The sequence below is a fragment of the Exiguobacterium sp. E4787 genome (genome assembly GCF_018618375.1).
Classification (GTDB): domain Bacteria; phylum Bacillota; class Bacilli; order Exiguobacteriales; family Exiguobacteriaceae; genus Exiguobacterium; species Exiguobacterium chiriqhucha.
In genome coordinates this window covers 1-51,831 of sequence record NZ_JACSLY010000016.1, presented here as the reverse complement: position 1 = coordinate 51,831, position 51,831 = coordinate 1, and the positions used below count along the sequence as shown (strand labels likewise).

General features: G+C 44.1%; 58 protein-coding genes, 2 pseudogenes and 1 riboswitch. Of the genes and pseudogenes, 29 read left to right on the top strand and 31 right to left on the bottom strand.

The features are described 5' to 3' along the window. Nucleotides 1-365 precede the first annotated feature (365 nt). A riboswitch (TPP riboswitch) is annotated at nucleotides 366-467 on the top strand. A 131-nt stretch (nucleotides 468-598) separates the two neighbouring features. From KNP80_RS15950 to KNP80_RS14415, 4 genes are all read left to right on the top strand, one after another. After that, nucleotides 599-814, top strand: a complete 216-nt coding sequence (locus KNP80_RS15950; protein WP_114167518.1) for a hydroxyethylthiazole kinase — start codon at nucleotides 599-601, stop codon at nucleotides 812-814. 194 nt (nucleotides 815-1,008) lie between these two features. Beyond that, nucleotides 1,009-1,761 carry a 3-oxoacyl-ACP reductase gene (locus KNP80_RS14425; RefSeq protein WP_029336160.1) on the top strand — a complete coding sequence of 251 codons (753 nt, stop codon included), beginning with the start codon at nucleotides 1,009-1,011 and terminating at the stop codon, nucleotides 1,759-1,761. Nucleotides 1,762-1,830: 69 nt separating this feature from the next. Beyond that, complete coding sequence (locus KNP80_RS14420) at nucleotides 1,831-3,138, top strand: LLM class flavin-dependent oxidoreductase (RefSeq protein WP_214758562.1); 1,308 nt, start codon at nucleotides 1,831-1,833, stop codon at nucleotides 3,136-3,138. Nucleotides 3,139-3,590: 452 nt separating this feature from the next. Further along, on the top strand, nucleotides 3,591-5,090 hold the full coding sequence (locus KNP80_RS14415; protein WP_214834994.1) for an ISL3 family transposase: 1,500 nt from the start codon (nucleotides 3,591-3,593) through the stop codon (nucleotides 5,088-5,090). A 113-nt stretch (nucleotides 5,091-5,203) separates the two neighbouring features. Here the strand turns inward: KNP80_RS14415 and KNP80_RS14410 are convergent, their stop codons facing one another. From KNP80_RS14410 to KNP80_RS14400, 3 genes are all read right to left on the bottom strand, one after another. After that, a complete protein-coding gene (locus KNP80_RS14410; RefSeq protein WP_214834993.1) occupies nucleotides 5,204-5,749 on the bottom strand; it encodes a recombinase family protein in 546 nt (181 codons plus the stop codon). A gap of 175 nt (nucleotides 5,750-5,924) precedes the next feature. After that, a complete protein-coding gene (locus tag KNP80_RS14405) occupies nucleotides 5,925-6,833 on the bottom strand; it encodes an STM4504/CBY_0614 family protein (protein WP_214834992.1) in 909 nt (302 codons plus the stop codon). 16 nt (nucleotides 6,834-6,849) lie between these two features. Then, nucleotides 6,850-7,986 (bottom strand): DNA cytosine methyltransferase, encoded by a 1,137-nt coding sequence (locus KNP80_RS14400; protein WP_214834991.1) that lies wholly within the window; start codon nucleotides 7,984-7,986, stop codon nucleotides 6,850-6,852. A gap of 227 nt (nucleotides 7,987-8,213) precedes the next feature. Between KNP80_RS14400 and KNP80_RS14395 the strand changes: the two genes are divergently transcribed. Then, nucleotides 8,214-8,777, top strand: a complete 564-nt coding sequence (locus KNP80_RS14395; protein WP_214834990.1) for a hypothetical protein — start codon at nucleotides 8,214-8,216, stop codon at nucleotides 8,775-8,777. After that, nucleotides 8,770-10,368: an AlwI family type II restriction endonuclease gene (locus tag KNP80_RS14390; RefSeq protein WP_214834989.1), complete on the top strand. Its 1,599-nt coding sequence runs from the start codon at nucleotides 8,770-8,772 to the stop codon at nucleotides 10,366-10,368. The genes KNP80_RS14395 and KNP80_RS14390 overlap by 8 nt, the downstream gene beginning before the upstream one ends. Before the next feature lie 136 nt (nucleotides 10,369-10,504). Here KNP80_RS14390 and KNP80_RS14385 read toward each other — a convergent pair whose 3' ends face one another. Further along, nucleotides 10,505-10,846: a YolD-like family protein gene (locus tag KNP80_RS14385; protein ID WP_058765825.1), complete on the bottom strand. Its 342-nt coding sequence runs from the start codon at nucleotides 10,844-10,846 to the stop codon at nucleotides 10,505-10,507. A gap of 369 nt (nucleotides 10,847-11,215) precedes the next feature. Between KNP80_RS14385 and KNP80_RS14380 the strand changes: the two genes are divergently transcribed. From KNP80_RS14380 to KNP80_RS14360, 5 genes are all read left to right on the top strand, one after another. After that, nucleotides 11,216-11,671 carry a JAB domain-containing protein gene (locus KNP80_RS14380; protein ID WP_214834988.1) on the top strand — a complete coding sequence of 152 codons (456 nt, stop codon included), beginning with the start codon at nucleotides 11,216-11,218 and terminating at the stop codon, nucleotides 11,669-11,671. 401 nt (nucleotides 11,672-12,072) lie between these two features. Then, nucleotides 12,073-12,270 (top strand): hypothetical protein, encoded by a 198-nt coding sequence (locus KNP80_RS14375; protein WP_214686153.1) that lies wholly within the window; start codon nucleotides 12,073-12,075, stop codon nucleotides 12,268-12,270. A gap of 139 nt (nucleotides 12,271-12,409) precedes the next feature. Continuing rightward, nucleotides 12,410-12,790, top strand: a complete 381-nt coding sequence (locus KNP80_RS14370) for a hypothetical protein (RefSeq protein ID WP_214834987.1) — start codon at nucleotides 12,410-12,412, stop codon at nucleotides 12,788-12,790. A gap of 279 nt (nucleotides 12,791-13,069) precedes the next feature. Beyond that, on the top strand, nucleotides 13,070-13,831 hold the full coding sequence (locus KNP80_RS14365) for a hypothetical protein (protein WP_214834986.1): 762 nt from the start codon (nucleotides 13,070-13,072) through the stop codon (nucleotides 13,829-13,831). Nucleotides 13,832-14,080: 249 nt separating this feature from the next. Then, nucleotides 14,081-14,845 (top strand): DUF5626 family protein, encoded by a 765-nt coding sequence (locus tag KNP80_RS14360; RefSeq protein WP_214686151.1) that lies wholly within the window; start codon nucleotides 14,081-14,083, stop codon nucleotides 14,843-14,845. 272 nt (nucleotides 14,846-15,117) lie between these two features. Here KNP80_RS14360 and KNP80_RS14355 read toward each other — a convergent pair whose 3' ends face one another. Beyond that, entirely contained in the window at nucleotides 15,118-15,447 is a 330-nt protein-coding gene (locus tag KNP80_RS14355) for an ArsR/SmtB family transcription factor (protein WP_012390446.1), read from the bottom strand. 45 nt (nucleotides 15,448-15,492) lie between these two features. Next, nucleotides 15,493-15,882 (bottom strand): hypothetical protein, encoded by a 390-nt coding sequence (locus tag KNP80_RS14350; RefSeq protein ID WP_012390445.1) that lies wholly within the window; start codon nucleotides 15,880-15,882, stop codon nucleotides 15,493-15,495. 144 nt (nucleotides 15,883-16,026) lie between these two features. On the opposite strand from KNP80_RS14350, the gene KNP80_RS14345 reads away from it, so the two are divergent. The 3 genes from KNP80_RS14345 to mphN all read left to right on the top strand — a co-directional run bounded on the left by KNP80_RS14345 (nucleotide 16,027) and on the right by mphN (nucleotide 18,520). Continuing rightward, nucleotides 16,027-16,869 (top strand): ComEC/Rec2 family competence protein, encoded by an 843-nt coding sequence (locus KNP80_RS14345; protein ID WP_012390444.1) that lies wholly within the window; start codon nucleotides 16,027-16,029, stop codon nucleotides 16,867-16,869. Further along, nucleotides 16,866-17,090 carry a DUF3006 domain-containing protein gene (locus KNP80_RS14340; RefSeq protein WP_012390443.1) on the top strand — a complete coding sequence of 75 codons (225 nt, stop codon included), beginning with the start codon at nucleotides 16,866-16,868 and terminating at the stop codon, nucleotides 17,088-17,090. Before KNP80_RS14345 ends, KNP80_RS14340 begins: the two co-directional genes overlap by 4 nt. Nucleotides 17,091-17,629: 539 nt before the next feature. Next, the gene (gene mphN, locus KNP80_RS14335) at nucleotides 17,630-18,520 is read left to right on the top strand and encodes a macrolide 2'-phosphotransferase MphN (RefSeq protein ID WP_012390442.1); all 891 of its coding nucleotides are present in this window, start codon (nucleotides 17,630-17,632) and stop codon (nucleotides 18,518-18,520) included. Between the two features lie 69 nt (nucleotides 18,521-18,589). Here mphN and KNP80_RS14330 read toward each other — a convergent pair whose 3' ends face one another. The 19 genes from KNP80_RS14330 to KNP80_RS14240 form a co-directional block, all read right to left on the bottom strand. Next, nucleotides 18,590-20,026: an ImmA/IrrE family metallo-endopeptidase gene (locus KNP80_RS14330; protein ID WP_214834985.1), complete on the bottom strand. Its 1,437-nt coding sequence runs from the start codon at nucleotides 20,024-20,026 to the stop codon at nucleotides 18,590-18,592. A gap of 4 nt (nucleotides 20,027-20,030) precedes the next feature. Next, complete coding sequence (locus tag KNP80_RS14325; RefSeq protein ID WP_214834984.1) at nucleotides 20,031-20,318, bottom strand: hypothetical protein; 288 nt, start codon at nucleotides 20,316-20,318, stop codon at nucleotides 20,031-20,033. A gap of 5 nt (nucleotides 20,319-20,323) precedes the next feature. Further along, entirely contained in the window at nucleotides 20,324-20,773 is a 450-nt protein-coding gene (locus KNP80_RS14320; RefSeq protein WP_214834983.1) for a hypothetical protein, read from the bottom strand. Nucleotides 20,774-20,782: 9 nt separating this feature from the next. Beyond that, nucleotides 20,783-21,958 (bottom strand): MobP2 family relaxase, encoded by a 1,176-nt coding sequence (gene mobP2, locus KNP80_RS14315; RefSeq protein ID WP_214834982.1) that lies wholly within the window; start codon nucleotides 21,956-21,958, stop codon nucleotides 20,783-20,785. Continuing rightward, the gene (locus KNP80_RS14310; RefSeq protein ID WP_214834981.1) at nucleotides 21,951-22,202 is read right to left on the bottom strand and encodes a hypothetical protein; all 252 of its coding nucleotides are present in this window, start codon (nucleotides 22,200-22,202) and stop codon (nucleotides 21,951-21,953) included. The genes mobP2 and KNP80_RS14310 overlap by 8 nt, the downstream gene beginning before the upstream one ends. A gap of 192 nt (nucleotides 22,203-22,394) precedes the next feature. Further along, nucleotides 22,395-23,234, bottom strand: a complete 840-nt coding sequence (locus tag KNP80_RS14305; RefSeq protein ID WP_214834980.1) for a hypothetical protein — start codon at nucleotides 23,232-23,234, stop codon at nucleotides 22,395-22,397. Beyond that, on the bottom strand, nucleotides 23,235-23,813 hold the full coding sequence (locus KNP80_RS14300) for a hypothetical protein (protein ID WP_214834979.1): 579 nt from the start codon (nucleotides 23,811-23,813) through the stop codon (nucleotides 23,235-23,237). Nucleotides 23,814-23,843: 30 nt separating this feature from the next. Then, on the bottom strand, nucleotides 23,844-24,950 hold the full coding sequence (locus tag KNP80_RS14295; protein ID WP_214834978.1) for a lysozyme family protein: 1,107 nt from the start codon (nucleotides 24,948-24,950) through the stop codon (nucleotides 23,844-23,846). Next, nucleotides 24,950-26,902 (bottom strand): VirB4 family type IV secretion system protein, encoded by a 1,953-nt coding sequence (locus KNP80_RS14290; RefSeq protein WP_214834977.1) that lies wholly within the window; start codon nucleotides 26,900-26,902, stop codon nucleotides 24,950-24,952. Before KNP80_RS14290 ends, KNP80_RS14295 begins: the two co-directional genes overlap by 1 nt. Before the next feature lie 17 nt (nucleotides 26,903-26,919). Then, nucleotides 26,920-27,540, bottom strand: coding sequence for a hypothetical protein (locus KNP80_RS14285; RefSeq protein ID WP_214834976.1), 621 nt, complete (start codon nucleotides 27,538-27,540; stop codon nucleotides 26,920-26,922). Between the two features lies 1 nt (nucleotide 27,541). After that, entirely contained in the window at nucleotides 27,542-27,841 is a 300-nt protein-coding gene (locus KNP80_RS14280; RefSeq protein WP_128124166.1) for a DUF5592 family protein, read from the bottom strand. A 6-nt stretch (nucleotides 27,842-27,847) separates the two neighbouring features. Continuing rightward, nucleotides 27,848-29,818, bottom strand: coding sequence for a pLS20_p028 family conjugation system transmembrane protein (locus KNP80_RS14275; RefSeq protein WP_353048001.1), 1,971 nt, complete (start codon nucleotides 29,816-29,818; stop codon nucleotides 27,848-27,850). A gap of 20 nt (nucleotides 29,819-29,838) precedes the next feature. Beyond that, nucleotides 29,839-30,246: a hypothetical protein gene (locus KNP80_RS14270; protein WP_214834974.1), complete on the bottom strand. Its 408-nt coding sequence runs from the start codon at nucleotides 30,244-30,246 to the stop codon at nucleotides 29,839-29,841. Nucleotides 30,247-30,262: 16 nt separating this feature from the next. Next, nucleotides 30,263-30,505 (bottom strand): hypothetical protein, encoded by a 243-nt coding sequence (locus KNP80_RS14265; protein WP_012390470.1) that lies wholly within the window; start codon nucleotides 30,503-30,505, stop codon nucleotides 30,263-30,265. A 16-nt stretch (nucleotides 30,506-30,521) separates the two neighbouring features. Continuing rightward, on the bottom strand, nucleotides 30,522-32,813 hold the full coding sequence (locus tag KNP80_RS14260) for a VirD4-like conjugal transfer protein, CD1115 family (RefSeq protein WP_214834973.1): 2,292 nt from the start codon (nucleotides 32,811-32,813) through the stop codon (nucleotides 30,522-30,524). Between the two features lie 86 nt (nucleotides 32,814-32,899). Continuing rightward, nucleotides 32,900-34,000 (bottom strand): hypothetical protein, encoded by a 1,101-nt coding sequence (locus KNP80_RS14255; RefSeq protein WP_214834972.1) that lies wholly within the window; start codon nucleotides 33,998-34,000, stop codon nucleotides 32,900-32,902. Between the two features lie 66 nt (nucleotides 34,001-34,066). Then, complete coding sequence (locus KNP80_RS14250; RefSeq protein ID WP_012390467.1) at nucleotides 34,067-34,291, bottom strand: hypothetical protein; 225 nt, start codon at nucleotides 34,289-34,291, stop codon at nucleotides 34,067-34,069. A 12-nt stretch (nucleotides 34,292-34,303) separates the two neighbouring features. Next, nucleotides 34,304-34,486 carry a hypothetical protein gene (locus KNP80_RS14245; RefSeq protein ID WP_021065836.1) on the bottom strand — a complete coding sequence of 61 codons (183 nt, stop codon included), beginning with the start codon at nucleotides 34,484-34,486 and terminating at the stop codon, nucleotides 34,304-34,306. Nucleotides 34,487-34,784: 298 nt separating this feature from the next. After that, nucleotides 34,785-35,273, bottom strand: a complete 489-nt coding sequence (locus KNP80_RS14240) for a helix-turn-helix domain-containing protein (RefSeq protein WP_159563769.1) — start codon at nucleotides 35,271-35,273, stop codon at nucleotides 34,785-34,787. A 365-nt stretch (nucleotides 35,274-35,638) separates the two neighbouring features. On the opposite strand from KNP80_RS14240, the gene KNP80_RS16050 reads away from it, so the two are divergent. Then, nucleotides 35,639-35,830 (top strand): helix-turn-helix domain-containing protein, encoded by a 192-nt coding sequence (locus KNP80_RS16050; RefSeq protein ID WP_353047826.1) that lies wholly within the window; start codon nucleotides 35,639-35,641, stop codon nucleotides 35,828-35,830. A gap of 50 nt (nucleotides 35,831-35,880) precedes the next feature. Then, entirely contained in the window at nucleotides 35,881-38,061 is a 2,181-nt protein-coding gene (locus KNP80_RS14230; RefSeq protein ID WP_214834971.1) for a hypothetical protein, read from the top strand. Nucleotides 38,062-38,301: 240 nt separating this feature from the next. Here the strand turns inward: KNP80_RS14230 and KNP80_RS14225 are convergent, their stop codons facing one another. Further along, the gene (locus KNP80_RS14225) at nucleotides 38,302-38,595 is read right to left on the bottom strand and encodes a transposase (protein WP_214834970.1); all 294 of its coding nucleotides are present in this window, start codon (nucleotides 38,593-38,595) and stop codon (nucleotides 38,302-38,304) included. Nucleotides 38,596-38,611: 16 nt separating this feature from the next. Between KNP80_RS14225 and KNP80_RS14220 the strand changes: the two genes are divergently transcribed. Continuing rightward, a protein-coding gene (locus tag KNP80_RS14220; RefSeq protein ID WP_214834969.1) for an IS3 family transposase occupies nucleotides 38,612-39,732 on the top strand; the annotation gives its coding sequence in 2 pieces (ribosomal slippage) (nucleotides 38,612-38,861 and nucleotides 38,861-39,732; 1,122 coding nt in all). A 62-nt stretch (nucleotides 39,733-39,794) separates the two neighbouring features. Continuing rightward, entirely contained in the window at nucleotides 39,795-40,997 is a 1,203-nt protein-coding gene (locus KNP80_RS14215; RefSeq protein WP_251132403.1) for an LtrC-like protein, read from the top strand. 69 nt (nucleotides 40,998-41,066) lie between these two features. On the opposite strand, the gene KNP80_RS16045 is transcribed toward KNP80_RS14215, so the two are convergent. Both KNP80_RS16045 and KNP80_RS16100 read right to left on the bottom strand, forming a co-directional pair. Then, complete coding sequence (locus KNP80_RS16045) at nucleotides 41,067-41,228, bottom strand: IS3 family transposase (protein ID WP_172693361.1); 162 nt, start codon at nucleotides 41,226-41,228, stop codon at nucleotides 41,067-41,069. After that, a pseudogene (locus KNP80_RS16100) lies at nucleotides 41,228-41,365 on the bottom strand (DNA/RNA non-specific endonuclease); the annotation flags it as partial. The pseudogene KNP80_RS16100 and the gene KNP80_RS16045, both read right to left, overlap by 1 nt. A 482-nt stretch (nucleotides 41,366-41,847) precedes the next feature. Between KNP80_RS16100 and bcrA the strand changes: the two are divergent. The 10 genes and pseudogenes from bcrA to KNP80_RS14160 all read left to right on the top strand — a co-directional run bounded on the left by bcrA (nucleotide 41,848) and on the right by KNP80_RS14160 (nucleotide 48,405). Next, a complete protein-coding gene (bcrA, locus tag KNP80_RS14205) occupies nucleotides 41,848-42,387 on the top strand; it encodes an efflux transporter transcriptional regulator BcrA (protein WP_003725294.1) in 540 nt (179 codons plus the stop codon). An 11-nt stretch (nucleotides 42,388-42,398) separates the two neighbouring features. After that, complete coding sequence (gene bcrB, locus KNP80_RS14200; RefSeq protein WP_003725293.1) at nucleotides 42,399-42,716, top strand: quaternary ammonium compound efflux SMR transporter BcrB; 318 nt, start codon at nucleotides 42,399-42,401, stop codon at nucleotides 42,714-42,716. Between the two features lie 17 nt (nucleotides 42,717-42,733). After that, on the top strand, nucleotides 42,734-43,078 hold the full coding sequence (gene bcrC / locus KNP80_RS14195; protein ID WP_003725292.1) for a quaternary ammonium compound efflux SMR transporter BcrC: 345 nt from the start codon (nucleotides 42,734-42,736) through the stop codon (nucleotides 43,076-43,078). Nucleotides 43,079-43,277: 199 nt separating this feature from the next. Then, nucleotides 43,278-43,853: pseudogene (locus KNP80_RS14190) on the top strand (recombinase family protein). A gap of 150 nt (nucleotides 43,854-44,003) precedes the next feature. Beyond that, nucleotides 44,004-44,360 (top strand): glyoxalase superfamily protein, encoded by a 357-nt coding sequence (locus KNP80_RS14185; RefSeq protein ID WP_003725288.1) that lies wholly within the window; start codon nucleotides 44,004-44,006, stop codon nucleotides 44,358-44,360. A gap of 395 nt (nucleotides 44,361-44,755) precedes the next feature. After that, nucleotides 44,756-45,619 carry an SDR family oxidoreductase gene (locus tag KNP80_RS14180; protein ID WP_003725287.1) on the top strand — a complete coding sequence of 288 codons (864 nt, stop codon included), beginning with the start codon at nucleotides 44,756-44,758 and terminating at the stop codon, nucleotides 45,617-45,619. A 239-nt stretch (nucleotides 45,620-45,858) separates the two neighbouring features. Further along, entirely contained in the window at nucleotides 45,859-46,368 is a 510-nt protein-coding gene (locus tag KNP80_RS14175) for a hypothetical protein (RefSeq protein ID WP_003725286.1), read from the top strand. 70 nt (nucleotides 46,369-46,438) lie between these two features. Beyond that, nucleotides 46,439-46,627 carry a hypothetical protein gene (locus KNP80_RS14170; RefSeq protein ID WP_003750115.1) on the top strand — a complete coding sequence of 63 codons (189 nt, stop codon included), beginning with the start codon at nucleotides 46,439-46,441 and terminating at the stop codon, nucleotides 46,625-46,627. Continuing rightward, on the top strand, nucleotides 46,628-47,572 hold the full coding sequence (locus KNP80_RS14165) for an AAA family ATPase (RefSeq protein ID WP_003725285.1): 945 nt from the start codon (nucleotides 46,628-46,630) through the stop codon (nucleotides 47,570-47,572). 227 nt (nucleotides 47,573-47,799) lie between these two features. After that, entirely contained in the window at nucleotides 47,800-48,405 is a 606-nt protein-coding gene (locus KNP80_RS14160; RefSeq protein WP_214834968.1) for a recombinase family protein, read from the top strand. Between the two features lie 16 nt (nucleotides 48,406-48,421). On the opposite strand, the gene KNP80_RS14155 is transcribed toward KNP80_RS14160, so the two are convergent. Continuing rightward, nucleotides 48,422-48,637 carry a hypothetical protein gene (locus KNP80_RS14155; RefSeq protein WP_214834967.1) on the bottom strand — a complete coding sequence of 72 codons (216 nt, stop codon included), beginning with the start codon at nucleotides 48,635-48,637 and terminating at the stop codon, nucleotides 48,422-48,424. Between the two features lie 24 nt (nucleotides 48,638-48,661). Then, the gene (locus tag KNP80_RS14150) at nucleotides 48,662-48,865 is read right to left on the bottom strand and encodes a hypothetical protein (protein WP_214834966.1); all 204 of its coding nucleotides are present in this window, start codon (nucleotides 48,863-48,865) and stop codon (nucleotides 48,662-48,664) included. A gap of 48 nt (nucleotides 48,866-48,913) precedes the next feature. Between KNP80_RS14150 and KNP80_RS14145 the strand changes: the two genes are divergently transcribed. Further along, nucleotides 48,914-50,011 carry an ISL3 family transposase gene (locus tag KNP80_RS14145; RefSeq protein ID WP_214834965.1) on the top strand — a complete coding sequence of 366 codons (1,098 nt, stop codon included), beginning with the start codon at nucleotides 48,914-48,916 and terminating at the stop codon, nucleotides 50,009-50,011. A gap of 85 nt (nucleotides 50,012-50,096) precedes the next feature. Here the strand turns inward: KNP80_RS14145 and KNP80_RS14140 are convergent, their stop codons facing one another. Then, nucleotides 50,097-51,713, bottom strand: a complete 1,617-nt coding sequence (locus KNP80_RS14140) for a hypothetical protein (protein ID WP_214834964.1) — start codon at nucleotides 51,711-51,713, stop codon at nucleotides 50,097-50,099. Between the last annotated feature and the right edge of the window lie 118 nt (nucleotides 51,714-51,831).

Here is a 51,831-nt window from a genome sequence, read left to right as displayed (position 1 = left end):
GGGTGTAGCTCATAGCGATTCCTCCGTCTGAATGTTTGTGTCGTAACTTCATTCTAAACGAGGCCATCGCTGTGGGCTTTTTTTTGCGTTCACGTTCAGATGTTGCACTTAATTTTATAATTCATCAAGGATAAAAAAACAGCCTGGTGTGGTTTTAGGGAGGGGGAAAAATAAGAAGAGCAATTCCTATAAATCAGAGCTCATTTAAAATATCATACAAGCTAATAGGTATCTTATAATTAAAACATCTAGTACGAAACACTCGTAAGACAAGGTTTACTTCCTGCACAACCTCTGTAGACAGTAGATACCAGGCTTTACATAAAAATTAGGATTTGTTATAGTGGTCGTGAAAACAAAATACCTAAATACACTAGGGGAGCCGAATTGGCTGAGACGGACAAGAGTCCGGACCCTTTGAACCTGATCTGGGTCATACCAGCGGAGGGAAGTGTGCGAACCTTTTATACTTTCTATTTAACTGGTCTTTCGCCGCCTCCTATCTTCAGGAGGCGGTTTTTTGCGTTCAAGAAAGGGGTAATAGGCATGGATCATTGTACAACAGTTTAAAAAAGCAACCGAGTGCGGAGGGATACTCATGCAACTCTCTGTTCGTGAAAGAGCGCCAATTGTACATTGTATTACAAATCAGATCTTTGCAAATTTTCAAGCTAATGGATTGCTCGCTGTAGGTTGCTCATTTGCAGGACTACTGTACAAGTATACACAGAGGAGAATAATGGCAGCCGGTAGTGAGGTGATTGGAACAGGACTGCTGGCTTCATTAGTGGAGCTCTACTCGCCTGGGTTTTAGGGAAAAGGTTTGAACGACATTCTTTGTCGGTTCTACCTAAACAGTAAACCGATAGTACTATTCAGAAAGACATTCATTTAAAGTTGGTACGGAAGAATTAAATTTATTGGAAAGACTAAAGGCAGTGCAGGGGTAATATCTTTCACTTTTTGATTTGTACTTGCGATTGCAACTAAAAGTATAGGAGTGGTGACGTGAAAAGAACAGTTTTGGTGACAGGAAGTAGCAAGGGTCTTGGTGCTACGATAGCAAAAGCTTTAGTTGAAAAAGGGTTTAATGTAGTGATTAACTATTACAAAAGTAAAGAGAAGGCAGAAGGACTTGTTTCGGAGCTCGGTGAACAAAATGCTATAGCTCTATACGCTGATGTGACAAATCGCCAAGAAGTGGATGAGATGGTGAAAGTGGCGACCAACTATTTTGGTCAAATTGATGTGGTGGTCAATAATGCATTGGTAGACTTCAAATTCGATCCGATACAGCAAAAGTCTTTTATAGATCTTTCATGGAAAGATTATCAAAGACAGCTGGATGGAACATTAAAAGGGGCCTTCAATGCGATTCAAAGTGTCTTACCCCAATTCATGGAGAGACAAAACGGAAGTATCATCAGTATTGGTACGAATCTCTACCAAAATCCAGTTGTCCCCTACCACGAGTATACAACCGCAAAAGCAGGACTTATAGGTTTTACACGCAATATAGCCTCTGAACTGGGACAATACGGAATTAAAGCAAATGTCGTATCAGGTGGTTTGTTGAAAGTGACTGATGCCAGTTCAGTAACGTCTCAAGAGGTCTTTGAACTGATTGCTAATTCTACACCTTTGAGAAAAGTGACAACTCCGGAACAGGTGGCCCATTTGGTCGTTTATCTGTCATCTAAAGAGGCGGAAGGTATCACAGGGCAAAATTTCACAGTAGATGGTGGACTAACGATGAACTAAATGTATTATTACCTCCATATGTAAGATAGGAAGGCATAATATATTGGTCTAGTCTTAGGGGGAAGAGTAATGACGGTTATTCAAAAGAATCAACTTAATATAGGGGTTTTGGTTTATGGGTGTGGACATCATCAGGCTGCGTGGTTGATGCCGAACTCAAGTGTTAACCGGGTAGGGGAGATAGAATATTATCAATCCTTGGCGCAGTTAGCTGAAAAAGGATGCTTTGACGCTGTCTTCTTCGCAGACAGTCAATCTTTCCTGGCACAAGAACCAAATGAAATACCGGCATTTTGGTTCGACCCATTAATCAATTTGACAGCTATTTCTCAAGTGACAAAATATGTAGGGCTCGTCTCAACCATCTCGAGTACTTTTTCAAATCCTTTTACAGCCTCAAGACAGTTGTTGAGCCTAGAACATATTACAAATGGAAGAGTGGGTTGGAACCTAGTGACGTCTATGAGAGATGAAGAAGCATGGAATCACGGCATGGAGAGTCTTCCATCCCATGAAGAGAGGTATAAGAAGGCAGATGAATTCGCAGAATTGATGCATAAACTCTTCTTGTCTTGGGATAGAGAAGAGGTTCTCGCTGACCGAGTGCGACGTCAGTTAATCAACCCTGATAATATTTTCCCTATCAATCACAAAGGAGAATTTTTTAATGTGAGGGGTCCATCCACTACACCAAAGAGCCCTCAAGGAAAACCGGTGGCCATGCAAGCAGGGGCCTCAAAGCAAGGTATTCAACTAGCAGCCAAACATGCGGAGGCAGTCTATTCAGTATCTTGGAATATAAGTCAGGCTATGAAATATCGTCAAAAGTTAGATGAGGCCATCAAGCAAAATGGAGGGTGCAAACAGCAAATCAAAGTTTTTCCAGGTCTTGTTACATATGTAGGAAAGACCCGTGAAGAAGCCTTGGCTAAAAAGCAAGCATTAGATGAAATGTTGCCTCTAGAGACAGCGTTAAAACAACTGAGTTATTTTCTCCAGATGGATTGTACGGACTGGGAAATCGATTTAAAAGTGCCCACATTACCACCTTTAGAGCAATTTAATGGTCCTGTAGGTCGATATGAGACAATACTTGAAATTATTCATGATACTAATCCTACAGTAAAGGAACTATTAGGATTTCTTAGTGCCGGTGGAGGGCACTTCACCTTAATCGGAACACCCGAAGAGATTGTTGATCAGATGGAGATGTGGCTAGACAAAGGCGTGGCAGATGGATTCAATCTCATGCCTCCTACGCTACCTGAGAGCTTAGAGGACTTCATTGAATTAGTTGTTCCCGAAATGCAGAAAAGAGAGATTTTCAGAAAACAGTACGAGGGAAAAACACTAAGAGAACATCTTGGGTTGAAATAGGTAGACTGATTATACATCAACTAAATAGGAGATTAGCTTTGTTGCACCTTAATTCTAGAGTTTCTTTAATGTAAATAGACCTGGTAGGAGGAGTGAAGAGTCCTTCTATGAAATAGTAAATATCTGTTTTTAGGAATATATCTTCTATAATGGCCCTTCTAGTGAAGAAAAGTAGATACGGCAGATCAGGGGTTTTTCTATTCAGACATTCTTATAAATAGAAACCTATGTTGCTTCTACAACCAAGAGACAGGACAGTCAGAAATCGACGAAAAAGAATGAACTATTAGTGAGAGACTCCTCTTCTGATAGGATCTGAACACTCATGACTAAAAATGAGTGTGGTTTCCTTCGTAATCGGTGTCAACAGCGGTTTAAAATTGGTTCTTCCTCACTTTTGATGAAGGTAATCTTCGGGAATTAGTTTACTAAAAGGATTGAAGGGATCAATCATGTTAAACGAGTTTCTTCCAGAACTAGAAGTGGTCGAGGTGAACTGTCGTGATGAAACATATCAGTTCATTTGTCATGGAAAAAAGTCGTGCGCATCCTGTCTCCATTGCACTAAAAGCTCACATCGTGTCCATAGCCGATACATCAGGACATTGCACGATGAGCGTGTGTTCGGATTTGATGTGCAGCTACGGATTCAGGCAAGATGTTTCTTCTGCGACGAACCAAGCTGTCCCTCAAGTATCTTTACAGAGAGATTTCCTTCCCTGTGTCGACCACACTCCCGCAGAACAATCCGTTTAGAACGTGGGCTACTGAGGCTCTTAAGTGGGATGAGTGCGATCGGGCTGGAACGTATCTTGAACAATATCAGCGATAGTACGCTACTCAGACTGTTGAAACGCTCAAAACATCATCGGAAGGTGTCTGACCCTCGCGTGGTTGGCATTGATGACTGGGCCTGGAGAAAACGAAAAAAGTACGGGACAATCATCTGTGATCTAGAGACACGACTCCCGATTGCCTTACTTCCCTCTCGAGATGTCAAAACCGTCTGTGCTTGGATTCGTTCGCATCCCACCATCCAGGTGGTGGCACGCGACGGGTCCATCGAGTTTCGGGAGGCCATCCGTTTGGCCGATGAGACGATTCAGCAGGTGAGTGACCGATGGCACTTGTTTCATAACTTAGGGAAGAAAATTGAAGAAATCTTGAAGCGACGTCTTCCATCTAGCGAAAAAATCCTTCTCGAACCGGATGGTCTAAACTTCGAACGTGAACTGACAGACGCTGAAAGAAGAAAATGGACGCTTATTCTCGCAGTACAACAGGATGCAAGACAGGGCGTTCCGATCTCCGAGTTGATCAGACGTCACCATATCGACCCAAAGACGTGTCGTAGATACCTACAGATGACAGAGCCACCAAGAATCAGTCGGTCACTTCGACGACACAGCGCAGACATCTACAAGGGAGACATCGTCAGATGGATCCGCCAAGGTAGGACGACCGAATGGATGTACCGGACGCTGAAACGGAAAGGATATCTCCGTGGAATCAGTACGTTTCGACCTTACGTGGCAAGATTGAAAAAAGCAGTCCCACACGAGATTAACATCAATCGACGAATCATCCAGAAAGTCCGCTGGGAGGACGAGCCTTCTAACAAACCACTTCTCATAAAGATACTGAACATCTATCCTTTCTTGAAGGTATTGAACGAGCTCGTCCGTTCGTTCAAGAATCTTTTCGGCAAAGCGACGTCTGAACAGGATATCCTAAAATGGTGTGAACAGGCAGAACGGATGAACGAAACCCCACTAGCCTCTTTCACAACCTATATACGAGGGGACATCGATGCCATCCGGCTCGGGATGACGCTGCCCTGGTCAAACGGCATGGTCGAGGGACAGGTCAACCGACTCAAGACGATCAAACGTCAAATGTATGGTCGGGCAGGATTGGAGCTGTTGCGCATCAAAATATTGAATGTCACTTGAGGCTCGTTGTTCTACTGAAATATGAATCGATGTCTATATAACCATAGGGATGAAGCGTTTCATCAAAAGTGAGGAAGAACCAATTTTAAACCGCTGTTGACATAAATCAAATATCATTGCTCTTTCATATACTTATAAAATGTAGAACGAGAAATATTTAACGTTTTAGTGATATCATTTACCGTCATTTTATCTTCATACATCATATATGCACGAGTCAAAATATCTGGATCAATCTTTTTCCGCCCACCTAAACGTCCTCGAGCACGTGCTGCTATTAAACCAGTATTTGTACGTTCGCGAATCAATTCTCGTTCCATTTCTGCCAATCCCGCCATCATAGTGAAGAATAGTCGGCCGGCAGCCGTAGAGGTATCTATACCTAGTGTAATAATTTGAAGATTTATTCCGCGACTTTTCAAATCATCAATCAATTCAAGAAGCTTCTTTGTGGTTCTCCCTAACCGATCTAGCTTCCAGACGACTAGGGTATCACCTTCTCGTAGATAATCTAAGCACTTTTCAAATTCAGGTCTCTTTTTAACACTAGATGCCTTCTCTTGAAAAATTTTAGTACAACCAGCTTTATTAAGTTCATCTAGTTGTGAGTCCAAGTTCTGATCGAGGGTCGACACTCGTGCATAACCAATTTTCGTCATGAAGTACCTCCATTTGTTTGTTTACTCGTTAAATATAACAGAAAATGAACATTGATAAAAAGATGAGTTAAAAGACAATCAAACGATAATGAAAAGGGCTTTAAATAGCCCTTTTCATTATCATGTGAATTAATTAACGAACATGTCTTTTTAACGTTCGTTTTAAATACATACTTTAGATTTTGTACTCTTCAAAAGTTTTAATTAAAAAAGTGATATTTGTACCTGCAAGATTTAATGCATATTGTGTTAAAAAGTCTGGTATTTCAACTACATCTGCACCTTGACCATGCCCTGCATTTTTGTTTCTTACTGTGGGCAATACTTCTAGTGTTGTTTTTAGAGAGTTAAGTTGAGTTTGATAGTAATTTGGTAAAAAATCATTAGTAAATAGAGCATTTATCAAGGAAGAAGCGTTCCCTTTCCCAATGTCCCATCCGTTTGTCATGCAGATGATTTTTAGAGTGCTCTCGAATGCTTTTGCAACTGAAATGATAGCGCCTTTATTATCTCCATTTTTGAATTGATTATGGGCATCAAGATATTCATCAAGAGGACCATGGAATTGAGCGTTATGCATTAGAGTTAAAGCGGGCTTTATTGCTTCAATATAAAGTAATGTAGAGTCGACTCTAACGATTTGACCTTGTACAAAATCAAGACCTATACCGTTTTCTTTAAAACGTTTATTTAGTTTATCTACCGCGTCTTTTGATGACAATCCATACTTGTATGAATACGGATTACTGGCTTCGTCGAGTCTTACTCCGATTAATAATTCAATCATATCGACTACCCAGTCGTCTTCTTCACAGTTTATTATGAAATTCAAACAACTTTCGATAGGCTGATAATCATATTCTTGGCATCCTGGGGCGTCATCAAACGAGAAAAGCGCGTGTTCAGAACATATTTCGTCATGTATCCATTTGAAAATGTGTTTTAAGTGTTCATAGTCGTAAGGATCATCGACACGATAAAGTTCTTTTATAAGATGATGTGCCTGAATTCTAAACCTTTTTGACAGTGAATCATATGAATAGATTTCAATATCTTGAGGACTATACCGCTTTGAAAATAGCATAGGGATCTCCTTCTAACTATTTTATTGTGACTTTTGGAATTTTTCGATCACTCTTTAGATTATTCAATTGAAGTTTTGGCGTAGGTTCAATAAAATCGTATTCTATTCCAGCAAAAGTCTTCAAAATCGCCTCGAACACAATTTGAGCTCCTGCAGGAGGAACGGCCATGCCGATTTGTTTGCGTACCTGCTCCTTGCTACCAATGAACACGAAATCATCCGGGAAGGTTTGGAGGCGAGCCCGCTCACGGTTTGTCAAAGCACGTTCTTCTTCCCAATGATACATATGCGTACCGCCACCACCGCTACCAGTCACCGTATACGCTGGACGGTTCGGGTCCAATCGTTTATAAATCGAACTCAGACGTGCACCCTTGACGTTTAAACGTAAGTGTTCTGGAATTCCTAAGTACCAAGCGTTTTCGCCAGGAGGAATGTGTCTGAGCATTTCTACCACTTTACTAGAATGCTTAGTCAGTTCGTTGTTCATTGCATCTTCTGGAATCGGAGGATTCAAGATTGCCTCACTTGCTGTTTTGACATTGTCGAGTGTGTTAAGTGGCGCCGGAACTTTAAATTCGATTCCTTGCTCTGCCAAATCTTTGCGAATCCCAACGATGATGATCCGGTGACGAGCCTGAGGGACGCCATAAAGTTCAAATTTATAGAGGTGAGGCGTCAATACATAGCCGCACTCTTCAAGCTCAGTCAAAATCTGAATGAACGCTTTACCTTCGTTGGCACTTTGAAGACCACCGACGTTCTCTGCGACGAAAAATTTTGGTTGGTACTCGTTCAGTACTTTAACTCCATAAGAGTAGAGGGGACCGAATGTTCCGTTCAATCCATGCTTCTCACCTACTTGGCTGTAGTCATTACATGGGAATCCGAATGCGAAGCAATCGATGTCACCCAGGACAGACTTGTCTCCGATTGGAAGTTGTTCGACGGGCCCGTGATGGACGGAATTATCATCAATATCATCACAGATGTTGAAACGGAATGTTTTACAAGCTTGCTCATCGTAGTCGTTCGACCATTCATGTACGATCCGATACTCCTCGTTTGTCTCTGGATGAATCACGCGTGCATTTTTCGCACCAAGAGAAAGGCCACCTGGACCATTAAATAGTTCACCTTTTTTAAATATCATAATAAAACTCCTCACTGTTAATGCTAATAAAAACGAAAGTATGTTCTTGCTTACTCATAAGCCTATTCTACATCTCTTTTTAACAAATAGCAGCCCTTAAGCTCAAATTACAAAAACTAAAATACAGAAGGCTATCAAAGTAAAATCATTCAATGTCGAATGATTTTACTTTGATAGCCTGTTGTAATCTAAATTTAGCAACAGATACCTAAGAGGGGGAGGAACAATTGAAAGATAAGCGCCTTAGAAACTTAAGAGAGTTATGTGAAATGTACCTCTGTTCGAGTTTCATCACAGAAGAAATCATAAGTGCGTTCAAGGAACATTTGGCACAAAAGGATATCAGAAGGATCCTATCGGAAAAGACAGGACGAGAAGTCAACTCAATTTATCGAGACGAACGTGCCGGAAACGTCTTCAATGCGATCACGTTGATTCGATACTGGAAAGCCGCACTTGAGATGAAAGAAGAGCTGATGAATGGGACGATATCTTCTTTTACAAAAAACAGTGATCCATCAAATATCTCGATTCTCGAAATCCAAGAGATCATTAGAAAGTATGCAGAGACTATCGAATCGGTATCTGAACTCGATGGTGAAATTGAGTTTGATGAGGCAGTCGAAAATCATTTTGATGTCATCTATCGAGTCGTCGAATATTATGACAAAAATCCATTGCCGGGAAACCGAATGGTCAAAAAACAATTATTGATTGAATTGAATGAACGACCAGACATACGAGAACGTAAAAATAAAATGAGAAGCGAAAGGATGAAACGATATGGCTGAACGTAAAGTATGGTTTATCACACGACCGGAGAGAGATCCTCAATTCCACGCGGAGGCCGTCACTGCATTGAAAGAGGCGACAGATAATTTCACAAAGAAATGGGAAGGGAATCGAGAACTGCACAAGCACTATGAATCGGTCCTCGCGGCACATGGATTAAAGCGTAACAACGTAAGCAACGATGGATCAGGTGGACGTACGTGGTGTGCGATGTTAAAGACGTTCTCGTATTGTTACATCGACAAAGAAGGATTTGTAAAACCGACTAAGGTAGGGAAAGCTTTAGTAGACGGGGTCCAACCGTATGAAAATGTGAAGAAACAAATTCTTACGCTTCAAATTCCGAATGCCTATTTCATGGAAAAAGGATTCCGTCCGAAATTCGAAGAGGGATTCCGTATTCGCCCTGCGCGCTTTTTAATCAAACTCGTACAACGTGCAGATCTTGAGTATCGTCTATCTAAAGAAGAAATCACGTATTTTGTTTTAACCGCACAAAAAGATTCACAGGAACAAGAGGTTGTCTCAAAAATCCTATCGTTCCGAAGTGCGTCTCCAGAACAAAAAGAAGCAATGAAGCAAGAGGTCGCGGTTCACTACGATCATCGAGCCCGAAACGATAAGGCCGCTCGCGATTACTATCAGGCTCATTCAGACGTTGCACACACATTCATGTTGCTATGTGAGTATACAGGACTAGTTGAATATGAGAGAGGAACGTCGATTCTGAAAACAGATCTGTCTTTGGTCGAGGCGGCGATGAAGAGTATCGCTTACTATGATACGCGTTACCCGTTTAACACTCGTTACCTCATATCAGTGGAACGGATGGCCCAGAGCAGCGGCCTAGACATTGACAGCTACAAATCAAATGAGTTTGGTGACATCAAACCTGCCAATAACTCGGCTAAAATGGCCAAAAAAATTGAAGTCGCTTTAAGTAAAATCCCTACTCCCACAGAATGGACAGATGAAGAGCTTCTATCTTATCTCGAACCTATCTTCGGAAAACGCGATGCACTGAAAGCTGTGAGTGCGGTTCGAGCCGGACAAGGAACGATGAACCACCTTTCTGAAGATTTTGTAGAGAGATATCTAGGGGACATGACGCACAATGAATTTGAACGAACGACCACTGACATCTTGAAGGCGATCGGTTTCGAGACAATCTATCAGCCTAAAATTCAGGGTAAGCAAACAGAAATCGAAATTCTAATTCGTTCAGGTTCCATTCATGGCATCATCGACACCAAACATTACCCGAATGGATTTGGCTTAACGCAACAGCTCGCGAATTACATGGCATCAGAGTACATTCAAAACTATATGACATATGACGATAGTAAGCTTGAGTTTTATGGATATGTCACCTCTGGAGGCTTTACGGGTGAGAAAAAATTAAAGTCAATCACGTCTCTTGCGGAAAAATTAACAGGTGAAACGATCGAAGGATTAATGATCACGCGTGAGGTGTTGATTGGTTTTCTAGATTATTGTTTGGAGAATCAAATCCCTCGAGAAGAACGGGTCCGTTTATTTATTGAGAATGCTAAAAACAAAGGATTCAATGATTTAAAGCAATTCGTATAAATCAAAATACAAATCCAGTTATATAAGTGAATCGTGCCGCGAAGGGAAGAACAATTGTGTTCTTCCCTTCTATTTTTGGAAAGTCGAGGAGCGACACTTCGTTTCGTGACGCAGACTTCGAACAACCGCCAGGGCGTTAGTCTATCGATTGTTCCACGTGAATGATTGCCTCGAACGGCACATGGATGATCCCGTCCCTTTGATTGGCCAGCTCGACGGTCCGCTCCATGTAGTTTGTCCGGTGCACGAATCCTCTGAATCGTTTCATCTCCCGCTCCTCCACATATTTCACCTCCACCAGATTCCCACTGAAAATTGCATCATTCAGCACGTTTTCATAGACCGATAGGACCTGTTCGTCGATATCAGGCATCTCGATCTTTTGAATTTCTTTATAGTATTTCGTCAGTAAGGCTCTGTGTTCGGGCATGAGAAATGGGATCCATTTCAGCTCACCTCGATCGCGATACATCGTCATCACAATTCTCCTTTCATATAAACGAACATTTGTTCTTATTTTATACCCGATTTATCTCGTTTGAACAGCTCTTTTTTGATTATTGATCCGTGCGTCCTGTTTCCGTACTCTAGCTCGCTGGTCATCGGTGCAAGGGACGTCAAAAAAATGACGCGCCCTCCGGCCCGTCTTCCTCCGCTTTTGGCTCAAAGCAAGGCTTTTCGCTCGTTGGCTACGGAAGCCTAGTCCTGCATGCGCTCTACGCATTTTTTTGAGGCTCTCTCTGCGGTCGCCCTTGCACCGTCTCCCGACGCTCGCTTCGTTCCCGTCAACAGGACGCACAACGGTGTTCGTTCTGAGGTCAGCTTATCCGAAAGGGGACAAACCAACATGGAACTATCGTCAATCATCGAGGTCATCCGTATCAAGCAAGAGATTCGAGAAGAAATGGTCGCCCTCGAGCACGCCGTCATCCAATCACCTGACAATGCTCGGCAAATCGGGTCATCATTCATCGGGGATGATGACCGTGAGGTGTTCCTCGTCATCATGTTGAACACAAAGAACCGGGTCATCGGCGTCCACCGGGCGCATGTCGGGAGCGTCAATTCGAGTGTCGTTCACCCGAGAGAAATCTTCAAATGCGCGATTTTGAACAATGCCTCGTGCATCATCGCCTGTCACCAACATCCGAGCGGGGACCCGAGCCCGAGCCGGGAGGACATCCTCGTCTCCGAACGGTTGCATGAAGCGGGAGACCTCATCGGCATCCCGGTGCTCGACCATCTCATCCTCGGTGCGGACGAGTCATATGTCAGCATGAAACAGCGAGGTTACATGGGTTGAATGGAAAGGAGCGGGGCCGGGGGACCGGTCCTGTTCCGTCCGGTAAGGGCAAGGAGGAAAAACATACGTTTTTCTTTTATGGGATTTGCGACTCGCGTTGCTCTCGCCTGGATCCAGAATTCGGATCCGGGAAAAGGAATGTTTTCGCGTGGCGAAAACAAATGATTTGGTGAGAAGTCAAAGGCATAAAGAAATCATGTTGCTCTGTCTTTTCATGAATGTGTATTTGAGATGTTTGGATTGATGAAGAAATGAGTGCTTGTTTGGTGAAAATGGCCGTTTTTCCTACGTAAGCCCTGGGCTTGTTTCAAACAAGCCCAGGGCTTATATGAAACAAGCCGAGATGTCGAGTGGTCAGATTCAAGGTATCGTTGAGCTATCAACAGGAGAGGATGATTCAAATGAGTCACACATTGGACCAACAAACGATCAAAGAGATGAAAGAGGTATTACTTAGAAGACTTCCTGAACGGATGGACATCGATCCTGAAGCATTTGAGTTAGTAAGTATGGATATCCTTTGTGAGGTGAAAGAAGGAGAACGATTAAAACAAATGACGGTCTTCTTTAATACAAACACGCTTCAAGTACATAACTGATTGTTTCAAAATGTATACATGTATACTTGTAGATTTGTATACGTGTATACATTTATTTTTTCTCACGTGAGTCTTTAACGAGGCGTGAATCACATAAGTATCGAGAATCGGTCTATAAAGACTGAAAGGGTGAGACGTGATGGACGAGCGGCTACTTGATGACTATGCGTTCGATGGATTGGATCCGTTCGTCCGGTTCGATGAGGGACGGAACTCGCCTTACTTTCGCGTAGTGATCTATCTGGACGCGGAAGAGCATCCGATCAAGATTGTGTATCTATATGGGACCTGGGTGGTGGCCGATAGAGAGGTCAGCTTCGTCGTCTCAGAGCTATCCGAGGGTGTATTCGAATATGAAGTGATGCATGTCCATTGGATCATCAAGTATCGCTTCGAAGATTGGAGCGTGTCTGAAGACGGGGCATGGGAAAAGGAATGGGGATCCGGGCTCATGCGTGAGCGTCTAACGCCCGTTGGCGAAGTCGCTCATCGCACCGCTGCCCCCCTGACGGCCCGATAACAAGAGCTGCTGGCTCACCGCCGCATCTCTATGTTCCTGGACCTTTCTAACGGGAGGCACGGAGCGTAAGGGCAACGTCAAAAGCAAAAGCGTGGGCGCGTCTAACGCCACGCAAGGAACACCATTCGGCCGAATGGTGTTTTTTGAAATCTTAGGTTTATAAAAACAAAATTATACCAAAAATAAAATTAAGATAATATAAAATTGTAAATGTATTGAAATGTAATTTTTTTTACATTATTGTGGTAAATGAAGGGAAAAAAAACAGGAGGTATACTTATGAAGAAAATTGTAGGGGGATTAATGATACCTGTGTTAACGCTCTCATTAACAACGGGGATTGGATCTGTTCAAGCAAGTGAAAATCAATCAAGCGTAGAAAAAGCGACAGAGGTTAAGGGTAATATTAATATTCCAGCAGAAGAAATCGTTTCTCTTAAAGAGTTTTTAGCTACATACAATGTAGACGTGGTGACTCAAGAGAAATTAATAAACAAGCTTGAAAATGGAGAGATTTGGGATTCTCTAAAACCGAACGTTGAGCCAATTGATTTTATTCAGAACAGTGATAAAGCGGGGAATATTGAACAGATTGAGATTTACGCAGATGGTTCTGTTGCGGCAACAACTATTGAGCCGACTATGGTAGAGACTTTTGAAGCAACACCGTCAGTGCCTGGAATGATTCAGCCTATGACTGTAACGCCAGGAACGGTTACAGGGGGATCGGGATATAAAGCATATACAAAAGCCCAAGTTCGTAGAGATACTGGTGTGATTGATGCATATTTTTATGCGGATTTCACTTTAGTACAGGGTGGGATGGATTTCATTCAAAGAGTATACGGTCATAAACTAATTGGAAGAGGTGGAACCACTACTTTTACTGGTCTGAAAATAACTAGAGCAAAAGAGACTCAGGATTATAAATCATCTGCGACATTAGATTTTAAATTTACTCCATATAGCGCAGGAGCAGTATCTTGCTGGTTGAAATTGTATGTAGGTAAAGATGGTTATAGCTCGGCGTATAGTTACTAACTTTTTTAACAACGGAATATAACAGATTAAATAAAAGGTCGAAAATTCGCACTTTTATTTAACGGGACGGGCAATTTTCATTGCTCTCGCACGGATTAAGAATTAGGTTCAGAACCGTGTTAAAATTCAAAAAACATAATTATCCTTTAAAATAAATTAAAGGAAATAATTATTATTAATGTATTGAAATGTAATTAAAATTACATTATTGTGGTAAATGAAGTGAAAATAAAAACAGGAGGTATACTTATGAAGAAAATTGTAGGGGGATTAATGATACCTGTGTTAACGCTCTCATTAACAACGGGGATTGGATCTGTTCAAGCAAGTGAAAATCAATCAAGCGTAGAAAAAGCGACAGAGGTTAAGGGTAATATTAATATTCCAGCAGAAGAAATCGTTTCTCTTAAAGAGTTTTTAGCTACATACAATGTAGACGTGGTGACTCAAGAGAAATTAATAAACAAGCTTGAAAATGGAGAGATTTGGGATTCTCTAAAACCGAACGTTGAGCCAATTGATTTTATTCAGAACAGTGATAAAGCGGGGAATATTGAACAGATTGAGATTTACGCAGATGGTTCTGTTGCGGCAACAACTATTGAGCCGACTACGGTAGAGACTTTTGAAGCAACACCGTCAGTGCCTGGAATGATTCAGCCTATGACTGTAACGCCAGGAACGGTTACAGGGGGATCGGGATATAAAGCATATAAAAAAGCCCAAGTTCGTAAAAACATTGGTGTGGCTGATGCATATTTTTATGCGGATTTCACTTTAGTACAGGGTGGGATGGATTTCATTCAAAGAGTGTATGATTACAAACTAGTTGGTAAAGGTGGAACCACTACTTTTACTGGTCTGAAAATAACTAGAGCAAAAGAGACTCAGGATTATAAAGCATCTGCAAAGTTAGACTTTAATTTTGTAGCCTACGATGGACTTGGATCAGTTTCATGCTGGTTGAAGTTGTTTGTGGGTAAAGATAGCTATAGCTCGGCATATAGTTATTAAATATCAGTTTTATTTGTAAAAAGGCTTAATTTCATTTATGGAATTAAGCCTTTTTGCTTAAAACTAGACTAAATTAGTCAATTTGTTTAAGTAATTTTTCTATTTCATTTACTTTGTTAGATATGTAGTCCAACTGTTGCTTTTCTATAGCGGATCTTTCTTCAGATTTTTTCTCATATCTATTAATAAATCTAAATATGAGAATTAATGCTACGATTGATACTATTATTGGAAGAAAAATTTGAACAAATGAGAAAAATGTTAAGTAGATACTAGTCACTAATATTATCTCCTTCAATATCGTTTTTTTCAAACATTGACTTAAGAACTGTTTCGTTTAAAGTGAAATTCAAATCAGTTAAATGGTAAAATTTCAAAGATTTACCAGATTCTGATATTTCAAGATGGCTACTAACTAGATTTACCTCCTCAAGTTTTTTTAAGTGCAAGTAAAGTAACGGTCTACTAATGCCCATTTTTCTAGCTAACTCACTTACATACTCTCGATTTAAAGTAAGTAAATAAAGAATTTGTAGTCTATAAGGGTTAGCTAGCGCCAATAAAGTACTTAAAATTTCCTCGTTTACTTGTAAGTCTTTCATATGTAATTATTTTATTACATATGAAATTTGAATGCAAGTGCAAGTTCAAATATATACCATTTTAAGTACATGGGTTTGTCTCAGAATTTCTTTACCTACAGTTAAATAGTAGGTTGAGTACCCCCAAGTGTTAGGTTTTATATAGATATGCCCTTGAATGTATTCCTTATTTTGAATCTTAATTTCCTTCAGTGTTGTTTTCTTTACATTAGAATCAGTGGTGAACCGATAGCTGCTCCCCTCATGGATCCAGGTCTCATCAAGGATGATGCCATTCATAATGTGGCGATACGGCATGGCGGTGTATAACGTGTATGCCTTAAGATAGTGTGCGGCTTCCTGAATGGAGACACACTCTTTTAATTCCACCCCGTCTTTAAAAATCAGAACCGGTTTATATGTTTTGTTTATTGCGATTGGTTTTCGTAAGTCCATTTCTCTTACTCCTCCTATCAATTATACCTTACCTATTTATGTATGTGGTCAACCACAGGAATAAGAAGCTATTTAACAAATACCGGATTATAATAAAGGTGTGTTGGATAATTTTACAATAATTTTAAAGTGGAGTGATAGAAGATGAATAAATTGATCAAGATCGGGAGTGCCGTTCTATTTAGTGGAGCGCTATTGGTGTCGCCATACGGGGAAGCATCAGCTGCTGCGAGCATCAAAGTCCATTACATCGATGTCGGGCAGGGAGACGCTATCTATATCAAGATGCCGAGCGGTGAGGACGTCATCATCGACGGGGGGAACAAAGGAAAGGGCGATGCCATCGTCGCCTATCTCAAAAAGCAAAAAGTGGATGATATCGAGGTGTTGATCTCGACGCATCCGGACGCGGATCATATCGGTGGATTAGATGAAATTTTGGATGCCTATCGTGTCGAGAACGTCTACGCGCCAAAAGTGAAGCACACGACCCAAGCCTATAAAGACTTCCTTCAAGCCGTCAAACGGGAAGGGAAGACCATCAAAACGGCACAGGCCGGCGTGAAACTACCGATCAAAGGTGTCAGTGCGAAGTTTGTGGGTCCGGTCAAAGCCTACTCGAACAGTGACTTGAACAACTGGAGTGCAGTCCTTCATGTCACGTACAAGAAGAACACGTTCTTGTTCACAGGGGACGCGGAACACGTTTCTGAGAAGGACATGATGGCGAAGAAACAGACGCTCCGAGCGGATGTCTTGAAGGTGGGGCATCACGGTGCCAAGACGTCGACAAGCAGCACGTTCCTGAACACGGTCAAACCGAAGCATGCCATCATCAGTGTCGGGAAGAATAGCTACGGGCATCCGACGTCCGAAGTGGTGACGAACTTGAAACGTCAGAAGGTGAACACACTTCGCACAGATAAGAACGGTACGATCATCATCACGGGGAACGGCTCGAGTTACGCCGTGAAAAAATCCAAATGAAGAGACGGCGGGGAATCATCGATCGATTTGAAGGGGACTTGGCTGTCGTCGAATTCAGGGAAGTGATGGAGGATATTCCAAAGTCTCGGCTTCCTAAGTTGATTCAACCTGGAGATGTGCTTTGGTTTTATGAAGATGGGAAAGTTGAAGTGGACGCCAAGGAACGCAAACGATTATCGAGTGATATCGATGAGTTGATGGATGAGCTTTGGGAAGATTAAAAACGAGTATCAATTATTCATGATTGTATTTTTAAAACTTACAAATCAGTATTTTTTAATAAAGACAAATCGGCAAATAATTTTTATCTAAATATAAAGCTCGATTGACATTGAATAAAAACTGATATAAAGTCAACAGCATAATATTCACTAGGAGGATTGTTAAGAATGATGCACGCCGGGAGATTACGCCACCACACTTTGAACAATGGCTAATTGAATATGTTCAAAGGCTCTGTTTTCATAAAACAGAGTAAATGGGAGTAGTCTGCACATTTTTATCAATCTTTGACGAAGAAACCACACACTTACAAACATAGCAGATTTACAACTCTTTTTGTCGTGTCCTTTTATTTTTGATAATGGACGCTTCTTGGTTGTAGCTCATTTACTCTTGATCACAGACACCATTTTGTCTGTGATTTTTTTTATGACTTCATTTAGTTAAGTCTAATTAGAAAAGATTGAAATGAAAAAGTATTAAAAATGCATACATTTCACTTGCTTATCGCACAACATAAAAATTGGAGGAACAAATCATGAACGAATTTAAACGGCTTGCAAAAAATAAAGGATTAGATGTGTTAGAGAATAGCATTGTGGTAAATGAATCGGGTGTTGATTTTCAAGTTGCTTATGCAAAAGATAAGCTTGGTAGCAAGTGGATACTAAGAATTCCTCGAAGATTAGATTCGATGAGGAGCGCCTTGAAAGAAAAGGGGGCACTAGAAATTATGGAAGAACATGTGAGTTTTCAAGTTCCAAATTGGTCAATTTTTGATGATGAACTAATTGCGTATAAGCAATTAGATGGTGTTCCGGTTGCAACAATTGATGTAGAGCAACAAGATTACATCTGGAGTTTTGACAAAGAGAATACACCACAATCTTACTATCAGTCATTAGGTAAAGTATTGGCAGAACTACACACATTACCACATCGACACTTCAAAGAAATCGGTATCAAAACTCTATATGCTAGAGATTTAAACAGTTCAATGAAGATACGGATGGAGAAGGTGAGACAGAAGTATCATGTGAATTCAGAGCTATGGGAGCGTTGGCAAGAATGGTTGGCGAATGATTCGCTATGGCCATCGCATGTAGGTGTAAGCCACGGGGATTTACACCCTGGCCACATACTAATAAATAAGAATTTTGAGGTCTCTGGTTTGATAGATTGGACAGAAATTAGTATTGCGGACACATCTGTGGATTTTCTATCACATCTATTACTGTTTGGTAAGGATGGTTTGACAAAGTTACTCGATGCTTACGACAATGCAGGCGGAAGAACATGGTCAAGAATGGATGAGCATATAATTGAGTTGTTAACAACCAGCGCAATAACTGTAGCTGAATTCGCAGAGATATCTGACCTACAAGATATGCGTGAAACAGCTGCTCATATGCTTACACAAAATGTATGAGGTAAAAGCAATGGCAGCGCTCTGAAATTGAAAAGGGCATGAATTTTTAAATCATCATACCCACGAATGTCACCAGAGTCTTTCGATGTTAAACAATGAAATTCTTGAAAGGGACTTTTGTTCTTCATCTAACAACACGTCATGCCAGTGATTTTCAAGCGATTTCAGGACCGGTCTCTCCAAACGATTGGTTTTTTCAAGATGGTGTAAAGGATGTACGGCACTTTCCGGGACGAAGTGACCACTGACCAATGGTTGATTCGGTAATGCGATTGTATAAGCCACAAGCTGATCTTCACCGAAGTCATGACTATTTGCAATACCGAACTGTTGAAAGCCGAATCCTTTACCATGAATATACATGAGCGGCTCATCGACGCGATCCATCTTCAGGTTCGTCTCGAGAGCCGCTTTTGCGTTTAGATAGGATCCTACTTCTTCAGGAAACACATTCTGTACGGCGTGCACCCGTTCGTAGAGTGTGAGGTCGGTGTCTTTCCATCCCATACGCCGATCTAGTTGCTCGATATATTCAAGTGGGGTCTGTTCCTTTTCTTGTTCCAACGTGCGCACCTTTTCTAAGTGTAATTCGATATGATCGAGGAAAGTCGCAGACGTCTGGTGAACCTCCTGCAACAATTTTTCCTTGTCGAGGAGTTCCTTGTCCTTCGTCCAACCGGCTAAATAGGAGAGCGAAAAGTCATCCGTCGGGAAACCGAGTTGATGTGAGACGACATAGGCGACCATCTCGGCTTGGAACTCTTTTTCGGGTGCCGTGAGCGGTTGGTCTCGTTCAAAATTCCGCTCCTGGTTGTGCAGCTCCGCATGGGCGAGCTCGTGGATCAGGACGGTGATGTTCTCGATTGATGTGTTCCGCGGGTTCAAGGCGATCGCATGTAGTTCGGGATAGTAACAGCCCTTCGCCGTCCCGATTTCGTCGAGGGGTTCCTCCAAGAGCGTCACATTCCGGGCATTCGCGAGCGTCGTCAAGGCGTCGCGGATGTCTTGTTCGTTCTCGAGCCCGCCGTCCCTATGATACCGTTTGAAGATGTCCGAGACCTCGATCCCTTTCTCGCGAGCGTCGGTCTGCGTGTACTCGAACACGTGACCGATCTTGAAGTACATCATCTTGCGTGACGGGACTCGCCCTTGTTTCACACCGTCCTTGATCGGCTTCGGTGCCTTGCTGAGTGGTACCCATTCATCTTTGTGCAAGGCATACGTCACCGGACTTGGGACGAATACTTTGATGCCACGCTCACCTTTTTGTACCTGTGCGCCTTGCTTCTCCCAGAACGGATAAGAGCCGACCGCGACCGCACCGGGGAACTGGGACTCGATCAAGATCGCGTTCCGCATCGAGTATTGATGGAACTTGCCGAGAAACTGGAGATGTTCCCGGATCTTCTCCGGACTCTCGAAGTAGCTGTCGATCTGTTTTCCCATCTGCTCGGTCAAGGCCTCGAGCTCGGCTTTCCGTTCTTCGTTCGTCTTCATCTTGGCCATCGTGTCAGACTCCTTCCTTCAACAAGTCGGTGACAGATTCATCACTATCCGTGAATTCGTTCAGTTCACGTTCAAGTTGTGGCGACGTTTCCGAGATGTCGAGTAACAACCGTGTCCGCTCGAAATTGACTGGAAGCAAGACGATTTCGTCTTGCGCAATGGCGGTCAGAAGTTGGTGCTCGGAAACGGACACCGGGATTTCGTACCGTTTTCCATAAATAAGGACCGAGACAGTTTTCGGTTGAAGCGTCAACAGTTGTCCCATCGTAAAGGGACGGTCAAGTGGTCGCATAAGGTTCATCCTCTCTCAAAAGTTAGTGTGTCCTTCTTCTGTTTTTGGTGCTCGATGCGTTCCTGGACGACACGTTCCGCCGTCGCGAGGAACGTCGGCTTGAACTGATCCGTCGTCATGATGTCCTCGATGCCCTCGGTCTGCATGAGCGCCTGAAGGAGCTCTGTCAGGATTAGTCCGTGACGGTCGGAGCGGTTCGCGGCGAGACGGATCCGCTCGAGTTCCGCCGATACCTGCTCGTTCATCATCTCCTCGATATGACGGGATACCTGCGTGCTGATTGAGCGGATGAGGAACTGCATGTCCCACTTCTCGTAGGCCAGTTGTTTATGCTCTTCTGCGATATGGTCGATGACCTGACCGAGATGACCGAATCGTTTGTCCTCGGCGAACTCCTCCAAATACGCAACCGTCTCCGGCTTTAACCGGAGACGAATCTGTCTCAACTCTTCCATCGTCCTCCCTCACTTTCCATATTCGATGTCCCGTTCCAGCTGTTCGAAAGCACGTTGGTTCTTCAAATGTTCGAACTCATCGTTCATATGCCGCTCGATTCGGTAAAGTGATTCCTTGAAGATTTTTTGTTGGTTGAACGCGCGTCGGACCGGATGTTTTGGGGCTCCATTTTTCTCAACGGTCGCCTGTTCTTTTGACAAGTCGCGCATCTCGGAGAGGATGGCATTCCCCATCCGCGTGTAGAGATCCTGTCGCTTTGTCGTCCGGTACCGCTCGGCCTTCTCCGTGTCGCCGTAGCTACGACGATGGAACGACACTTCCTGTTCGAGTCGCTCGTTGAAGGCTTGAAACTCTGATTTGAAGTGAATGTCGATATAGCGGTCGGTCAAACGGTCAAGCGATTCACGGAGTGGCTGCATCCCGTTCATGTTGTAGCGCCACTGTCGTTTGTCTTCCGGCAACCGTTCATAGATGTCCTTAAAACGTTCATAGATGTCCTTAAATTGACGGACGAGTTCGGGATGCAGGACACGGTTCGGGAGCGTTGGAATCTTTCGGTTCCGTTTATGGGCGACCAACTCGTCGCGGATGAAGGCGTTCAGTTTCTCCTGTTCTTTCGTCCGGTCGGCGAGGGAATGGATGACCTTCGACTTCATCAGCTCGATCGATTTCGGTTTGCGTTTGCCGCGCTCGCGTATGTGGCTCGTCTCGACGATGCCGACATGCACGTGGATGTTGTCGGTGTTGTAATGCACGGCACCGGTCCAATAGGCGTGTACCATCTTCTCTTTTTGGAGCATCGCCTCGACCGCGTTCCGCGTCGCCTGGATCAATCGTTTCTCGTCGACGAGGTCGTCGTGGAGCACACCGGTCTCTCGTAGCCAGGTGTTGTCGAACGAGATAACGTCTTGCCAGAGGATGCTCCCGTTCTCTTGTGCATGTTTGAAGATATCGCGGACGGCGCGACGTTTTTCGTCATTCAATCGGTCGTCCTCGCGTGTGAACAGACCGCTCGATTTCGTCTCGTCTTCCATATAGTCGTGATATGTCTCGAACTGTTCGCGGCTATCTTTCGCGTCCGGGCGATTGATGTAGTCGAGGTACGTCGTGTAGCGACGCGACTTCTTTTTCGTACCCGGCACCTTAAATTTCGACTTGATAACGACGCCCGGCGTCTCACGCATCCTGCATCACCTCGTTCAACAACCGGGTCACCTCGGCGAGCTCGTCCGCACTCCGTTTCAAATGGAGCGTGTTCGCCTCGAGCTGTCGTTCGAGCCGCTCGACCTGTGTCGATTGGATGCCGTTCGCGCACCAAGAGGCGAGCAGTTCTTTCAAATATTGTTGCCGGGAGCAGTTGTGTTCCTTCGCCCATTCATCGATTTGCTTCACGATGACGGGGTCGATGTCGCGGAGTAACAGATCCATCTACCTGACCACCTTTCTAGAGGTTACCTATTGCCAACGTCCGAAAAGTTCGTTCAAAGAGCATAAGGGGAAACTGCTATCACTTGTCGTGATAGCCCAGGCAGAGCCTGGGGTTTCCGTGATATCACCAAAAGTCCGAAAATGGCACGAAATGTGCCAGTAAAATCAGCGATTTGGCACGAAATGTGCCACTTAAATCGACAGTTCCCGGAGCCGAACGCGCAACTTGTCGTGCTTTTCTTCGAGCGCTACGACCGACTGTTCGAGCTTCTCGAGTTCCAGGTTGAGCTCGTCACGTTTCCGGCCAAGATCGAAAATTTCGTTCTCTTGTTCGACCTGTTCGTCGAGCGAGAGGTAGGGGAGTTCGTCTTCAAGCTCCTCTTTGTCACGGTCAAGTCGCTTGATTTGTTGTCGCTGCGCCTCGACTGACTGCTGCGCTTTTTCTAACTGGCGCTCGGTCTGCGCGAGCTCGTCCTCAACAAATTGTCTCGTGAAAGTTGTCTCATCAGATGAACTGTGGTTCGCCTGTTCGATGGTCCGGCGGTCGGCATAGAGTGACGTCAAAAGACTGTTCTCCCGTTCCTCGGGTGTGAGTGCGTCGACTGATTGTGACTCGTCCACCCCATAGATTCGGACGGCGAGTTGGTCGAAGTCGCTCGGCACATCTTTCAATTCGAGCACGTATTGATCGTTCCGGTCATACAGCACCATGACTTCCTTCTCGGAATCCGGACGTGCCTTATAGACATAGCGGAAGAGATGGTCGTTCGTGTTACCTGGTACTTCATCGAGCGAGATTCGGACGCGCATCGTCTGCTTTTCCTTGTCATAACTCCATGCATGGAGCGTCACGGTCTCCCCGTTTGAGAGTCGGATTGGTTCGTTGATTGGTGTCTCATTGACCGGTGATTCTTCGGCGAAGAAGAACGACGAGGTACCGAAGAAGAGGAAGCCGATGACAAAGAATATCCCGATTCCGAGGTAGAACCGGGAGACGTTCTGGGTGAGACGGCGTCGCGTTTGTCGTCGCATCTAGATCCCTCCTTCCGATGTCAGGTCTTCCATCTCGGTGACAACTAAACGCCCGTTGATGGACTCGAACGTCAGGGCCAACAGCTCTTGCGTCGTCTCTTCATAACCCGTCTCGGTGATCAACAGGTCCTGTTCGAACCGGACTAGACAATCCTCTCCGGAGACAGAAGGGAACACCTCGATATCGCGGACGGTCGTCTCGAACGTGCCGACATCACTCCCGTCCGCGGCGAATAACGTGGCCGCGAGATCTTCCGACATGACCTCTTTCGCCTGTCGTTTCTGGGGCGTGTAACTGTCCTTCGTGATGGTGAAGGCATACTCGATGAAGCGTGTCGCGCGTGTCACCAGCTCTTCCATTCGTTCCATCTCCGTCGAAGCGACGACTGGTGCAGTGTCTGACGGCGTATCCTCGGAGGTTTCCGATTCAGAGGGAGTGACGCTCTCATGTTTCGTCTCACTAGGGTCTGAAGTACTCGTGACAGCCGTCACTTGTTGATAGAAAAAGGCGTTCGCCGCGAGTGAAATCAGAAGCAGTACCCCGAACAGATACGCGAGGTGACGTGCGGTGAAGTTCATTCCTCCTCCTCCTTTCCATACATCCATGACTCAAAATCCGAAGACCGGTGCGGGGTCGATATGTCCGGACCATTCGCTCGTCTTGATCTCGAAATGAAGATGGTTCCCGCTCGATCGGCCGGTCGTGCCGCAGTACCCGAGCGCTTGCCCAGCGTTGATCTGTTGCCCGGTCTGGACGCCGAGACGACTCAGGTGCGCGTACGCCGTGATGTAGTTGTCGTGCCGGACTTGGACGAGATTGCCGTACGGTCCACGGTCCCCACTATAGATGACGGTGCCACTCTTGACCGCGTGGATCGTGTCGGACGGGGTGCAACTGAAGTCGATCCCGGTGTGGTTGTCCCGTTGTCCGAAGACGACGCGCCATCCGAAACGCGATGTCACGTTGAGCGGGATGGCGAGCGGGGAACGTAACCCCGACAACAGTTCTTTCGTGATGACCCGGTCGGCGACGGCGACCGGCGCGAGATATTTCAACACCGCGTCGACATACTCGATGTCCCCGTAACAGGCACCGTGCTGGACCGCGCTCGGGCGATGACAACGATAGATACCGGTGTGTTTCACGCGCTGATACATCATCTGCGAAAACGAGATGGCGAGCTCTTTCGAGTAACGTCCGCCGTTCTCCTGGACATACTCGATAAACCCGCCGCCGAAGTTGTAACTCTGTAACGTGAGCTGCACGTCACGGTTCGCCCGTTCGAAGACGGAGGCGAAGTGTTCGACGCCGTAGACGATGCTCTCTTCGGGGGAGGTGATGCATCCGATCCGTCCACACTTCGATTCGCTCGCTTGCATCGGGTCACTGCCACGGCCGCCACTCTCCTGCATCATGAGCGCGAGTACGAGGTTCGTCTGTTCGGTCAGTCCGTGCTTCATCAGTTCCGACTCGACCAAACCCCGATATTGGAGAACCTGTTCGCTCACCTGGAGACCGCCGGCCGTGTCGAACGGGACGTCGGTCGGTTGTTCGTTCTGGACACCCGTGAGCGTGTCGAGGATGCCGACAACGAGGATGACCAGGAACAACACGAGTGTCGCAATGCCGAGCAGGATGAGCCGCCACTTGAGCGTCGCGAGCTGCCATTTGGCTGTGACGGCGAAGCGGGCCGTCCGTTTCGTGGCCGCCCACATCAGGCACCTCCACCGAACAGGGCGAGCTCTTCGGGCGCGACATCGACGTCAAAAATGAGGTTCTGCACGCCCGAGATACTGAGGACGACACGCCCCGTCTCAAGTGAGGGGATGATCCGCATCTCGGAGTTCGAGAGTTGGCCATCAAACACTGTTTGGATGATCGGGATACTCTCCGCGTCCTGTTCGCCGATAATCTTGTATTGCGTCAATTGGAAGAGCGACTTGACGTTCTCCGCGTTCTCGGACTTCGATCCGGCCGGCACGAAGTCGGTGATCAAGTGCGACACGAAAAAGATGCCGCCGAAATACTTGCGCGCCTCGCGCATGCAACGTTGCAGATACAGGATGGCCGGTTGGGCGATGTCGCGCGTGTTGATCAAGTGGTGCGCCTCATCGATGACGATGAGGTACTTGCATGCCTCTTCAGTCCGGAGCACGCCCTGGTTATAGGCCTTCAGTTGACTCGAGCCGTTGGCAATCATCCCGTCCCACAGCATGTTCATGAGCGAGAACACCTGCGCCTGGAACACCTCGTCGCGTAGGCTCGTCAGGTTCCGGAGCGGGAACGAGACGATGAGTTCTTCGTCGAACCGGTCGATCGAGGAGTGTCCGTCGAAGATGTTGCCATAGTTATGGACGAGGTTCGTGATGGCGAGCTCGATGTTCTCGAGACGTCGCACCCGGTTCGGGCTGATCGCCTCCTTGATTGAGGTGCGCGTGTCGTCCGTGTAGAGCTCACGACGCACGAGATGCAAGAAGTCGGAGAACGTCGGGTACCGCTTCGCCGGATGCGTCGTGATCGGCAGTTCGCCTTGTTCGTCCCAGAGCCCGTGCCGGACGTATAGATCGCGAAGCAGGATCTCGAACTCGTTCGTCTCTTCCTGCGTCGCCGCCGGGTTGATGTAGTGATAGAACACGGCCATCTTCGAGAGATGCTGCATGAACGAGAGTGCCTCGTTGGCGCTTCCGTCATTGTTCGTCACCGTCTTATAGACGTGGAGTGGGTTGATGAGCCCGGCCGATCCGTCGAGCGCGATTTCTTTCCCACCGAGCTGGCGCACGAGGTCGGAGAATTCGCCCGTGACGTCGAGGATGCGGATTTTGTTGCCCTTGATCGCCTGGTCGAGCACCGTCTTCTTAAGAAGTGTCGACTTTCCGGACCCCATCTTTCCGATCATGAGCGCGTTGTAGAACTTGCGTTGTTTGTCCTTATGGAACAGGTCGAAGATGACGCTGCCGTTCGTGTCGGTCGTCCCGTAATACGTGCCGGTCGCGTCCTGGAGCGACGTGAAGTGGAACGGATAGCCGCCGGCGATAGAGAGGGAAGGGATCTCTTTCCCACGGCGCCGGTTCGGCAGTCTCTGTTGCTGGTCATAGCTCGTGAACAGGCTCTGCCATTCCCATTCCTGTTCGTTCAGGAAGATCGTCGAGCGGAAGTTACGGGCCTCAAGTTCTTCCATCACTTCCTGCACTTTCACCTCGAGCGCGTCGAGCGTCTTCGCCTTCACATAGAGGCGCAGATGCAGATATTTCATCGTCTCGCCTTGGGTGATCTGTTCATAGAGCTCGTTCAGTTCCTTGTACGTCTCCCGGGCGTCGATTCGGTCGATGTTGTCCTTCGCGTTCTCGAAGCGCGTGTTCTGTTCGGCCATCGACTTGTTGATGGTCTGGATAATCTCACGCTTGTCTGCCGTCCCGATGTCGAGCGTCGTCAAAACGCCCGGCATGTTCAAGATGGGTTCGAGCCAGTAGTCATAGACGAGCGACTGATATTTATAAACATGGAGACACGACAGGTAGCCGTCCCCGAGCCGGACGAAATTGGCGTCGAACTTAATACCACCCTGCGGCTGGATTTTGGCGATGACGTCGGGGTTATAGCCTTTCTTGATTTTGACGATCTCCGGGTCCTGTTGTTTGGATAACTTGTCACGCAGGCGCTGCCACATGCGCGTCACTCCTTTCTTCAGGTGTCGAGTTGCGGTTTCGTGTTCGGGTTGTTCAGCTGATAGAGCACATGGACCTTCTGGTCGAGCGTCAGCTCGCGCATCGGGTTCGAGCGCCGGAGCAGTTTATAGAGGTGCATCTTTCGCTCCCGTAGCGTCCGCTCGTCGTCGGCATAAAAAAAGAGGAGATAATCGCGATTGGTGCGATGCTCCTCGAGATACTCGAGCTCCTGCTTCTTTTTCAGTAGGAAGGGCAGGTAGGCCGGTGTCTGATTTTGTCGAATCTGTCGTTCGATGCTGATCTTCTGCCGTTCGAGATTGAGCGGCGTGTTCAGCGGCACGACCTTAAGCGGATGTGCGTACGCCTGGAGTAGATAGGCGAGCGAGAATACGTCATGGTCCTTTTCCTCCTCGTTCAAGGAGTAGATGTCCTTTGAGGTGAGTTGGAACATGTCGAGATAGGTCCCGTCGCGCATCTCGAACGCCTCGGTCCCGGTGACGTCGACGACCGGTATCAGTTCGGCGACCGTCGGTTTGACGACGACCTTGTCTTTGACTTTCTGTTTCTCGACCACGTCCTGTTCGTCGAGCCAGGTGCCTGTGTGTCTAGGTCCCTGTAGCGTATCTTCAATGAAAGCCATCTCAATCACGTCCTTTCGTCTGCGCGTCGAGCGCGAGATAGGTGTCTTTTCGTTTGATGAGCGCGTAATAGAGCGCGTGGACCATCCGCTTCTGCGGGTTCGTCGCCGGACGGAGCACCATGAACAGCCCGAAGACGACGAGGAAGACCGTGAACGGGATGTGCAGTGCCGACGGGATGAACGGGAGCGTCACGAGGCGGAGCACGATGAGCCCGACGAGGAACAGGAAGTCGTGCAGATAGAGCATCTTGTTGATCTTCAGTTCGGTCGTGACCTCGTTCGGGATCCGGTATTTGCGCATGGGTCATCACTCCTTTTTCTTCGTGTTGTCAGGTCGCGGTGGCGAGGTCGGATAGATCCGTCGCATTTCTTCATGATTCTGTGTATGACGGTGTGTCTGATTCTCACGCACCTGTTCGATGACCTCGGTCTCTATGTCGAGCGCGGTATCCTGATGGATGGTCCGTCGGGCGCGTCCTTGGCGTTTCTCTGTTGTCGAATCATTCGAATCCATAGTAGATGACGAAGACGAGGATGAGTCGCCTGAAGGTGGTACCTCATGATGTGTCGCTGACGTCGCGTCGTTTCTCGCTGTCGATTCATCGTGACGATGGCCTGGTCCGGATGTGGTATTGGTGGACCCGGTGACCGCTTCGATAGTCGACGAAGTAGGGCTTGGAGAATGCCCAGAACTGGAATGGTCGTGAATCGACTCCGGTCTTTTCGTCTCCGATGACCTTGTTTGATGGTCGGGTCCATGTTCGGTATTTGACTCAGAGTTCGTCGCATGAATCGATTCGGGAGACGTGCGACCCGAAGCCTCCTTCCCGTGTGAAGAGCCTTGCGCTTCAGATTCTGATCCTGATTCTTGACCACTGATTGGTTGCGCAACGTCCTTCTGATTTGTCGGTTTCTCTTGATCGGTCTGCTTGCGACTTGCGGTTTGATTCGCTTGAGCGATACTGTCTGGAGCGTTTTGTCTCTCGGTGTCCGCTTGCTGTGAAGTTTGGGTCGCCACATTAAGCGGTGAACCATTCTGAGGTACGGTGTTTGAACCCATCCTCGTCGTCGCGGCCTCATGGAGCGATGGCATCTTCGGTGCGCCTTGTGTGGCACGTGCGACCTTCGAGACCGCGTGGGCACCGGCCGAGGTCACGCCTTTCCCGGCGGCATAGGCACCGAGCGCGACACCCCATCCCCGTTTGAGCCCGGCATCGATCCCGAACAGCCGCTCGACCATGTTTGGCCCGTCAATCAATGCGACCGAGAAGGCGATGAGGGCGATCAGGTAGGCGAACCCGTCCAACGTCTCCGCCAGATAGGCGGTCCCGATCGTGTACAACTTGATGGAGACGAAAATCAGGATGATCACGAGGAACGTGTTCAGAATGCTCTGGATGACCTTCTTCGTCTTTTGGCCACTGTGCAGGTCGGCCGGTGCGACGAGAATCGCCAAGACATAATTGAAGGCGAGCTCGAACGACAGGCGCGCCAGTTTGTAGGCGATCGAGAACAGAGTGAAGCCCATGATTCCGAGCGTCACGAAGATGGTCAACCAGTTCGGCTGATAGCGGTAGTAATACTGGTTGTTCCACTCGACGCCACTTTGATCGAGTTTCGATCTTCCCATCGTTTCACCATTCCAGGTTAGTTTGGACTGAGAGATTTGTTCGCCAATACTTCCCAAGCGAAATTCATTACTATCGAATACCTCGTTGATATCAATATTTCGTAAATGACTTTGAGGCAAGGAATTAAAAGCCGCACCTTCCAAACCAGAAAAATCGTTTCGGTCATATTCAATCAAATCATGAATGTTTTCTCGTAAAATCTGATTTGATATCGATTCACTGGAAGAATTTTCGCCAGAGTTTTGAGTTGTGAAATCAATCGCAGTATCACTAAATTCACTTACTTGCGTCATTGTTGGGGATAAGAGTCCGAGAATGAGCAATGTGATAAACAGATTGATCAAAAATCCTTCTCGATCAAATTTCTTTTGAAAAATGATTAGGTAACCCGTAAATAGGAAGCTAGCAGCTAAAAGAACGTACAAAAAAGGTTGAATCGTAGAAACGAATTCAACCACTTGAGAGTTACTAAAAAATGTTTTCGTTAGTAATATGCTGTCAGTCACTTTTTCAAGTCCATCAATTAATGCTGCTAAGCCACGTACTAAAATCCAACCCATTGAGCGGAGGGCATCCAGTGCCAGTGTACTGAGACTAAGGATATCAGTGAACTCTTGTAGCTTATTTACGACTTCGTTATCACCCATAGAATCCCTCCATTCAGAGGCTATTTAATGAAGTTAGTGACTTGGTCTTTTAATTCATCTTCTGTAAGGGCAGATACATTTAATTCACGACTAATTTCACCATCAGTCATCTCGTACAACCTGCCACCTTTAAATTCAGGATGTTCTTGGGTAGAACGTTCTTCAAGATCTTCCCCATTAGGCTGAAACGGATTGAATAAGAGAACGTCTTTCTTTTTTTCCGTGGCGACTTCTCGCACAGTATCAACGTAAGCCCCTTCATTACCTTGACTATCGCTGTCTACAAGAACGTATGCACTTTCTTGGCCAGTTTTAATATCTGCAATTTCTTCAACAGAAGTCATAGAAAGATAATTCGAACTCTCGGCACCACACGATGCTAAAAGTAACGAACTCCCGAGTAGGACACCAATCAAGATTTTCCTCATAACGTTTACCCCTCCGTCAGACGATTTTCCCCTTCAATAGATCCGCGACTTTTAAGTTGACGCGGAAGTCGAACTTATCTATTAGTGTAACAGTTTTCGGGGTGTCTGAGGTGTCGTCTTGATAGACGGTCAGAAAGCCATCGGTCGTTTGGATATTGAGCACGTCGCCCCGTTCGAGGCGGACGCGTTGCGTCTCGATGATCCTCGCGACGACACGCAATTCGTTCTGGATTCGCTTCTCTCTCGCACTCTCGGCCATGGGTTCGGCCTCCTCTCTACGGTGTACCTTGCTTCAGTTTCTCGAGTCGCTTCGCGATCATCGTGCTCAAAAAGCTCTTCTGGCTGTCGGTGACGTCGTATACTCCTAGGTTCAGGTTCGTCTCGAACTCAGGGAGGGACATCCCACCGATGTCATGTCCTTCGAACATCGAGCGGAGGATGCTGTCCTGAAGCACGTCACGTACCGTCAAGGACTTGTCTTCCTGATTCGAGGGTTCGTTGGTATCCGTCTCGTCTTCTTTCTTCGCGAAACGGACGCGGATCTGTTCGAAGTCGAGACCGGCGTGACGGCAGGGGATGTCGATGTCATGCAGGGAACGGTCCGTGTCGAAGTCGTCCGCTAGGTATTCATACCGATATTTCATCGCTGTCTTGCCGCTCAGGAAGATTGGATACGACTGGATGCGTCGCTTCTTCGTGTCCTGACGTTTGATGACACGGATGATGAGCATCTCACCTTCCTTTAACCCCATGACCTCGGTCGCTGTCATGAGCCGACGGCCGTCCACGTTCTCCGTCTTCGATTTCTTGAGCGAGAACGTCTGCCCGGACCGCGATTTCGTGACGATGGTCGCCTCACCGAGCTTCTTCGAAATCAGTTCGGCGGTCGACTCGTCCGCGGTCAACAGATAGTGCGTGTTCCCACAGTTGCCGTCGATCGTCTTCCAATCCTCCCCGTATATGTTCTCAAGCTGAGAGTAGGCCTGGATGACGAGATTGAAACGCATGTTCCGACCGAGACAGACGGTGATGATGTTGGCCATGCCCTCAATCGGTGGCATGTTGCCGAACTCATCGAGAAGGAAGACGACCTGACGCTCGCATTTGCCTTGTTTCGTCTGCGAGGCGACCCGGGAGAGCGCCGTGTATACCTGTTTGATGTAGAGCGACGCGATGACGTTGAACGTCGGGTCATAGTCTGGGACGATGAGAAACACCGCAACGGGACGCATATGGTACATCACTTCACGGATCTGTATCATCCCATCGATTACGTAATGGAAACGTCCACTCTCCTCATCATGCGCTTCCAGCTGGATCGTCGCAGTGCTTGAGTCGGTCGAGATTTGGACGATGTCCCCGGATTTGAGCGACGACGCGTGGTACACGATGAAGCTGCCATCGTCGTCGGTCGTGAGCGCATGGGTCGTCCCATCGGGGAATTTGAACGTGATCCGTGTCAAAGGCTCGGTCCTTCCGCTGATCCAACGGTTGAATCCGATGCGTCGCATGTCGAGTGAGTTCATCGACGTCAGCTTCCCGGTCCCGTTCAACGTGAAGATCCCAAGTTTCGCGTTCGTATTGGCCAGGATGCTCGCCCGTGTCTGCCCACCGGAGAAATGGAGCGTCGCGAATTGGAGGCGGGCCGGGTGGTTCTCCGGGAACCGCTGAAAGAACTCGTCGAGTGCCGAAATCTCCTGCCCTTGTTGCGTGACCACCGTCCGTGAGCCGAGATCCGAGAGCATGAGCGCGACGTTGTACATGTTGATCTTCTCCGGTGTGTCTTTCGCCTCCTCACAGAGACCGAGGATGAGCGCCGTACACAGGTCGATTGACGAGTTGGCCCAGAACGGGTCCCGTGCCTTCGGGTCATGGTACAACATGAACGCGACCGAGCGCGCATACTGTTGGGCGAGCGAGTAGTTCTCCTCGAGAAATGCGTCGATCGTCAGTTGCAACAGGTTGTACGACATCGATTGGAGCGGGTTCATTAGGTTCAACACCTCAACCTGATAGCCGCGTTGATCGAGCGTCTCCTTCGAGGCGGCAAAGAGCTCGCCTTTTGGGTCGTTGATGATCAGACTCGCTTGTTCACGCGCCCGACTGTACAGGTCGATCGTCGAGAAGACGAACGTCTCGCCCTTCCCGGAGCGGGTTGTGCCGATGACAAGGTTGTTGACTGGCGAATCATCGATGAACAGCTCGTTCTTGACCCGTCCGACAGGGACACCACCTGATCCGTCATAGCACTTCTTCCGGTCCGGGACGCGACGATACTGTTGCTTCAATTCATCGAATGAGGTGAAGCGGGCGCTCCCTTTCTGATTTTTCCGTAGATCCCGGAAGTTCAGCCATACCTTGCCGAACACGACCAATCCGATGAACAGACTGAACGCCATCAGTCCGATCAAGACGGTCGAAGAGGGAAGACTCACCTCCAAGAACAGGGAGGGGGAGAGCGTCGGAATCGTCGCCCCGGCCAAAAGACCTTCTTTTAGAATTGGAGTCATGATTTGTCGAATGATGTTGTAGACCCCGTTCAGCAGATAAAAAATCCCGGCCGGCAAACCCAACAGGCAGAACAGGGCGGGAAAGATCAGACGTATCGGGAATCGTGGTGATAGAGATTCAGTTCTCAATTATTTCACCTACCTTAATCTGAATAAAGAATCGTTTGTAGCTCAACTTCTTCAGTAGCGATAGCGGCTTGAATCTTCTCACGGACCGAAGTGTCCTTGCTAGAGGTCTTCTTCAATTTTTCGTTCAGTTCGTCGATCGTGGCCGTAATGTCTTGGTATTTATCGATCTTTACTTGTACGGCAGGGTCGTTTGTTTTGGACGCCCACTCATTCGCGGACTCGATGTCCCCGAGGTAGAGATAGGCGGTCACTTTCGCCGAGACGCGGGGAGCGGTCCATTCCACATTTTCCGTTTTGGCCACGGTCTCATAATCACGTTCCAGTGCGGCGAGGTCGAACGCGCCCTCATCGGTCGGATGTGACGCTTGGAAGTCCTGGAGCCGTTCCAATTTCTCCTGATCGGCTAGATCGAGCCCGGCCAGCTTCGTCTCGATCAGGATGGGGTCATCCGTGAGTTCGAGCGCCTTCTGGTCTGCGCCTTCTGCAAGATAGAGATCGATCAATAGGGCATCCTCTTCCTCGGACCGATCTTTCCGTTCCAGTAAAGCGATGAGCGAGGATTCCTCACCTTGAAGCGCCTGTTCGTAAGCGTCCAGCCATGTCTCTTCTCCACCGGTCATCTGTTCGGCGTGTGCCTCTTTATCAATGAACCATTGGGTGGCAGTGAACAACGATGTGAAGAGAATCCCGGCCGTGGCCGCCCCGTAGATAAGGCGGCGCTGTAGTCGGGTCAGGCGTGATTGATAGGTCGACGATACAATCGGATTCGATTTAGCGGACGGGCGCTTATAGTCGTCCGGTGTCTCGGACTCGATCTCGTCGAGGAGCCACATCTTCTTCGCGTTATCCTCTTTTTTCATTCGGATCCGTTGCACCCGGTCCTTCACTTGATGATACAGGTTCGGATAGGTGCCTCCGGTCCCGAACGTGAACGTCCCTCGATAGAGCAGCTCGTCTTTCTGATCGAAGAGCCGGAAGTCACCGGAACAGTTCGTTCCTTCCTCGCTAAGGATCTGGTGCAGATCATGTGTCGCGACGACGGCATCGGCGAAGGTGAGCCGCTCATAGTTCTGGATCCGCGTGTCCGGCACGTCGGTGAATCGTACAAACAGCATCTCGTTCCTCCTCTCGTTTCAAGCAACAAAAAAAGCCTTCCGATTGGAACGCTACGTGGGTGTGCATTAGAATTTGATGTTCTGGTCGACCATCTCGGCGAGCGTGAACGCGCCCATGACGATGATCAGGCCGACGGCGCCCCCGACGAGCCACCCGACGGCCTTCGAGCGGCCGCGATCCCCGCCGAAGATGAAGTAGAAGCCCCCAATCGCGAAGGCGATGGCCGCGGCGATGACCGCGAGTCCCTGGAAGAACTGAAGCAAGCTGAGCCCTGTCTCATTGAGTCCCATGTCGTCCCCTCCTTAGTCCTGGTGCGCCGGCGACTTGAAGCTGAGCTTCGCCTCGAGCGCCTCCAAAATGAGTTCCTGGTTGTCCTGAATGACCTGTTGATGTTGTTCGTCGAGCCACTCCTCATAGTCCTTCCCACGGATGCGTAAGAGTTTCTCGGCGAAGCTGCGGTTCTGTTTCTGTTCTTTTGATGCCACAGTACACACTTCCTTCCCTTGATCTCGTGATGTGCAGCAGCACATCATTAAGGACAGTCGGATTCGGTGAGGTGGGTTTCTAGCGGTTCCCCCACGAACTCCGCTCCTCGTGAATCAAAGGAGCTGTACAGGGTTTTTCGATGACCCGGAACGATTCTGTGACCTTATGGCGAGTTTTAGGCGACTCTCGCCGAACCATCTGTGCGTAAATCCCGCCCACCCGGTCACTGGTGAGGGACACGCCGGTATGTGATTGGAGGAGACCATCCTTAAGGATGTGCTGCTGCGTCGATGTCGGTTACTGGCGGACTCTTTTCCGTTTCTTGACGTGGATGAGTTCGTCATCTGGGTTCTTACGCTTCGCGAGAACGTGGGCGTCACAGACGACCGTCCGGATTCGGTAGTAGAGTTGCGTCAACTGGACCGCTTCGCCGCTCGCCTTCTCGATGCCGATGAAGCCATGCAGTTCATACGTCTTCCCGTCGAACGTGCGGACGGAGTCGGCCTGCGGCAACTCCTTCAAGTCGAACCGACGGCGCTCGAGCTTCGTGACGGACCGCTTCGCCCCGTATCCGAAGTCAATGGCGTCCCAAGGCACCGTTGCGAGCGTGTGCCCGAACGCGCGGGCCAGATGATCGATATCCGCGATCGACGGCACCGAACGGTTCTGTTCATATTGACTGATGGCGGGCTGTGAAATCTCCCCGAATGTCTTCTCCGATAGTTCGACCTGTGACCAGCCCGAGAGCCGGCGGTTCTCTTTCAACCACTCCCCGAATCGATACATAAGCCTTCCCCTTTCTGTAAACCAGAGCGGCGACCAAACAGATGTTTCCTTTTGTTGGTTCCAATATAACAGGGTTAGGTTTAAAAATCATCAGTTTTCTGATATGTCAGAAATTTTACAATTGCCGATTTCTGTCGAATTCGCTCTACGTAAGGGTTTATAGGCAACAGAAACTCAATATTATTGGTTTTGTAGCACAACTGTAAAAAATAACGCTTTGATTATAGAAAATAATGACAAATGCTTTGATTTCAAGAGATTATGGTAGGGTAGAGGAATAGAAGGATACATAAAGAATAAGAATGATGAGAGTACTATGATCGTGGGGTGAGCAAGTGGAATTGAACGAGGCAATCATTGAGCGAATGAAGGAGCTCGCAGCGGAACATAATATGACCATCCATCAAGTCATTCAAAAGGGAGGTTTGAACCAGGCCACAATTTCGGAGCTAATGAGTGGACGTACAAAACATCCGAAGGTAAGTACGATTCAAAAATTTTGCAATGGGTTGAACATTTCCCTTAATGACTTTTTTAATAGTTCACGCTTTCTATAATAATCATTCACTTTGGATTGAATCTATATTCTGTATAAGGAGCGTGTATCTTGGAACAATTCAATGTAGCAGATTTTGAATGCAAAGTAGAGAAGAGCATAACAAGAATAAAAGAAATGCTGTCGGAATCAGACCCACTTTTAACAATGATTCAACTGTATAATTATAAGTTTTTTAGAGGCTTGATGAACATAGAAGAAACTATTCAAGGGAATACAACACCTTTTGAGAACAAACTTCTTGATATTACCCAGAGTATTTTGGTTAGTAGTCAACTAATAATTGATCACGATATAGAGGAAGATTTTTTAGTCGAAGAATATCTAGAAGAAATTGAGAGTTTTTATTCTGCTGCGAGTATTCTTATAAGTTTCTCTCCAAAAGAAGAGATTATTAGATATTCACAAGGAATGCAATTTAATGTAACTGGTACTCTATATCCTTTGTTTGAACAAGATCACTTTACTGATATGTTGTCTCCTTACGATCAGTTACTACAAAGTACATTTGGATTAACTAGTTCAAACTTGGTGAATGGGATTCTTGCCATTAGCAAGCACTTGCGTAGCACTTTATATATAAAATTTTTAGGGGACACGGATGGTATTTCTGATGATGGGTCTTTTATAGATTTACATGTAATAGCTGATTACTTTGATGTAGAAAAAATCACCAAATGGCCGAGAACATTTATTAAAGAGTTATCGTTATCAAGAGGCGAATATAAAGATTTTTACGAAGATAATTTAAGTATAGTAACCAAAGAAAGTCCGATTAAATACAAACCATTCCTCGAATTAGATGGTCGTTTCTATTGTTTCTCCATAGATAATTTTATAGATAACATATATAGATCGACTTTAAGAGTGATTAGAGCAAATAATCTTGGCTCATCAAACCAGATAAATCTGATTCAAAACGATTTATCAGAAGAAATATCGCTAAAATTATTAAAAAAAATGTTGCCAAAATCAAAACTCTATAAAAATGTTTTCTATAAAGCTCCTGTTGGTGGAAACGGTAAAGATGAATGGTGTGAATGTGATGGCATTTTTATATTTGATAATGTAATGATTATTGTGGAAGTAAAAGGAGGGGCACTATCTCCAGTCTCTCCATTTTCAGATGAAGTTGCTTATTTAAAATCATTAGATGACTTAGCTAAAAATCCTTATAATCAGTCCTTGAGGTTTTATAACACATATAAAAAACAAGATTTTATTGAACTTTTCTCAAAAGAAAGTAAAAGAAAGTATCAAAAAGTCGCAATCGTAAGTGATATTAAATTTGTTCAAGCCTGTAGCGTGACATTAGACGATTTTAATGAGATTGCATCTCGTATTGAAAAAACAGACATCATTCAGAAAAGTGATCTTCCCATTTGGTGTATTTCTATTAATGATTTAAGAGTATATCCTGAGTTGTTTGATTCCCCAAGTATCTTTTTAAACTACTTATACCAACGCAGTAAAGCTTCTAAAAATCCGTATATTAAGCTAAATGACGAACTAGATCATATTGGGTTGTACTTTGAATATAATGACTACTCTAAAAGAATTAATGAAGTAGTTGAAGAGCATCAAGATATTTCAGAAGTGTTCATAGATAACCATAGAGAAGAAATAGATGTATACATGACTATGAAATTTAATTCAATTTTAGAGAATACTGACCCAGATAATTCATCATGTTCTTTAAGTGATGGGGAATTTCATAAGAAACCAAATCAAAAAATGCCAAAGACATTTCAACAACTAATCGATTTGTTGGATACGAAAATGAACGAAGAATTGATACGTGTAGCAAGATATCTACTCATGTTAGACTGGGATACTCGAGAAAACATTGAAACTTTCTTAACCTCTAGAAGTCGAAAATTATTAGAATCTAAGCGGCGTGGAGTGATTCTTACACCTTACATGCCTATGAATTATAAAAAAGAAAATAAAATCGAAGAATTACCTGTCATTTCAATCTTTCTTCTTCATTCATCAAATAGAGTTTTTAAGAATGAAACTGAAAGGAAAAGATTTTTAATGGAAAGGGTATTCGACGAGGATGAACAGACGATTTGTCTTGTAGTTGGAATTAATGACAAAGCAATTTTAAATAAAGCTGTGGTCTACAATATAGGGCCGGAGCAATTTAAGGCTCTACCTTTTGAAACATACGAAAGATTGAAAACTATTCGAATAAAAATAAGTGAAGCGAGAAATACTAGAGAGTTTTAAATAGCTCTCCACAAATAGTTTTGGAGAGCTATTTAAAACAACTAACTATAAGATACATATAGATTGTTCCTGATGGCCGAGCATAATAAAGAGTATAGGCAGTGCAAAGTTCACCCTTGTAACTCTAAATGTTAGTGTTGTAATCAACGCTGTTAAAATGGCTCTTCCTCACTTTTGATGAAACGCTTCATTCCTGTGGTTATGTAGACATCGATTCATATTTCAGTAGAATAACAAGCCTCAAGTGACATTCAATATTTTGATGCGCAACAGCTCTAATCCTGCCCGACCATACATTTGGCGCTTGATTGTCTTGAGTCGGTTGACTTGTCCCTCGACCATGCCGTTCGACCAGGGCAGCGTCATCCCGAGCCGGATGGCGTCGATGTCCCCTCGTATATAGGTTGCGAAAGAGGATAGCGGGGCTTCGTTCATCCGTTCTGCCTGTTCACACCACGATAAGATATCTGGATGGGCTACACTCAATTGGACATAAATGAAGAGGTCGATTAGACTGAAACAAATTATGAACACGAGGAGAACATTAGACATGACAAAGAGAGCGCACCGCGTTTACACAGATGAATTTAAAGAACAGGTCGTCCAGCTCTATCTCAACGGGAAGCCGAGGATCGATATCGTTCGCGAGTACGATTTGACACCATCGGCACTGGGACGGTGGATCAACCAGAGCCGTACGACCGGTTCGTTCAAGGCAGAGGACAACCTGAGCGACGAGGCCCGTGAACTCTGTGACCTGCGCAAGCAAGTGAGGCAGCTCGAGATGGAGAACGACATTTTAAAGCAAGCCACGCTGATCATAGGACGAAAGTAACTGTCATCAAGAACAATATGCACAAATACTCGGTATCAGCAATGTGTAAAGTCCTGAAACTATCAAGAAGCACCTTCTACTACGAATCCAAGAGGCGACCGGCGGTCGACGATGTGACCGGTGATGTCATCGAGATTTTCCGCCGCAGTCGTGACAATTATGGGACGCGCAAGATCAAGGTCGAGCTACAGCGTATAGGGAAGCGTGTGTCACGCCGACGCATCGGACGCATCATGAATGAGCAGGGGCTCGTGTCCTCCTACACCGTCGCACAATTCAAACCGAAACGAAGCAATCCTAACGAGTCCACGGTGAAAAACGAGCTGAATCGTGAGTTCCGTCAGGAAAAGGAACTGTCGGTCATCGTGAGCGATTTGACATACGTCAGGGTCCAAAACAAATGGAACTATGTCTGTGTATTTGTCGACCTATTCAATCGGGAAATCATCGGACATAGCGTCGGCGAACGCAAGGATGCGGACCTGGTGGCCCGGGCGATCGCAACAATTCCAGCTGACCTCCGTCGGGTGGGCATGTTTCACACCGACCGTGGGAGCGAGTTCAACAACAAACTCGTGAGCGACACGTTGCTTAGCTTCGGGATCCGTCGTTCGCTCAGTGACAAGGGGTGTCCTTACGACAACGCAGTGTCAGAGGCGACGTACAAGGTTCTCAAAATCGAGTTCGTCAAGAAGCAGACTTTCCCGAATCTGACGGTTCTCGACCGTGAATTACGTGATTACATACATTGGTTCAATAACATCAGAATCCATGGGACATTAGGTTACCTGACACCGAAAGAATACAAAAAAAGAGACCTCTTAAAAAATGTCTAGTTAAGTGTTGACAATCCAAGGTATTTGATGTGGCTCAGACGGATGGAAAAGAGATCCCTAACGTGCGTGACTTCATTCAAAAAGATTTACAGTCACCAGAGTCGCTGCAAGAACTCTACGACCGATTCATCGAACAGACGAATGCAAACTTACATGAACTCACGATCCGCGAAGAAGAACATGCAGATCAATCATACGGAGGCTATTACAGCCGAAAGGATGAGGAGATCGTCATCAATTCAGCTGTGGCCAAGACGACTGAGCAAAAGTTTCGAGTCCTCATCCACGAATATGCACACAGTCAATTACATCATAAAGAGAGTGAGATCAAAGACCTTCCGAGAGGACATAAAGAGGCACAAGCCGAATGCGCTGCGTATATCGTCTCTCAATATTACGGACTGGACACCGACCTTTCCTCTACCGGTTATATCGCTACATGGGCTCAAAACTTGAACCTTGCGAAACAGGCGATCAAAGAGGTTCAGGACGTCTCGAAAGAGACGATCGAGTATATAAATGGCATGCAAAGCGAGAAAATCAAAGAGTTCTATCAATCCATCGATCCTGAACAGGTCAAAGAATCTGTTGAATCGAAATTAGGCATATCTTTTGAGGATAAACCGACACTTCAACTTTTCGACAGCAAGAACGGTCTCGTCATCTACGCAAAAGTTGAACAGAGTGAACGTGATCAGCATCATTTCTTACGCACCAACACGAACCGTATTCTACCGATTGATGAGTTGACTGAACGCTATCATGTACTGAATGTGTTAGAGAACAAGGGACAGCTCGTAGAAGAATACAAAAAAGTTGAGGACATCGTAGAAGTGACAAAGATTGATGAAGGAAAATACGCTGTCACGATTGAGGGGGGAGAAAGCTCGCAACGGACATTCTTTAAGAAATCCGAGACTGAGCGCTTCATCGATAAATCAGGTATTGCACAGTCTCTTAATACCGATAAATTCTTGAGTCAGACAAAGCACAAAGATGTGCCAAGACTTGAACAGCTGAACGCGAGCCATCTGAATGCTCGACTAGCGAAAGTATTGAAACAACCAAATCTACAAGCTGAATCAAAACATGGTATAGCGATAGGATGGGAACTTGTGAAGAATCCTCAGATCCAATCAAAAACAGGTTTTGAAAAACATCTAAATGGTTTGAATCCACATCTAAGTTCAACGAAAGAGTTAAAGAGTACCTTCCTTCAATTAGATCGAGGCACGAGGGAAAAAGAACCCGAAAGAGAAAGATAATACTTAACCCCCTCAGACAACTGAACTGCGCCCTGTCAAGTAGATAGTAAAAAAGAAAAAAGGGTAGACCTAAGCTACGACCTGGTATCGATACTCTATCGGTGCCAGGTTGTTTAATTTCTGTTGATAGCGTTCCTCATTATAGAATCGCATATAGCAATCGACCTCCTCGACCAGTTCCTCATAATCTTTATACTTCTTCAATTCATAGCTCTCGCATTTGAAATACAATCTGGATATGTGATGATTGCCTCAAAGTCAGTGACACCACCTGCACTTCGAATCAAACTCTCCATATAGATTTGGTCGCCATGGCGGTTGAGCGTGCTGTCTTGAGGAGTAACATTGTAAGCATTAGACACACCGCCAGTATAGGATATTCTTTTAAGAGATAAAACCTTTTATCTGTTGATACACCTCAATTTGAGCGATGAATAAAACTAAATGATGAACAAAACTTAAAATTCCTACACTTTTATCGTAGGGTTAGTGTAAGAAAGATGCGTATTTACAACCTTAATGAATCCAAGAAATACTATTTAAGCAAGATTTCTAGGATTTTCGTTTGCGTCCAAACTTTTATTTGGGAACGTTATTTTGAATGATTTTGCATACTTTATAAATCTTTAATGAACTAAGGTATCTTGAATTTTGAGGCGTTTCTTATATGTATTAAGGACGCTGGTTCATATGTCAGAATAGCGCCCTTTAACAGAATTATTTTCTAAAAAACAATACAAACTTTGATTCTGGAACATCCCTATCAAAATAAATTCAAGGTAAGTTTATTTTGACAAAAAACCGTCCGGACGGTATAATAATCTCATGGAATAACAAAAGGAGGGTAATCATGTCAGCAAAAAAACAGGACAAAAGAGCGCATCTGCTAAATGCTGCAATAGAACTCTTAGGTTCAAACGATTTTGATACTTTGACATTAGAAGCAGTCGCAAAGCAAGCCAATGTTAGCAAAGGTGGTTTATTGTATCATTTCCCCTCAAAAGAAGCATTATATGCTGGAATAACTGAACTTATTTTTCAAGACTTTGTATACCGATTTAATGAATTAGCTGAGAATGATCCTATAGAAAAAGGAAAATGGACTCGCGCCTTAATACATGCATACACTGATGATTTAAACAATTCTCAAGTTCTAAATATAGCATCTCATTCTTTTTCGAAATTGAATCCTACTGTTACAGAAAACATCCTCGTCCACTTCGAGTATATTCAATCAAAAATTGATGAGGATGGTATTGACTCTGTACTAGCAACAACAATTCGGCTTACCCTCGATGGTCTTTATTATTCCGAGTTCTTTAAGTTGGGACAAATCAATTTTGACTTACGAGAAAAAATCATCGAAAAATTAATTGAATCTACAACCTAGGAGGATATCACATGAATCCATATGTATTATTAATTGGCGCAATCTTATTTGAAGTATTCGGAAGTTCTATGATGAAGGCATCAAATGGCTTTAAGAAATTAGTCCCTACAGTTGGTTTAGTAATAGGTATGGGGAGTGCTTTTTACCTTCTCTCCAAAGCATTAGAACACATTCCGTTAGGAACTGCTTATGCAATATGGTCTGGTGGAGGAACTGCTCTTACTGCGATTGTTGGTATTCTTGTTTGGAAAGAAAAGTTTAATCTAAAAATATTACTTGGCTTACTAATCATTATAGCTGGTGTTGTGGTACTTAAATTGTCTCATTAAAGGAAGGTTGATGGATTATGAAAGGGTATGTTGCATTAGGAATTGCGATTATTGGTGAAATATTCGGAACATCTATGTTGAAATTATCTGAAGGATTTACGAATATATACCCCACAATTGGAGTAGCAATTGGCTTCTTCATAGCGTTCTATACATTATCATTGTCTTTAAAAACTTTGCCTTTAAGTTTAGCTTACGCAATCTGGTCAGGTGTAGGAACAGCTCTGACAGCTTTAATAGGTGTTTTGGTGTGGAATGAACCATTTAACATTCTTACATTTATTGGTTTAGTTATGATTGTCGGTGGAGTAATTATACTTAATCAAAGATCTGCTGACACGAAAACAAGCACTTCTCATTAATTAAATGGTATGAGTTCCTTATTGGTATGAGAACATCTTACTTCTTAGAGGGGCAGCATCCGGATTATACGGATTTACAATGATAAAGCAGGAAACCTTGTACAATAAGGTTTAATCTATTGAGATATAATCGAAATTACGTCAAATAAAGCGATTTAGTGTTTTGTTGTATGACTTGTCTCAAAAACGAGGTGAAATTTTGAAGAAAATCGGTTATGTACGCGTCAGTTCGACTAGCCAAAATCCTTCAAGTCAATTTCGGCAATTGAACGAAATTGGAATGGATATTATTTATGAAGAAAAAATTTCAGGAGCAACAAAAGATCGTGAACAACTTCAAAAAATGTTAGAGGATTTACAGGAAGGAGACATTATTTATGTTACAGATTTAACTCGGATCACTCGAAGTACGCAAGATTTATTTGAATTGATTGATTTAATACGAAATAAAAAGGCAAGCTTAAAATCACTTAAGGATACATGGCTAGATTTATCAGAAGATAATCCATATAGTCAATTCTTAATTACGGTAATGGCTGGTGTTAACCAATTAGAGTGAGACCTTATTCCTATGCGTCAGCGTGAAGGAATTGAGCTCGCAAAGAAAGAAGGGAAGTTTAAAGGACGGTTAAAGAAATATCATAAAAATCACGCAGGAATGAATTATGCAGTAAAGCTATATAAAGAAGGAGGTATGACTGTAAATCAAATTTGTGAAATTACAAATGTGTCTAGGGCTTCATTATATAGAAAGCTGTCGGAAGGGAAAAAATAGTCGTTCCCTATTCCATTAAAGGGCCATTTAATGGAGTAATTTAGGTGTTCAAATGAGGGAATTTGATATAATGCTTATTAAGCTATAGAGCAAGAGAATATAACTTAATGATTGGATATAAGAGGTATAACATAATATGAGGAGGTCAATATGCAAAAAGTAATTCCTGCATTACGCATAACTGACTATACAAGAAGTAAGGAGTTCTATATAGATGGGATGGGTTTTCAAATTGACTGGGAACATCGATTTGAACCGCATTTTCCTGTTTTTGCGCAGATCACCAAAGATGAAATGACTATTTATTTGACTGAACATACTGGTGACTGCCAAGTAGGTGGATTAGTACACTTTTTTGTTCCAAATGTTGACAACTGGTACAGCGAATTAAAGAGCAAAAAAGAAGTCCGTATCATTGAGCCTCCAAATGAGGATCTTGAAGGGCTTCGCATGATGACAGTCGTAGATCCTGATAACAATCAATTACGCATTTGTACTTGTTTATAAAAAATCTCTATCATATATAAAAAACACGAAGCATCATAGGTTTATCTAGTTTAGGGAAAGAGAAAATAACTTTTTCATGAGTTGAACAACAGCGGCAAACTATTAAAAAGCTAAAAAGAGGAGTTGACTTGTAAAAATTTTGATTGCACGGCCTTATCTATGATAGGCGCGACAAAATGATAGGAGGCATTCACCTTGTTTAGCAGCACAGGCATAAGATTTGATTTACATTTCTGATGCAATTATAATGGTGGGCAAGAATGGCCGAAATACATAATAAACAGTCATTCCTCAATCCAGTCTTCAATTGCGGCCGCCTTCGTTTATTTTTGGCTTCCGCCACCTAGATGATGTTATTTATTCAAAAAATTTTTAGAAAAAAAGGAGAAATGATTATGTCAATTGCGGTTACAGGTGCTACTGGTCAACTCGGTGGGCTTGTGATTCAACATTTGCTCAAAAAAGTTCCCGCCAGTCAAATCATTGCCATCGTGCGTAATGTTGAAAAAGCCTCTACTCTTGCCGATCAAGGCGTGGAAGTTCGCCATGGCGACTATAATCAACCGGAATCTCTTCAAAAGGCTTTTGCAGGTGTCTCCAAGCTGCTCTTTATCTCAGGTCCGCATTATGATAATACGCTTCTTATCGTTCAACATGCAAATGTCGTAAAAGCTGCCAGAGATGCGGGAGTCAAACATATTGCTTACACAGGATATGCCTTTGCTGAGGAATCAATAATTCCCCTTGCACACGTACATTTAGCAACGGAATATGCCATCCGTACGACCAATATCCCGTATACTTTCCTGCGTAATGCCTTATATACGGACTTTTTTGTAAATGAGGGGCTGCGCGCATCCATAGAGTCTGGAGCAATTGTTACGAATGCGGGAAGCGGGATCGTTAATTCAGTAACACGCAATGAACTTACTTTGGCTGCCGCAACGGTTCTTACAGAGGAAGGGCATGAAAACAAAACGTATAACCTTGTTTCCAATCAACCGTGGACCTTTGATGAACTTGCCCAAATTCTCTCCGAGGTTTCCGGCAAAAAAGTCGTGCATCAGCCTGTCTCATTCGAAGAAGAGAAAAATTTCCTCGTAAACGCTGGTGTCCCTGAGCCGTTTGCTGAAATTACGGCAGCGATCTATGACGCGATTTCCAAAGGAGAAGCGTCCAAAACATCAGATGATCTGCAAAAACTGATCGGATCCTTGACCCCTCTGAAGGAAACCGTAAAACAAGCCCTGAAAATGTAAGAATTGACCAAATGACATAAAATGAAAAAACAGAACATCCAATGACTGCAAACTCGTGACCTGCTTTATCTTAGTTCGAAAATAAGCCCTGTCACGCAGACAGACATTAACAGCCTGAGACCTAAAATTACATAAGGACTCAGGCTGTTTTATTTCTTTTGATCACGTTGGCGGATTTAAAAACGAAACGAGAGTATATCATCTTTTACAAAAGTAGTTGGTAGAAAGGGGAAAAATATATGTCAAGAATAGTGATTGTTGATATAGACAATTGCATTGCCAATGTTAACAAAGCACTTAAAGATAAAGGATACAGAACCGACATATATCCATCACCTGTTCCTTCACGTTTGTTTGATGACGGTTCTATTTTTAAAAATGCAGAACCTATGAAATCAGTCATTGAAAACATCGAAGGAATAATAGACGACAAAAAAGATATGTGTATGTTCCTTACTTCCCGACCAAATAAAAAACACATATCTTCTGAAATTACAAGACAATGGATTAATGAACACACACCCTTCACTTTTCCGTTTTACTTTACAGACGGAGTGCCGAAGGGTGAAGTGATTAGGAAAGTCTTTTCGGATAAAGCAATTCGTGAATATGAATGGATCATTTTTGATGATTCCCCTCACGAAATTATAAGTTATCTAAACTTGAAAAACGACATCAATGTGGATATGGAGATTTATATTCCAGCATGGGAATACAATAGCCATATTGATGTTGGAAAGAAAATATAGAGGGCAAAGAGGACAATCCACTCGGTTGTCCTCTTTATCTATTAAAAAAACAAAAAAGGAGAAGGTTTATATGGTTCAATTTTTTCAAACTCATATGGGGCAAAAATTTTATGAGCGTGATATTCCAGAAATGGTAAGAAAGCTCAATGAAATTGCTTCTGAATTAAGTCGTTCAAACGATCTGAAAGAGCGAGAATTAAAAATTAAAGAACGTGAATTAGAACTGTTGGAAACTCAAATTAGAAAGGAGAATAATTAAATGACTGATAAGTTAGTTAAAATCAGAGAAGCTTTGAACAAAAAGTATTTTGAAAGAGAAGAAGAAATTGAAGGGATGCTTATTGCTCTGCTTTCTCGCCAGCATGTCCTTTTGATTGGAGAGCCGGGCACGGGTAAATCGCTTCTATCAATGGAACTTGCAAAAATCATTGATGGAAGCAATTATTTTCAGTGGTTGCTTACCAAGTACACCACTCCCGAAGAACTGTTCGGAGCATTAAGTTTAAAAGAACTCGAACAAGGGATTCATAAGAGAAACACAAGTGGAAAATTACCAGAAGCACATTTTGTGTTTTTGGATGAAATCTTCAAGAGTAATTCAGCGATTCTGAACAGCCTTCTAACACTAATCAATGAAAGGCTATTTTATAATAATGGCACACCAATTAAAACCCCTTTAATCTCCCTTATTGGTGCTTCAAATGAATATCCAGAAGAAGATGAAGGACTTGAAGCGTTATTTGACAGGTTACTGTTAAGATATGAAGTCAAGCCAATTAGAGATAGGAACAACTTCATTTCTATGTTAAAAAATGAAGGACAGAACATAACAATGCCTTCTTTAACCATAAACGAACTAACTGATTTGCAATTTTATGCAGATATGACCAATGTACCTGACAACATATATGAAGGTATAGCTGATCTTTGCCAAGCTCTTGAAGATGAGGGAATTCAACCATCTGCAAGGCGTGTTAAAAACTCCATTAACGCACTTAAAGCAAAAGCGTTTTTGGAGGGGAGAAACACGGTTGAAGAAAAGGATATGTTGATTTTAAAGCATATTCTTTGGAATAACATCGAGGAAAGGGATACCGCAGAGCAAATAATCAAAGAACACGCACAAGATCAAGTGACCAACACGGTAGAACGAGTGAAGAAGGAAGCGAAGGACATCCTTGCTTCACTAAATAACATCCAATAAAATATCTGGTACTAATAAATTCAATTTTCCAAAAAAACATTATAACCCTCATGCATAAACGTTCGTTAAAGTAGACTTTTACGAACTATAGCAAAACTTATAATTTCAAATCAAATAAACGTTCGTAAACACATATAAAATTTTTACGAACGTTTATTTATTTTTCACCACTTTTACGAACGCTTTTGAGTTATAATTAGATAAAATTCTAATTTCGGAGTGATACGATGGAAAATCGAAAATTTGGATACATTCGGGTCAGTACAAAAGATCAAAACGAGGGACGTCAATTTGATGCAATGATTAATGCAGGAATTAATGAGAGGGACATTTATCTGGACAAACAGAGTGGGAAAAGTTTTGACCGACCACAATATCAACTCTTAAAACGTATTCTTCGCAAAGGGGATATCCTCTACATTCATTCTCTTGATCGATTCGGGCGAAATAAACAGGAAATCCTTAAAGAATGGAATGATCTCACAAAAAATATACAGGCAGATATTATTGTAATGGATATGCCGTTACTTGATACTACACAGTATAAAGATAGCTTAGGAACATTTATAGCAGATCTTGTGCTGCAAATACTCTCTTGGATGGCTGAAGAAAATCGAAATACAATAAGAAAAAGCCAAAGGGAAGGTATTGAATCAGCCAAAAAAAGTGGCGTCAGATTTGGAAGACCTAAGGTCGAAGTATCTGAAGAATTTGTGGATGTATATAATAGGTGGAAAAAAGGAGAAATTAAAGCAGTGAGAGCAATGGAATTACTAAATCTAAAGAAGACTACATTTTACAAGCTAGTAAAGCTATATGAAAAGAAAGAGTGAGTAACGAAACCGCAACTCACTCTTTCTTATTTTTAAGAAGCTCTAAATTCAAGTTGTATCCGTCTAACTCTTTAGAAACAAGTCCTAAAATAGAGTTTTTAATCTCCTCTTTTGTATACAGATTATCCGTATCAATCATAATCGCAATGCTCAATAGTTCAGCTTTTAGAGTACTTATCAATTGTTGATTAAACAAATGTTGCGTAAATAAATCCTTGATATAATCGACCACCTTCAAATGTTTGTAGCTAACATATCAGAATTTATTTCCTTGCTGTTGACTATTACCAATATGGTAATTTAATTTTTCTCTTCTTTCTTTTTTAGGCTCATCACCATAAGGTGTGGTTGACACATAAAATCCATCGGATTTTGAATTGAACATAGAAAAAAAGCGAAAACCCCGGTATCGTAATTGTTGCTTAGACAAACCACGATTGGAGTTTTCGCTTTGTCCCAACAGTTTATCAAATTACTTCTTCCACTTCCAGACCTTTTTCAGATTCAGATGTCTTCAGACGAAGAACCGAACGTTTTCCCGGTCATCCCGGATCGACACGACATCCCTTGCCCCCTTTGCCAGAGAAAGACAGTCCTGCATTCGAAAAGGCGACGTCGCTTCCGACACGGTCACGCATGGAACGTCGGTATACTCTGGATTGAGCTGGATGTCCCACGTCAAAGATGCTTCTCTTGTGATTTGACGTTCGTGTATGACTACGGTCTCGGGCTCGTCCGCACCTCCACCGAGGTGTTCCGGAAAGGCATCGCAGAACGTTGCCACGGTAGGACAATCTCAGATGTAGCGCGTGAATACGGATTACCTTACACGACGGTGGAACGATGGTTTTATCGGTACGCCTCAGTAGAGACAGAGAAGCATACGACAGACGTCCTCATCGACGAGTTCGCCACACGAAAAGGACATCACTATGCGACAATCGCCCTCGATGCCGAGAGTGGTCGGCTTCTGTCCATTGTCCCGGGAAGGGACGTCACGGCCATCACGGCTGCACTCCAAGGCATAGCCGGAGACATCCGTTCTGTCGTCAGTGACTTTGCACCGGCGATGGCGAAGGCCGTCGCACATGTCTTCCCGGATGCGAAACATGTGCTGGATCGTTTCCATCTCATCCAGTTCTTCACGGACGCCCTTCGCCGTCGGCGTCGTTTTTTGAACGAGGTGAAACGTCACCATCATGTCCGTGTGATTGACCGTGCTCTCGCCTGTCGTCCGGAGACGCTGTCCCCCGAAGACCGGGAGGTCGCCGATTCTTGCCTTCGGGAAGATCCGTTCACCCGGGACCTCTATCAAGGACTTCAACATATTCGATATGTGCTGAAGGCCACGTGCCATGGACAGGCGAAACGTCGACTGACCGATTGGTTGGATCATTATCAGTCCCATCCTTGCGGGCCTCTGGCGAAGATCGCGAAATCGATCCAGAACCGAGAGGAAGCGATGCGTCGAACAATCGTGTCCAGTCTATCGAACGGAAAGATAGAAGGAACGAACAACAAAATCAAGCTTATCAAACACCGTGGTTATGGCTACCGAAACCTCGAACGTTTCTTTTTGAGATTACGCTTCGAGCTTGGTCGTTAAAATAGCAACCACGTGTTATGGTGATGAGCCCTTTTTTAACCTATTATTCTCATAAATCTCTAATACAATTATATAACTAAGTATTTTAAAGATAATATTCGTATTTGTGTTCTTTTAATTTCATAAAAAAAGATTGCCTATCTTTATCATCAATTAATTTTTCTGAAAGTATTAGGCCCACCATATTATTTGTTTTTAAAGAATTATATACAGTTGTTCCTAACTTACTTAAAAACAAATCATCAACTACATAACAATAACTTTTTTCATTACATAATTCTATTGCTATTACCTCTTCATCGAATATTGCATCTAAAAGGATGTCGTACAACTCGTTGGACTCTACATATTTTGTCATTTGATGTACTTTTAAAATAAACTCTAAAATTTCTAACCAGAATTTTTTTTGCTCCATAATGCTTTCTTGGCTATGCATATTGCTCAGAATTTGATTATCTTCAGTTAATTGTAGAACTCCAACCCTATTTTCTTCAAGTCTACTCAGTTCATCAATAATTTGTTTTACTTTGTTTTCCACATTTTCAACAATTATGACTTTATCTATTATCTTCTCTAAATTTTTTAAAACTCCCAGATAATTTAGTAATAGAATTGTACTTAAGGATAAAACATATTTTTCGCTTTTTACTAGATATGGTTTCCCACTATATAGTGCTTGATCAGTTGTATTAAAAATACCAATAAGAACTTCTGAATACCTTTTTAAATCTTTCCCGGAAATATAAGAAACGGGAATACCAGCATCGTTTTCCTGAAAGTTATAAAGTTTCATTTGTTTTTGAATTACATTTTTTTGTTCATGCAACGATTCAAGGAGCTGTCTTTTGAAATCATTCACATCACCTGCAGATATAACTTTCATAAAGACTTCACTTTGCTCACTTTCTTTTACGAGATCTAGACAATACCTAAATAAATATACTCCTAAATGTAATATTTCTTGAATCTCGTACTTGGAACCTTCGATTTCTATTTCCTTTCCAATAGCACCAAGTGAAACTAAACGCAGACTTAAGTAATCGTCTAGATGATAATTTTCACAGTCAAATATTACTTCTCCAGAAGTAAAGCTTAATGACCTATCTCCGTGAATTGCAATTTTTCTAAGCTCATTTGAGCTTTTCAAAACTAATACGGAATTAACTTGGGGCTTCATTAAATTTACTTTTTCATTTCCATGTGTCATTTTACTAAAATATAAACTAACATGATTTTTCAAAGCATCCATAATAAGTTCATCTTTCATCAAGTATAGTGCCCTGATCGAAATCTCTTCCGACCTTTCAAAATCACTTTGGGCACTCTTCATCCGTGCTGCCAATTGTAGATCCTGTGGTATATCTTCCTCTAATAAGACTTTCATTTCCTTTTCATACGAATCAATGTGACTTGTATTTAATTTTCCTAAAATGAAAAACCTTGAATAGAATACATCTAGCCCTATTAAACGTTTATAATCATCCAATGCTAAAAAATAATTGCCTTTAAAATCATTTAGTTCATAATTTACTATAATTAAATTCTCTAATAAAGATCTATATTTATATCCTTTTTCATAAAACAACGTCAGGTTATTTCTTAATAGTAATTGTGTTGTATGATTGATACCTTCTTTAAAGGCTGCAATGTAAACAGCCAATAATTTTTCATTATCCACAGCTCTACTCTCTAATGTAATCAACGCTGTTAAAATCCCTTATATCAACGTATTAAAAATCCCTCAAATTAATGGATAATGAGTCTGACAACCTGAAAATGGAGTGTGAGACACATGATCCGAAGTGAGGGATTTTTTATGA

Excerpts from the sequence above, each read along its gene's own strand:
- KNP80_RS15950 (WP_114167518.1), top strand. The coding sequence starts at position 599 with ATGCAACTCTCTGTTCGTGAAAGAGCGCCAATTGTACATTGTATTACA.
- KNP80_RS14420 (WP_214758562.1), top strand. The coding sequence starts at position 1,831 with ATGACGGTTATTCAAAAGAATCAACTTAATATAGGGGTTTTGGTTTAT.
- KNP80_RS14415 (WP_214834994.1), top strand. The coding sequence starts at position 3,591 with ATGTTAAACGAGTTTCTTCCAGAACTAGAAGTGGTCGAGGTGAACTGT.
- KNP80_RS14410 (WP_214834993.1), bottom strand. The coding sequence starts at position 5,749 with ATGACGAAAATTGGTTATGCACGAGTGTCGACCCTCGATCAGAACTTG.
- KNP80_RS14405 (WP_214834992.1), bottom strand. The coding sequence starts at position 6,833 with ATGCTATTTTCAAAGCGGTATAGTCCTCAAGATATTGAAATCTATTCA.
- KNP80_RS14400 (WP_214834991.1), bottom strand. The coding sequence starts at position 7,986 with ATGATATTTAAAAAAGGTGAACTATTTAATGGTCCAGGTGGCCTTTCT.
- KNP80_RS14390 (WP_214834989.1), top strand. The coding sequence starts at position 8,770 with ATGGCTGAACGTAAAGTATGGTTTATCACACGACCGGAGAGAGATCCT.
- KNP80_RS14385 (WP_058765825.1), bottom strand. The coding sequence starts at position 10,846 with ATGACGATGTATCGCGATCGAGGTGAGCTGAAATGGATCCCATTTCTC.
- KNP80_RS14380 (WP_214834988.1), top strand. The coding sequence starts at position 11,216 with ATGGAACTATCGTCAATCATCGAGGTCATCCGTATCAAGCAAGAGATT.
- KNP80_RS14375 (WP_214686153.1), top strand. The coding sequence starts at position 12,073 with ATGAGTCACACATTGGACCAACAAACGATCAAAGAGATGAAAGAGGTA.
- KNP80_RS14370 (WP_214834987.1), top strand. The coding sequence starts at position 12,410 with ATGGACGAGCGGCTACTTGATGACTATGCGTTCGATGGATTGGATCCG.
- KNP80_RS14365 (WP_214834986.1), top strand. The coding sequence starts at position 13,070 with ATGAAGAAAATTGTAGGGGGATTAATGATACCTGTGTTAACGCTCTCA.
- KNP80_RS14360 (WP_214686151.1), top strand. The coding sequence starts at position 14,081 with ATGAAGAAAATTGTAGGGGGATTAATGATACCTGTGTTAACGCTCTCA.
- KNP80_RS14355 (WP_012390446.1), bottom strand. The coding sequence starts at position 15,447 with ATGAAAGACTTACAAGTAAACGAGGAAATTTTAAGTACTTTATTGGCG.
- KNP80_RS14350 (WP_012390445.1), bottom strand. The coding sequence starts at position 15,882 with ATGGACTTACGAAAACCAATCGCAATAAACAAAACATATAAACCGGTT.
- KNP80_RS14345 (WP_012390444.1), top strand. The coding sequence starts at position 16,027 with ATGAATAAATTGATCAAGATCGGGAGTGCCGTTCTATTTAGTGGAGCG.
- KNP80_RS14340 (WP_012390443.1), top strand. The coding sequence starts at position 16,866 with ATGAAGAGACGGCGGGGAATCATCGATCGATTTGAAGGGGACTTGGCT.
- mphN (WP_012390442.1), top strand. The coding sequence starts at position 17,630 with ATGAACGAATTTAAACGGCTTGCAAAAAATAAAGGATTAGATGTGTTA.
- KNP80_RS14330 (WP_214834985.1), bottom strand. The coding sequence starts at position 20,026 with ATGGCCAAGATGAAGACGAACGAAGAACGGAAAGCCGAGCTCGAGGCC.
- KNP80_RS14325 (WP_214834984.1), bottom strand. The coding sequence starts at position 20,318 with ATGCGACCACTTGACCGTCCCTTTACGATGGGACAACTGTTGACGCTT.
- KNP80_RS14320 (WP_214834983.1), bottom strand. The coding sequence starts at position 20,773 with ATGGAAGAGTTGAGACAGATTCGTCTCCGGTTAAAGCCGGAGACGGTT.
- mobP2 (WP_214834982.1), bottom strand. The coding sequence starts at position 21,958 with ATGCGTGAGACGCCGGGCGTCGTTATCAAGTCGAAATTTAAGGTGCCG.
- KNP80_RS14310 (WP_214834981.1), bottom strand. The coding sequence starts at position 22,202 with ATGGATCTGTTACTCCGCGACATCGACCCCGTCATCGTGAAGCAAATC.
- KNP80_RS14305 (WP_214834980.1), bottom strand. The coding sequence starts at position 23,234 with ATGCGACGACAAACGCGACGCCGTCTCACCCAGAACGTCTCCCGGTTC.
- KNP80_RS14300 (WP_214834979.1), bottom strand. The coding sequence starts at position 23,813 with ATGAACTTCACCGCACGTCACCTCGCGTATCTGTTCGGGGTACTGCTT.
- KNP80_RS14295 (WP_214834978.1), bottom strand. The coding sequence starts at position 24,950 with ATGTGGGCGGCCACGAAACGGACGGCCCGCTTCGCCGTCACAGCCAAA.
- KNP80_RS14290 (WP_214834977.1), bottom strand. The coding sequence starts at position 26,902 with ATGTGGCAGCGCCTGCGTGACAAGTTATCCAAACAACAGGACCCGGAG.
- KNP80_RS14285 (WP_214834976.1), bottom strand. The coding sequence starts at position 27,540 with ATGGCTTTCATTGAAGATACGCTACAGGGACCTAGACACACAGGCACC.
- KNP80_RS14280 (WP_128124166.1), bottom strand. The coding sequence starts at position 27,841 with ATGCGCAAATACCGGATCCCGAACGAGGTCACGACCGAACTGAAGATC.
- KNP80_RS14275 (WP_353048001.1), bottom strand. The coding sequence starts at position 29,818 with ATGGGTGATAACGAAGTCGTAAATAAGCTACAAGAGTTCACTGATATC.
- KNP80_RS14270 (WP_214834974.1), bottom strand. The coding sequence starts at position 30,246 with ATGAGGAAAATCTTGATTGGTGTCCTACTCGGGAGTTCGTTACTTTTA.
- KNP80_RS14265 (WP_012390470.1), bottom strand. The coding sequence starts at position 30,505 with ATGGCCGAGAGTGCGAGAGAGAAGCGAATCCAGAACGAATTGCGTGTC.
- KNP80_RS14255 (WP_214834972.1), bottom strand. The coding sequence starts at position 34,000 with ATGCTGTTTGTACGATTCACCGACGTGCCGGACACGCGGATCCAGAAC.
- KNP80_RS14250 (WP_012390467.1), bottom strand. The coding sequence starts at position 34,291 with ATGGGACTCAATGAGACAGGGCTCAGCTTGCTTCAGTTCTTCCAGGGA.
- KNP80_RS14240 (WP_159563769.1), bottom strand. The coding sequence starts at position 35,273 with ATGTATCGATTCGGGGAGTGGTTGAAAGAGAACCGCCGGCTCTCGGGC.
- KNP80_RS16050 (WP_353047826.1), top strand. The coding sequence starts at position 35,639 with ATGAAGGAGCTCGCAGCGGAACATAATATGACCATCCATCAAGTCATT.
- bcrA (WP_003725294.1), top strand. The coding sequence starts at position 41,848 with ATGTCAGCAAAAAAACAGGACAAAAGAGCGCATCTGCTAAATGCTGCA.
- bcrB (WP_003725293.1), top strand. The coding sequence starts at position 42,399 with ATGAATCCATATGTATTATTAATTGGCGCAATCTTATTTGAAGTATTC.
- bcrC (WP_003725292.1), top strand. The coding sequence starts at position 42,734 with ATGAAAGGGTATGTTGCATTAGGAATTGCGATTATTGGTGAAATATTC.
- KNP80_RS14185 (WP_003725288.1), top strand. The coding sequence starts at position 44,004 with ATGCAAAAAGTAATTCCTGCATTACGCATAACTGACTATACAAGAAGT.
- KNP80_RS14180 (WP_003725287.1), top strand. The coding sequence starts at position 44,756 with ATGTCAATTGCGGTTACAGGTGCTACTGGTCAACTCGGTGGGCTTGTG.
- KNP80_RS14175 (WP_003725286.1), top strand. The coding sequence starts at position 45,859 with ATGTCAAGAATAGTGATTGTTGATATAGACAATTGCATTGCCAATGTT.
- KNP80_RS14170 (WP_003750115.1), top strand. The coding sequence starts at position 46,439 with ATGGTTCAATTTTTTCAAACTCATATGGGGCAAAAATTTTATGAGCGT.
- KNP80_RS14165 (WP_003725285.1), top strand. The coding sequence starts at position 46,628 with ATGACTGATAAGTTAGTTAAAATCAGAGAAGCTTTGAACAAAAAGTAT.
- KNP80_RS14160 (WP_214834968.1), top strand. The coding sequence starts at position 47,800 with ATGGAAAATCGAAAATTTGGATACATTCGGGTCAGTACAAAAGATCAA.
- KNP80_RS14145 (WP_214834965.1), top strand. The coding sequence starts at position 48,914 with ATGTCTTCAGACGAAGAACCGAACGTTTTCCCGGTCATCCCGGATCGA.